Annotated in this window: 45 protein-coding genes (1 of these 45 only partly in view); 31 read left to right on the top strand and 14 right to left on the bottom strand. The window is 38.8% G+C overall.

Annotation, left to right across the window (positions count from 1 at the left end; all coding sequences use genetic code 11):
- Positions 1–369: 369 nt before the first annotated feature.
- The 3 genes from xseA (at position 370) to DSM106972_RS16565 (ending at position 2,616) form a co-directional block, all read left to right on the top strand.
- Complete coding sequence (gene xseA / locus DSM106972_RS16575; RefSeq protein ID WP_127081731.1) at positions 370–1,596, top strand: exodeoxyribonuclease VII large subunit; 1,227 nt, start codon at positions 370–372, stop codon at positions 1,594–1,596.
- 182 nt (positions 1,597–1,778) lie between these two features.
- Entirely contained in the window at positions 1,779–2,009 is a 231-nt protein-coding gene (xseB, locus tag DSM106972_RS16570; protein WP_127081730.1) for an exodeoxyribonuclease VII small subunit, read from the top strand.
- A gap of 37 nt (positions 2,010–2,046) precedes the next feature.
- Positions 2,047–2,616, top strand: a complete 570-nt coding sequence (locus DSM106972_RS16565) for a Uma2 family endonuclease (protein ID WP_127081729.1) — start codon at positions 2,047–2,049, stop codon at positions 2,614–2,616.
- Here DSM106972_RS16565 and DSM106972_RS16560 read toward each other — a convergent pair.
- On the bottom strand, positions 2,613–3,338 hold the full coding sequence (locus tag DSM106972_RS16560; protein ID WP_127081728.1) for a hypothetical protein: 726 nt from the start codon (positions 3,336–3,338) through the stop codon (positions 2,613–2,615). The two genes, DSM106972_RS16565 and DSM106972_RS16560, sit on opposite strands and share 4 nt — an antisense overlap.
- 916 nt (positions 3,339–4,254) lie before the next feature.
- Here DSM106972_RS16560 and DSM106972_RS16555 point away from each other — a divergent pair.
- The 4 genes from DSM106972_RS16555 to DSM106972_RS16540 all read left to right on the top strand — a co-directional run bounded on the left by DSM106972_RS16555 (position 4,255) and on the right by DSM106972_RS16540 (position 9,017).
- Positions 4,255–5,004: a sucrose-phosphate phosphatase gene (locus tag DSM106972_RS16555; RefSeq protein WP_127081914.1), complete on the top strand. Its 750-nt coding sequence runs from the start codon at positions 4,255–4,257 to the stop codon at positions 5,002–5,004.
- On the top strand, positions 5,001–5,630 hold the full coding sequence (ruvA, locus tag DSM106972_RS16550) for a Holliday junction branch migration protein RuvA (RefSeq protein WP_073621710.1): 630 nt from the start codon (positions 5,001–5,003) through the stop codon (positions 5,628–5,630). Before DSM106972_RS16555 ends, ruvA begins: the two co-directional genes overlap by 4 nt.
- A 241-nt stretch (positions 5,631–5,871) precedes the next feature.
- Positions 5,872–7,038 (top strand): 8-amino-7-oxononanoate synthase, encoded by a 1,167-nt coding sequence (bioF, locus tag DSM106972_RS16545; RefSeq protein WP_127081727.1) that lies wholly within the window; start codon positions 5,872–5,874, stop codon positions 7,036–7,038.
- A gap of 122 nt (positions 7,039–7,160) precedes the next feature.
- Complete coding sequence (locus DSM106972_RS16540) at positions 7,161–9,017, top strand: alkaline phosphatase family protein (protein WP_127081726.1); 1,857 nt, start codon at positions 7,161–7,163, stop codon at positions 9,015–9,017.
- Positions 9,018–9,134: 117 nt separating this feature from the next.
- On the opposite strand, the gene gloA2 is transcribed toward DSM106972_RS16540, so the two are convergent.
- Both gloA2 and DSM106972_RS16530 read right to left on the bottom strand, forming a co-directional pair.
- Positions 9,135–9,518 carry an SMU1112c/YaeR family gloxylase I-like metalloprotein gene (gene gloA2, locus DSM106972_RS16535; RefSeq protein ID WP_127081725.1) on the bottom strand — a complete coding sequence of 128 codons (384 nt, stop codon included), beginning with the start codon at positions 9,516–9,518 and terminating at the stop codon, positions 9,135–9,137.
- Positions 9,519–9,584: 66 nt separating this feature from the next.
- Entirely contained in the window at positions 9,585–10,832 is a 1,248-nt protein-coding gene (locus DSM106972_RS16530; RefSeq protein ID WP_127081724.1) for a vWA domain-containing protein, read from the bottom strand.
- 396 nt (positions 10,833–11,228) lie between these two features.
- Between DSM106972_RS16530 and DSM106972_RS16525 the strand changes: the two genes are divergently transcribed.
- The 8 genes from DSM106972_RS16525 to DSM106972_RS16495 all read left to right on the top strand — a co-directional run bounded on the left by DSM106972_RS16525 (position 11,229) and on the right by DSM106972_RS16495 (position 19,883).
- Positions 11,229–11,891, top strand: coding sequence for an ATP-dependent Clp protease proteolytic subunit (locus tag DSM106972_RS16525; protein ID WP_127081723.1), 663 nt, complete (start codon positions 11,229–11,231; stop codon positions 11,889–11,891).
- Between the two features lie 180 nt (positions 11,892–12,071).
- Entirely contained in the window at positions 12,072–12,665 is a 594-nt protein-coding gene (locus tag DSM106972_RS16520; protein WP_127081722.1) for an ATP-dependent Clp protease proteolytic subunit, read from the top strand.
- Between the two features lie 477 nt (positions 12,666–13,142).
- A complete protein-coding gene (locus DSM106972_RS16515) occupies positions 13,143–13,775 on the top strand; it encodes a J domain-containing protein (protein WP_127081913.1) in 633 nt (210 codons plus the stop codon).
- Positions 13,776–14,050: 275 nt separating this feature from the next.
- The gene (locus tag DSM106972_RS16510; protein WP_127081721.1) at positions 14,051–14,482 is read left to right on the top strand and encodes a hypothetical protein; all 432 of its coding nucleotides are present in this window, start codon (positions 14,051–14,053) and stop codon (positions 14,480–14,482) included.
- Positions 14,483–14,742: 260 nt separating this feature from the next.
- A complete protein-coding gene (locus DSM106972_RS51400) occupies positions 14,743–14,880 on the top strand; it encodes a hypothetical protein (RefSeq protein ID WP_158632831.1) in 138 nt (45 codons plus the stop codon).
- Positions 14,881–14,954: 74 nt separating this feature from the next.
- On the top strand, positions 14,955–15,455 hold the full coding sequence (locus tag DSM106972_RS16505) for a hypothetical protein (RefSeq protein WP_127081720.1): 501 nt from the start codon (positions 14,955–14,957) through the stop codon (positions 15,453–15,455).
- Positions 15,456–15,728: 273 nt separating this feature from the next.
- Positions 15,729–16,589 carry a fimbrial biogenesis chaperone gene (locus tag DSM106972_RS16500; RefSeq protein WP_186538410.1) on the top strand — a complete coding sequence of 287 codons (861 nt, stop codon included), beginning with the start codon at positions 15,729–15,731 and terminating at the stop codon, positions 16,587–16,589.
- Between the two features lie 306 nt (positions 16,590–16,895).
- Positions 16,896–19,883: a carboxypeptidase-like regulatory domain-containing protein gene (locus tag DSM106972_RS16495; protein ID WP_233787085.1), complete on the top strand. Its 2,988-nt coding sequence runs from the start codon at positions 16,896–16,898 to the stop codon at positions 19,881–19,883.
- Positions 19,884–20,005: 122 nt separating this feature from the next.
- Here the strand turns inward: DSM106972_RS16495 and DSM106972_RS16490 are convergent, their stop codons facing one another.
- Positions 20,006–29,509, bottom strand: a complete 9,504-nt coding sequence (locus tag DSM106972_RS16490; RefSeq protein ID WP_127081719.1) for a delta-60 repeat-containing protein — start codon at positions 29,507–29,509, stop codon at positions 20,006–20,008.
- Positions 29,510–29,918: 409 nt separating this feature from the next.
- On the opposite strand from DSM106972_RS16490, the gene DSM106972_RS16485 reads away from it, so the two are divergent.
- The 6 genes from DSM106972_RS16485 to DSM106972_RS16460 all read left to right on the top strand — a co-directional run bounded on the left by DSM106972_RS16485 (position 29,919) and on the right by DSM106972_RS16460 (position 34,847).
- Positions 29,919–30,425, top strand: a complete 507-nt coding sequence (locus tag DSM106972_RS16485) for a hypothetical protein (protein ID WP_127081718.1) — start codon at positions 29,919–29,921, stop codon at positions 30,423–30,425.
- 39 nt (positions 30,426–30,464) lie between these two features.
- A complete protein-coding gene (locus DSM106972_RS16480; RefSeq protein ID WP_127081717.1) occupies positions 30,465–30,914 on the top strand; it encodes a hypothetical protein in 450 nt (149 codons plus the stop codon).
- A 377-nt stretch (positions 30,915–31,291) separates the two neighbouring features.
- On the top strand, positions 31,292–32,242 hold the full coding sequence (locus DSM106972_RS16475) for a fatty acid desaturase family protein (protein ID WP_127081716.1): 951 nt from the start codon (positions 31,292–31,294) through the stop codon (positions 32,240–32,242).
- Positions 32,243–32,249: 7 nt separating this feature from the next.
- Positions 32,250–32,990, top strand: coding sequence for an iron-containing redox enzyme family protein (locus DSM106972_RS16470; protein ID WP_127081715.1), 741 nt, complete (start codon positions 32,250–32,252; stop codon positions 32,988–32,990).
- Complete coding sequence (locus DSM106972_RS16465; protein WP_127081714.1) at positions 32,968–34,047, top strand: DUF3419 family protein; 1,080 nt, start codon at positions 32,968–32,970, stop codon at positions 34,045–34,047. Before DSM106972_RS16470 ends, DSM106972_RS16465 begins: the two co-directional genes overlap by 23 nt.
- A complete protein-coding gene (locus DSM106972_RS16460; protein WP_127081713.1) occupies positions 34,044–34,847 on the top strand; it encodes a hypothetical protein in 804 nt (267 codons plus the stop codon). The genes DSM106972_RS16465 and DSM106972_RS16460 overlap by 4 nt, the downstream gene beginning before the upstream one ends.
- A 7-nt stretch (positions 34,848–34,854) precedes the next feature.
- Here DSM106972_RS16460 and DSM106972_RS16455 read toward each other — a convergent pair whose 3' ends face one another.
- Both DSM106972_RS16455 and DSM106972_RS16450 read right to left on the bottom strand, forming a co-directional pair.
- Positions 34,855–35,469 (bottom strand): hypothetical protein, encoded by a 615-nt coding sequence (locus DSM106972_RS16455; protein WP_127081712.1) that lies wholly within the window; start codon positions 35,467–35,469, stop codon positions 34,855–34,857.
- A 593-nt stretch (positions 35,470–36,062) separates the two neighbouring features.
- Positions 36,063–36,656, bottom strand: coding sequence for a DUF2087 domain-containing protein (locus tag DSM106972_RS16450; protein ID WP_127081711.1), 594 nt, complete (start codon positions 36,654–36,656; stop codon positions 36,063–36,065).
- Between the two features lie 701 nt (positions 36,657–37,357).
- On the opposite strand from DSM106972_RS16450, the gene DSM106972_RS54920 reads away from it, so the two are divergent.
- Positions 37,358–37,483, top strand: coding sequence for a hypothetical protein (locus tag DSM106972_RS54920; protein WP_267901127.1), 126 nt, complete (start codon positions 37,358–37,360; stop codon positions 37,481–37,483).
- Here DSM106972_RS54920 and DSM106972_RS16445 read toward each other — a convergent pair.
- Both DSM106972_RS16445 and glpX read right to left on the bottom strand, forming a co-directional pair.
- A complete protein-coding gene (locus tag DSM106972_RS16445; protein ID WP_127081710.1) occupies positions 37,476–38,762 on the bottom strand; it encodes a glutamyl-tRNA reductase in 1,287 nt (428 codons plus the stop codon). The two genes, DSM106972_RS54920 and DSM106972_RS16445, sit on opposite strands and share 8 nt — an antisense overlap.
- A 195-nt stretch (positions 38,763–38,957) precedes the next feature.
- A complete protein-coding gene (gene glpX, locus DSM106972_RS16440; RefSeq protein ID WP_127081910.1) occupies positions 38,958–39,995 on the bottom strand; it encodes a class II fructose-bisphosphatase in 1,038 nt (345 codons plus the stop codon).
- 400 nt (positions 39,996–40,395) lie between these two features.
- Between glpX and grxC the strand changes: the two genes are divergently transcribed.
- Positions 40,396–40,713: a glutaredoxin 3 gene (gene grxC, locus DSM106972_RS16435; protein ID WP_127081709.1), complete on the top strand. Its 318-nt coding sequence runs from the start codon at positions 40,396–40,398 to the stop codon at positions 40,711–40,713.
- 125 nt (positions 40,714–40,838) lie between these two features.
- Here grxC and DSM106972_RS16430 read toward each other — a convergent pair whose 3' ends face one another.
- From DSM106972_RS16430 to DSM106972_RS16420, 3 genes are all read right to left on the bottom strand, one after another.
- The gene (locus DSM106972_RS16430) at positions 40,839–41,411 is read right to left on the bottom strand and encodes a Uma2 family endonuclease (RefSeq protein ID WP_127081708.1); all 573 of its coding nucleotides are present in this window, start codon (positions 41,409–41,411) and stop codon (positions 40,839–40,841) included.
- A gap of 66 nt (positions 41,412–41,477) precedes the next feature.
- Positions 41,478–42,422: a hypothetical protein gene (locus tag DSM106972_RS16425; RefSeq protein ID WP_127081707.1), complete on the bottom strand. Its 945-nt coding sequence runs from the start codon at positions 42,420–42,422 to the stop codon at positions 41,478–41,480.
- A 25-nt stretch (positions 42,423–42,447) separates the two neighbouring features.
- Positions 42,448–42,891, bottom strand: a complete 444-nt coding sequence (locus DSM106972_RS16420) for a deaminase domain-containing protein (protein ID WP_127081706.1) — start codon at positions 42,889–42,891, stop codon at positions 42,448–42,450.
- Between the two features lie 169 nt (positions 42,892–43,060).
- Here DSM106972_RS16420 and DSM106972_RS16415 point away from each other — a divergent pair, with 169 nt between their 5' ends.
- From DSM106972_RS16415 to DSM106972_RS16395, 5 genes are all read left to right on the top strand, one after another.
- Entirely contained in the window at positions 43,061–44,455 is a 1,395-nt protein-coding gene (locus DSM106972_RS16415; protein ID WP_127081705.1) for a folate/biopterin family MFS transporter, read from the top strand.
- A gap of 273 nt (positions 44,456–44,728) precedes the next feature.
- Entirely contained in the window at positions 44,729–46,234 is a 1,506-nt protein-coding gene (locus DSM106972_RS16410) for a carotenoid oxygenase family protein (RefSeq protein WP_127081704.1), read from the top strand.
- An 8-nt stretch (positions 46,235–46,242) separates the two neighbouring features.
- On the top strand, positions 46,243–46,566 hold the full coding sequence (locus DSM106972_RS16405; RefSeq protein ID WP_127081703.1) for a hypothetical protein: 324 nt from the start codon (positions 46,243–46,245) through the stop codon (positions 46,564–46,566).
- A 120-nt stretch (positions 46,567–46,686) separates the two neighbouring features.
- Positions 46,687–47,658, top strand: a complete 972-nt coding sequence (locus tag DSM106972_RS16400; RefSeq protein ID WP_127081702.1) for an alpha/beta hydrolase family protein — start codon at positions 46,687–46,689, stop codon at positions 47,656–47,658.
- A gap of 266 nt (positions 47,659–47,924) precedes the next feature.
- Complete coding sequence (locus DSM106972_RS16395; protein ID WP_127081701.1) at positions 47,925–49,214, top strand: Glu/Leu/Phe/Val family dehydrogenase; 1,290 nt, start codon at positions 47,925–47,927, stop codon at positions 49,212–49,214.
- Between the two features lie 91 nt (positions 49,215–49,305).
- Here the strand turns inward: DSM106972_RS16395 and DSM106972_RS16390 are convergent, their stop codons facing one another.
- Entirely contained in the window at positions 49,306–50,649 is a 1,344-nt protein-coding gene (locus DSM106972_RS16390; protein WP_127081700.1) for a serine/threonine protein kinase, read from the bottom strand.
- Between the two features lie 60 nt (positions 50,650–50,709).
- On the bottom strand, positions 50,710–52,053 hold the full coding sequence (locus tag DSM106972_RS16385; RefSeq protein ID WP_127081699.1) for a serine/threonine protein kinase: 1,344 nt from the start codon (positions 52,051–52,053) through the stop codon (positions 50,710–50,712).
- 113 nt (positions 52,054–52,166) lie between these two features.
- On the opposite strand from DSM106972_RS16385, the gene DSM106972_RS16380 reads away from it, so the two are divergent.
- From DSM106972_RS16380 to DSM106972_RS16370, 3 genes are all read left to right on the top strand, one after another.
- The gene (locus tag DSM106972_RS16380; RefSeq protein WP_127081698.1) at positions 52,167–53,090 is read left to right on the top strand and encodes a M48 family metallopeptidase; all 924 of its coding nucleotides are present in this window, start codon (positions 52,167–52,169) and stop codon (positions 53,088–53,090) included.
- Between the two features lie 270 nt (positions 53,091–53,360).
- Entirely contained in the window at positions 53,361–53,600 is a 240-nt protein-coding gene (locus DSM106972_RS16375) for a glycosyl hydrolase family 31 (RefSeq protein WP_127081697.1), read from the top strand.
- Positions 53,587–53,931, top strand: coding sequence for a type II toxin-antitoxin system PemK/MazF family toxin (locus DSM106972_RS16370; protein ID WP_127081696.1), 345 nt, complete (start codon positions 53,587–53,589; stop codon positions 53,929–53,931). The genes DSM106972_RS16375 and DSM106972_RS16370 overlap by 14 nt, the downstream gene beginning before the upstream one ends.
- Before the next feature lie 158 nt (positions 53,932–54,089).
- On the opposite strand, the gene DSM106972_RS16365 is transcribed toward DSM106972_RS16370, so the two are convergent.
- Positions 54,090–57,671, bottom strand: the 3' portion of a protein-coding gene (locus DSM106972_RS16365) for an eIF2A-related protein (protein WP_127081695.1). The gene runs 357 nt beyond the window's last position; 3,582 of the gene's 3,939 nt are visible here — the last part of the coding sequence; the start codon falls outside the window, past its right edge — the gene reads right to left on this strand; it ends in the stop codon at positions 54,090–54,092.

The raw sequence follows: 57,671 nt of genomic DNA, 5'->3' as shown, positions 1-57,671 counted from the left end.
TAAATACGTAATAACACGCAATAATTGACCCCTAAAATTAAACGTAGGGTGCGTGATGCCTAGCAAAATTAAAAATATTATTTAGGGTCTAGTGCCAGAGCGCACCATCACAAATTTCTTAACAAAAGTACACATTGGCAACGGATGGTGAGCGGATGTAACGGATGAGTAATTCGTGATCAAACAAAGTCTAGTTAATTGAATCAGCTATCCGTTACATCCGTTATATCCGTTGCCAGCATAGCTACTAAGTGTAGTACAATCACCCATCGCCAAGATTTTGATAACCAATGGTTATCAAAAATTCTCATAGCTTTGTTGGCGCCTAAAATATATATATGCTTGTAGTAGCACTCACATCACTATTTCATGTCAAACACCTTTACATCTGAAACAGCAGTATCAGTGGCAGGTCTAACCGAATATATCCAGGTACTTCTCGAAGAAAATGAAATCCTTCGTCAAATTTGGGTAGTTGGCGAAGTTTCCAGCGCAAACAATCACCGTGTTGGGTTATTTTTTACGCTAACTGACCCAGGTGGCGGCGCCTCAATAAAATGCGTAACATGGAAAACTCAAGTCGTAAAACTAGCACAAATACCCACACCTGGACAACAAGTAATAATTTTAGGCAGCATTCGTTTATATCCAACACGCGGAGAATACCAACTCCAAGTTTGGCAAGTAATACCTGCTGGTGAAGGGTTACAAGCGATTCGATACAAACAGTTAAAAAATCGTTTAGCAGCAGAAGGATTATTCGACTCTGACCGCAAGCGAAATATTCCAGTGCATCCAAAAACAGTTGCCGTTGTCTCCTCTCCCACAGCAGCAGCATGGGGAGACATTCAAAAAACTTTGCGAAGTCGTTACCCTGGTTTACACGTTTTATTTTCCCCTGCAATTGTACAAGGGGATGAGGCGCCTGCTTCTATAGTTAAGGCAATTCGTCGAGTCGAAAAAGACGGACGTGCAGAAGTACTAATATTAGCACGTGGTGGTGGCGCCGTTGAGGAACTAGCTTGTTTTGATGACGAACGGGTAGTAATGGCAGTAGCAAATTGTACAATTCCAGTAATTACAGGAATAGGACACCAACGAGATGAATCATTAGCTGATTTAGCAGCAGATTTGCGCGTCCACACTCCCACCGCAGCCGCAGAACGTGTAGTACCATCTTTAGAAGACTTATATAATCAACATCAAGACCGCATTGAAGAATTAATAGCAGTAGTTAACTATGTATATGAAACAGCAGCAAACAAACTGCAAAAAATGCGAAACCGTCTACAAAGACTAAGTTTAGATAAACAAGTTAAACAAAGAATTGAAGCCTTAAATTGGCGTAAAGAAAAACTATTACAAACCACATCACAAAAATTAATTTCCGAAAAGCAACATGTAGAAATGTTACGCCAAAAGCTGCAAACTCTTGACCCAAACAAAGTATTACAGCGTGGTTATGCAGTGGTCAGAAAAGAAAATGGAGAAATCGCGCGTACCGCAAGCGACTTAAATATAGGAGACGAGTTATTTGTACTATTAGCTGAAGGTAAGGTAAAAGTAAAAGTAATACAAGTAAAAGAAGAATCTTAACTTATTATGTCATGAGTCGCGAACGTTAACGTAAACGAAGTTTTCCCGAAGGGTAGTTTTCCCGCAGGGTAGCATCTCTAATATTCATGTTTATTCAAAAGTCAGATTATAATTAAAATATTTTATATTGTATTTTAAGAAGATTATTTAACCACAAAGACACAAAGGACACAAAAAATAAAATGATTAAGGGTAAGAAAATAACGAATGATGAGTTTAGCTATGAAGCGAAAGTTGCCGAAATTGATAGTATTATTTCCAAAATTGAAGCGGGGGAACTTGATTTAGCAGAAGTTTTTGAACAGTTTGCTACTGCGGTACAATATATAAAAGAGTGCGATAGTTTTTTACAAGCAAAACAGGAACAAGTAGATATACTTGTAGAAACGTTACAAGATGAGTCATCTGAATAACCCAAGTAACCAATAAAATTTTAAGGAGTCATATTTTATGACATTATCTATTGACCCAACCTCTGTATTAACCCTGGAAGAATTCTTAAAGCTGCCAGAAACAAAACCTGCAAGCGAATATATTGATGGGATAATCTACCAAAAACCTATGCCACAAGGAAAACATAGTCGAGTTCAAACACGTTTATCATCTGTTATTAATGACGTTGGAGAAACTAAAAAATTAGCTGTAGTGTTTACTGAACTGCGCTGTAATTTTGGCGGTAAATCTATAGTGCCAGATATTGCTGTATTTGAATGGCAAAGAATTCCTCTTGATGCGAATGGACAAATTTCCAATAGATTTGATATTCATCCTGACTGGATAATTGAAATTCTCTCTCCTGAACAATCTCCGAATAAAGTCATTCGTAAAATCACATTTGCGATACGAAACGGAGCAAAACTAGGTTGGTTGATGGACTGTGACGATGAATCAATAATGGTGTTTCAACCAAATCAATTTCCTGACATCAAAGAAAAACAAGATATTTTACCCGTATTAGATATTTTGGGTAATTGGCAGTTGACAGTAGCAGATGTTTTTAGCTGCTTAAGTTTAACTTAGGGACTTGCAGCAATTGATTTACCGATATTATGGAAGTATTCATTGGTTACACCAAAAGCTGTAGGATGTTTAACTATCGTAAATACAGTCTGATTACTTCTACCAATTAAGAAACCTTCTGAGGTTGGTAAAAACTCAACATCTGCTATTTTTATCCAAGAGTATTCATATCTTATACCGTAGAAGACAACTGAAGAAGGTTGACATTCTTTTATTTTATTACTAATATAGTTTATTCGCTTCTCAACACAATGATTTTCATAATCATTTCTATTTGATAAAAAAGGTATTAAAGAATGTTGACTATATGTCCAATCAGCGAGAGATGGTGATGGTAAAGGCAATAACTCTAGTAAACAAGTCTCTTGATTTGCTCTACCTAATTCATATATCTGATATTTACGAACATCTTCTGTATTAATATTTTTTATTCCTTTGGCACTCAGTACAATACGAATTAATTTATTCCAGGTTGGTTGTATTGCTGCACCTAGTTGAAAAAGTCCTCTTGCTCCTATAGCTATATGATATTCTACAAGGTCTTCTAATTCCAGTTCGCCTCTATTTGACCATACATTTATTCTGTTGTTATTTTCTTTAAAGTCTCCTCCTGCTTCTTCCATACCGATAAACCAATAATTTCCTTGGTAATTACCATATCCATAAAATTTATCAACTCTTTTTTCTAGAAGCTCATCATTAAAATAATCTTGACTATTCATCTCTACGTGATATTACTTAAACAATAAAACTTTACTAGTCAAAAATAATCAAGGATGAATGAAATGTCAAGTTGAATCACAAAATGATTGATTTGATGATTGTCCAATTTCTTGGAATGATAAAGAGAAAGTAATTAGTTATGAAGTTGCCCAAACAATTGGAGAAATATATAGTGATAATCAAGATGATGTACTTGAAGATTGTTTAGAAAATATACGAAGGGCAAAAAGCTAGAAAAAAATGGGGTTAGCAATAATCCTGTGGTTTCGCTCTTATTCTCCGTCACTTTAGTGCGGAGAGTCGGCTCAAGGAAGTGGAATTGTTTACCTATAGATACTGAGGGAAATTTTGAGTTTGAACTTCCTGAAAATTTTCCGAATTTATCAATTCTATATTAAATACCTGGTAACGCAGTTATAAAAATTACAAGTTTACTTAGATTTTGATAACCATTGGTTAACAAATCTGGAGGCGCCATTGCATTGAAAGCACTACTATTAATAGTACTTAATTAGACTTTTTGTAGCATAATTAATCCCCCCTAGCCCCCCTTAATAAGGGGGGAAAAAGAAGGGTTTAAAGCCCCCCTTAATAAGGGGGGTTGGGTTCCGTCCAATTTCATCATCAATATGTTGGGTGGAGTTCCTCCATTTAACCTACATCCAACCGACATGAAAGATATTTCGTGAAGAGTATTTACAAGGGCGCGACAATGTGTTGTGCCTTTTATTATACGTATCATACATTTATTGTTACAAAATTGCTACCAAAATCGTATAGCATTGCCTATAGACTTTTTTCGCAAAGCAAGTTACTAATAATACTCAACTCTTGTTGGGACGAGTTTTACCTATTAACTATTGGGTAATTCAAATATTTGCTGCCTACCCCAAATTTTTCTTACCCCTTACTCCGATGAAACCCTTTTTGTTTGTCACTGACCTTGATAACACCCTCGTGGGCGCCGATGACCAGTTAGTACTATTGAACCAAATGCTAACTGAGCATAGACAAAATTATGGTAGTAAAATTGTTTATGCAACTGGTCGTTCACCCGTACTATATAGAGAGATCAAAGAAGAGAAAAACTTAATAGACCCTGATGCATTGGTTGTATCTGTAGGAACAGAAATCTATTTTGATGATAGCGAAACCCCTGATGCATCTTGGTCACAGAAGCTTTCACATGGGTGGAATAAGGAAGCTGTTATCGAAGTGACATCACAATTTCCGGAGTTAGTTCCACAACCAGAAACAGAACAGCGTCCATTTAAGGTAAGTTTCTTTTTGAAAGAGGAGCTATCAGAAAAAATTTTGCTGCAACTTGAGTCAAAGTTACAAAAATGTGCTTTAAATATAAAGTTAATCTATAGTAGTGGGATTGACCTTGACATTGTGCCCCGCGACAGCGATAAAGGTCAGGCAGTGCAATTTCTACGTCAAAAGTGGAATTTTGTAGCTGAACAAACGGTTGTTTGTGGAGATTCAGGTAACGATATATCATTATTTGCGACTGGAGAGGAACGAGGAATTCTTGTAGGAAATGCACGACCAGAATTACTAGAGTGGTACAGTCAAAATCGCGCGGATTATCATTACCTGGCTTCAAATGATTGTGCAGGCGGAATTATTGAAGGTTTGAAACATTTTGGTTTCGTAGAATGATTAGTTATCTTAAAGGTCTCGTTGCGAATATTCAAAGCAGTGGTAATCGCCATATTCTCACTTTGGAAGTGAATTATATGGGGTACGACTTGCAAATTCCCGGAAAGCTGGCGAAACAATTGCCAGGTTCGGGTGAGAGTGTTCAGATTTTTACTCATTACCAAGTCCGTGAAGAAGTTCCTTTGCTTTACGGTTTCGGTTCACCAGCAGAACGCGATTTATTTCGCCATTTGTTAGGTGTAAGTGGTATTGGCGCCGCATTAGCTATTGCATTACTCGATACTCTCGAAGTACCGGAATTAGTGCAAGCAATTGTTACAGCGAATGTACAATTAATTATTCAGGCGCCTGGAGTTGGGAAGAAAACGGCTGAACGGATTTGTTTAGAGCTAAAAAGCAAGCTCATTGAGTGGCGTAAAACTGCTGGTTTTTTCGTTGCTACCGATGGTCCAGCGCCAAGTATTCTTGAAGAAGTACAAAGTACATTACTCGCGCTTGGTTATACAGCAGGTGAGGTAAGTCACGCTTTACACTTCGTTAGTGAAGATATTGGGCTTCCTAAAGATGCTTTTGTAGAAGATTGGATACGCCAAGCTATCGCGCATCTAAGTAGTACAGAAGTGTAGTAATTTTGAATTCATGATTATTGTGGGTCATCTACTCATTGAACTTTCGCAGCGTAACTAATTGTATATTTTTGATATATTTTCTACTTTAAAACTCTAAATCTCTTTGTGGTTGAATTTCGCCTGTTAAAATTTTGGACATCTGGGGGCGGGTTTAGAGGGCGGGTTTAGAGGTATCTTAAAGATGTTTTGGATTTTTCGTTAACCCGCCCCTACGGTATCGCGCCTCTACAATATCCCCATGTCCGCATACACTTGGATAAATGAATCGTTACAAACAATCAAAAAAGCTAACTGGTATCGTTCAACACAAACGATTAATGGTGGCTCTGGCGCTGTTGTTGTTTTGGAGGGTGAGTCCTGCATAAATTTTGCTAGTAATGATTATTTAGGTTTGGCAGGTGATGAGCGTTTAATTACCGCAGCAGTAAACGCAGTTAAAGAATTTGGCACAGGTTCTACTGGTTCACGGTTACTTACTGGACAACGGTCATTACACCAACAGTTGGAACGGGCAATAGCATCTCTCAAACAAACTCAAGACGCTATTGTTTTTAGTTCCGGTTATCTTGCCAATATTGGCGCCATTACAGCATTAGTTGGTAAACGTGATTTGGTATTATCTGACCAATATAATCATTCCAGTCTCAAAAATGGCGCAATTCTAAGTGGTGCAAATATTACCGAGTATCCGCACTGTAATACTGAAGTTTTAAAAAACCAGCTCCACTCCCAACGCAAAAATTATCGTCGCTGTTTAATTATTACCGATAGCGTTTTTAGTATGGACGGTGATTTATGTCCTTTACCCGAATTATTAGATTTAGCAGAAGAGTTTAATTGTATGCTGCTAGTCGATGAAGCACATGGTACTGGTGTGCTAGGCAAAAATGGCGCCGGATGCGTTGAACATTTTGGATGTACAGGTAGAGAGTTAATACAAATGGGAACTCTTAGTAAAGCTTTGGGTAGTTTGGGAGGATATATTACAGGAAGTGCCACTTTAATAGATTATCTTCGGAATCGGGCGCCGAGTTGGATTTACACAACCGCACTTTCTCCTGCTGATACAGCATCTGCACTCACAGCAATAGAAATAGTAAGTAGTGAACCACAACGTAGGATGCAACTATGGCACAACGTAGAATACTTGAGAGAATTGTTACAAAAGCATTTACCTGAGTTAAAAATATTACCTTCATCTTCACCTATATTATGTTTCCAACTAGCAAATGCTGCTGATGCTTTAAAAGCAGGCAAACGGTTAAAGGATGCTGGTGTTTTTGCTCCTGCCATTCGTCCCCCTACAGTACCTACAAGTCGCATTCGCATTACACTAATGGCAACTCATGAGAATGTTCATATTGAGAAATTAGTAGAAGTACTGTGTAGTTTAGCTACCAAGTAAGGTGGGCAATGCTACAAGGACGATTATGAGATTAAGAAAGTATTATTAATAAATTAACCCTGCAATAATCCCAAAATGAATTTCAAGTAATACAATTTTGATATTTGATAATCTACCACAGTATGAAAATTGGTAAATATTTGCAGCGTTTCATCTACCTTGCGCTTTGTGTTGTTACTATAACTATAGCTTGTACACGACAGCCTCAACAAAGTAATCAACAAGTAGCTCAAAAAGCCAAGCAGCATAATGCAATTATTTTCGTTGCTGATGGTTTGCGTCCTGATTGGGTAAATTCTACCGATACTCCAAATTTAAATGAGATTCGTTCTGATGGCGTAACTTTTCTTAACAGTCATTCTTTATTTCCAACTTTTACTACTTCAAATGCTTCTGCAATTGCAACTGGGCATTTTCTTGGCGATACTGGCGACTTTAGCAATACAATAAAAGTTAATACTCCAGTTAAAAGTGCTAAAAATAGCTTTGTTCCGTACTTAGAGAACAATGTCGTTCTCAAAGAAGTTAACAAACAATTTGGCGCCAATTTCTTAAATGAGCAAAGTTTACTCTTCACTGCGCGTAAAGCAGGGTTTAGTACGGCAGCAGTTGGTAAAATTGGGCCTGTACTGATTCAAGACATTACCTTACAGCAAGGTGAACCAACGATTATTTTTGATGATGATACAGGTACAAAAGAAGGTGTTGCCCTGAATCAAGATGTAATCAGCTTACTCGATAAAAACTCTTTACCGAAAGAAACACCAGAACGGGGTGAGAACGGGAAAAGCGGTGATTATAAAACCCCAGGAACTACAAGTGCAAATGTAACTCAGCAGCAATATTTTGCTGATGTAACAACTAAAGTGATTTTACCGCTTTTTCAACAGCGCCAAAAGCCTTTTGTAATGGTGTATTGGTCGCGCGACCCTGACGGTACGCAGCACAATCATGGTGATAGTCTTAACAAGCTAGTACCAGGTATTAATGGTCCGACATCTCAAGCAGCACGTCAAAATGTAGATAAAAACTTGGCGCAAATTCGAGGCGCCCTCAAAGAGTTAGGATTAGAAGAGACTACAAATATATTTATTACTGCCGACCACGGGTTTTCGACGATTAGTAGAGAAAGTAAAACGAGTTATGCAGCGACTCTTAATTATCCTGATGTTCCAAAAGGGTTTTTACCATCTGGTTTTGTAGCAATTGATTTAGCAAAGGATCTGGGACTACCTTTATTTGACCCAGATAAAAAAAATGCTTCTGTAGACCCAACTAAAGGTCAAAATACCCGAAATCATATTCTTGGTAAAGACCCAAATAAACCTGATGTGATTGTGGCAGCAAACGGTGGTTCAGATTTGGTATATCTACCAAATAAAGCTTTGCAAAAAGATTTAGCGCAAAAAATAGTCACTTCACTGTTCAAACAGGATTATGTTAGCGGTGTTTTCGTCAATAATGATTTGGGCAAGATACCTGGCACATTATCATTAGAGAATATTGGGCTTAGAGGCAACGCGCGTACACCCAAACCCTCAATGCTAATAAACTTCCGTTCGTTTGATACAGGATGCGGAACTCCTACAGCATGTGGTGCAGAAGTTTCTGATACAAAATTGCAACAAGGGCAAGGAATGCACGGTAGTTTTAGCCGCGCGGACACTTACAATATGATGGGCGCCATTGGTCCTGACTTTAAAAAAGGATTTAAAGACTTTGCGCCTGTAAGTAATGCAGATGTACCACGTACTATTGCTAAAGTTTTAAATTTACAGCTTAAACCTTTGGGAAGATTAACGGGAAGAGTGATGAATGAGGCATTGGTGGGTCAACCAGATACAGTGGGCGCCAAATCTTTTACTATGGAATCGAAGCCTGCTGAGAACGGGTTGAAGACTGTTTTAAAATATCAAACCGTCGGTAAAACTCGTTACTTTGATGTTGCGGGTTTTCCTGGTAGAACATTAGGTCTTTAAATTACGTCTTTAAATTACGTCTTTAAATTACGTCTTTAAATTACGTCTTTAAATTACGTTCGTTGTAAGCACTTCAGTGCTTATATTGTGAAGCACTGAAGTGCTTACAACGAGCTTTTACGTTTCATATATTTCTAATGGCAAGCCGTCGGGGTCTTGGAAAAAGGTATATTTTTTATCTGTAATATCATCTACTCTAATACTTTCAACTTCGACACCTTGAGATTGTAAATACGAAACTGTTTCTTCTATATTCTCAACCTCGAATGCTAAATGTCTTAAACCACATGCTTCGGGTTTATTGACTCGTTGTGGTGGGTTTGGGAATGAGAATAATTCTATTTGATTTTCTCCAACTTGTAAGTCTAATTTATAGGAGTTACGCGGCGCCCGATATGTTTCTTGAATAATTTTGAAGCCTAGGGTTTCGACGTAGAATTTTTTGGATAGCTCATAGTTTGAACAGATGATTGCGGCATGATGAATTTTAATGGGTTTCATGATTAGGATTTACGCATTGAAATATAAATTATGTAGAGACGTGATATATCACGTTTCTACATAATATTAAGAATCTTGTAATATGGTTTTTGATACAATCCTGGTTTTTTTGCGGTCAGCTTCTGATAGGTCTTGTCCTGCTTGTAGTTGGGTGGCAGAAGTTTGTAACACTGTTGCGGCACTCATATCGCCCATTTGCAGAGCGGTTTTTGCTGCGGTTTGTAACATTGTTGCGGCGCCTGCTCTATCACCCATTTGTAGTTTTGTTTCTGCAAGCTGGGTTTGTCGATATTTTGCTAGTGCCAAAACATGCTGTTGTACGTTCGCGTCAACTACTGATTGATATTGTCCTGTTACATTTGCCTCTACGAAGAATATTTCTGATAGTATTCCTGTTAGATTTTGGCTTGGGTCATCATAACGTACTTGTAGTTGCGCGATTGGTTGCCTACCAAGTGGCAGTTGCGAAATATACAAGTTTGCTAAAATTACCCGTTCGACATCACGCATCAAATCGCCTATGCGTACAGATATTCGCCCATCAGGGTCTTGTTGTACGGGTAGCTCGATTGTTTCCGGCGCCACTTGTGCAACAGGCTTAAGTTCGGCTAACCGTACTTTTGGAACTAGCGAGAATAACAAATAAGCATTTGTTAAACTCACCGTTTGAATGCGGGTAAATAGCTGGCTAAATTTGGCTTCCGCTTCATCCGGTTGTTGAATGTGAGATAAAGAGCCACCACCAGCATCAGCAATCTGTTCGAGAACATCTTGGTTCCAGTTATCGCCAAAACCTAAAGTATTCAAAGTCAAATTGTAGCTAGCAGCTAACTTTGAAAATTCTAAACAGCGCTTATTACTACCGTGTTCGTTTTCACCGTCGGTTAACAAAAAGGCTTGCGATATCGAATCTTTGTTACCTTTGGTTAGTTCCTTGATACCTAATTGTAAACCTTCATCAATGGCAGTACCCCCGTCAGCAGAAAGTTTATTAATTTGTTGTTTGATGCGTTCTGGGTCTTCTACTGTTTGGTTGGATACCAAAACCTTGGCACGGTGGTCAAAAACAACAACGCTGAGGCGATCACCAGGATTTAATCTGTCAACAATACGGCAAGCCGCCTTTTTAACAGTTTCTAACGGGCGCCCACTCATCGAACCACTATGGTCAAGAATTAGGCATAAATTCAACGGTACATTGCGGTTAAGACTATCCGCAACGGCTGAAATCGATATCGCCAACTGTCGTTGACTATTCGGCTGGCTCCCATCTAAGTTGCCATCATTTAGAGCAGGCTGCAAGCTAACCTTCATAAATCGTTTTATCCCGGCGACACGTGTTTATAATTAACTTCAGTAGCCAGTGTAATTGCTACGGAAAAGTTAGAACAAGACTTAGAAACCGGGTTTCTGAGTTGATAACTTGTAATATGAATAACAATTTTGTATAGAAACCCGGTTTCTTTTATAGCCAATGGTTGATAGTCAACAGTTAATGGTTAATACTTAGTAACTAGTAAATAATAGTAAATATCAGTACTAGAGTTCTGTTTTTTGAAAAAACCAACAACAATAAACTAAATAACCAAGGACTATATATAGATTAACGAGAGATTAGCGAGATTATCGAGAAATCCACACCTCCTGTTGACCTGAGACGTGCGTTAGGATGTATTACAGTTAACGGCATTATCTCAGGCAACAGTTGCTATGGATTCTTACCCCATCAAGGCTGTGCAAGCCCCTTATTACGGCGATAACTCTTACCGCACACCGCCACCAGATTTACCGTCTCTTTTGTTGAAGGAGCGAATTGTCTATCTCGGAATGCCGCTGGTACCTGCTGTGACGGAACTTATAGTTGCCGAACTGCTGTTCTTGCAATCAGACGACCCCGAAAAGCCAATTAAAATTTACATCAACTCGACTGGCACCTCTGGTTATAGTGGCGAACCAGTTGGCTTTGAAACAGAAGCCTTTGCCATATATGACACAATGAAGTACATAAAACCGCCTATCCATACCATTTGTATTGGTTCAGCAATGGGTATGTCGGCTATGCTCCTCAGTGCAGGTACAAAAGGCTGTCGTGCCTCGTTGCCCCACTCTACGATTATACTGCACCAGCCCAAGAGCTATGCTCAAGGTCAAGCCACAGATATTCAAATTCGTGCCAAAGAAGTGCTGGCAAACAAAGCCACTATGGTCGATATCCTCTCGACTACTACAGGGCAAACCAAGCAGAGAATCGAGAAGGACATGGATCGTCTTTTCTATATGACACCTCACCAAGCTGTGGAATATGGATTAATTGACCGAGTATTCGAGAAAGAAGAACTTGCCAATCCCCCAATCCCTGCTAGCGTCCTCTAATAAGTGCTGAGTAGAAAGTGCTGAGTGCTGAGTAAATAGAATTTGAGTTAAGAGTTAATAGTTACAAGTTTTATATTAAAAACTATCCACCTACTCAGCACTCAGCACTCAGCACTCAGCATTCAGCACTCAGCACTCAGCACTCAGCACTCATAACTATTCATACAGGAGTTACATAAAATGCCTATAGGTGTTCCAAAAGTTCCTTACCGGATGCCGGGGGAACAATATACACAGTGGGTTGATATTTATAATCGTCTTTATCGTGAGCGCGTTATTTTCTTACCACGCGATATTGACGATGAAATTGCCAACCAAATCGTAGCAGTAATGCTGTATCTTGATTCGGAAGACCCTGGTAAAGATATTTCTTTATATATAAATTCTCCAGGTGGGATGGTAACATCCGGGTTGATGATTTATGACACAATGCAACATATTAAATCTGATGTTGTAACGATTTGTGTCGGTTTAGCTGCTTCAATGGGTTCATTCTTGCTTGCAGGTGGCGCCAAAGGTAAGCGTTTAGCATTGCCACATTCGCGTATCATGATTCACCAACCAAGTGGTGGTACACGCGGACAAGCAACCGATATTGAAATTGAAGCGCGCGAAATTCTCAGAATTCGCCATCAACTCAATGGAATCTACGCTTCCAATACCGGACAACCATTAGAAAAAATTGAAAGAGACATGGATCGTGACTTTTTCATGTCCGCACAAGAAGCTAAAGACTACGGCTTGATTGACAAAGTAATCGAAGAACGTCCTTAATTAACCTTATAACCAGATTCCCGACTTTTTAAGAGAGTCGGGAATCTTGTATTTAGTAATAAATATTACATTAGATACTCGATTTTAGTGATTGCTCTTTTCAAGAAAGGGGTTGAGGCTATAGTATATGTAGCGTAATTTTGCTTTCATACGGATGTCAAAGTCATTTATACTTGATAAGTGCTATGTAAATGCGGGTGCGAAGTTTCCGGAAAAGCATTTTTCTGGGGCGAAGAAATTGTCAAGACTAAACTATAAAATTAAGCAAATAGTCTTTTTTAATGAAGTTCCAGGTTCTAAGCTTAATTATGTAGGTACTTAACAGGTATTTACACACTCCCCTGAAATAGATGGTGCCTGCAAAAGGCATATGTAAAGAGTTAAGAGTCAAGTATAAATACTCAGCACTCAGTACTCAGCACTTAGCACTGCTTCAGGTTATGTAAACTATTATTGATGCTTGTGATTGACTTAAAGATGGATGTAGTAGATTGCTACCGCGTATTAGGTTTAAGGTCGGGCGCCTCGTTTTCCGACATCAAAGCTTCGTATCGCAAACTCGCACAGCAGTATCACCCTGATATCAATCCAAATGACAATAAAGCGAAAGAAAAATTTATTGCGCTAACAGAAGCTTACAAGTTTCTTTTACAAGTAGTAGCACCACCAGTAACTCCAGCTTCGTCAAGCCAAGTTCCAACAAAAACACCTGTACCAACAACTCCAAAAACTAAAACCCAACAGGCGCCACCACAGCAACCCTCCAAGCAAGAACCACAACAAAAACAATCCCAACCACCAAATGTACTTGAAATTGAAAAGCGCCTAAAGTGGAAAACATACGAACAATTACAGCGCTTCATCCGTGAACGACGTTTTCCTCAAGCAATAGCTCTAGCAGAAGCACTAGCCGAACGCTTACCCGAAGACCCCGAAGTAAAACAATGGCAAGCAATTTCATATCAGGTATGGGGACGCGCGTTAATAGATGACAAGCAGTGGTTAAAAGCAAGAATTTACTTGAAAAAAGCCCTAAAAACAGACCCCAACAATAAATCACTATTCGACGAAGTACAGCGCGACATCCGAAAACTAGAACAAATCTTTTAACCAAAATTCATGTCGGGTAGGCACCTTGCCTGCCCCTAAACTGCAAACAAATAAATAAAGTCTTGACTCATGTCATGCCCTGTTAGAAGCATCTTTAAGATTTTCACGCTTCCTAAAAGTAAAATCCTACCCATTTCGAGTATGCGAAAGGTAGCTATATACAAGCGACAGGCAAGACCCACAACGAAACTAAAAACTAAATATATATATAGTTATTAAGTATTTCCTCGGATAATATCATATCATCAGAGAAAATACTGAAAAACAACTCACTCATGTTTCATCGTCTCCTAGCAACCAGCAGCTTGATATTAACAGCCACATCTCAAGCAGTCCTAGCTGAAAGCATCGAAGTAGAATTCAGCGGAACAGTTCCCACACAAGTAACAGTCAATACCCCCACTATCGGCGCCACCGACAAAAACAACTCAAAAACACTAAACTCCAAAATTCCCATAACATTCACAGTAAACTCCAACATCTCCACCAACATCACTATAATCACAACCTCAACACCATCAGGCGCCAACACCCTCATAGCCTCCACCAGTAAAAACAGTAGGTTGGGTAAAGCGCAGCGACACCCAACAATCACATCAAACAACTACATCGCACCTGCTGGCACAACCAACCTAGAGGCGCCAGTACAGCAACAATCATCTCACCCTGAAAGTAACAACATTATTCTTTTAACAATAACGCCCTAGTAAATACACTGAATAAACCAGACAATACACTTATCTCTAACAGCATTAAACCAGATAAAAAAAGCAGCATATCTCTAAAAATCCAAGCAACACAAAGATTTCAGCCATCGCTAACTTGTGTTAAACAGCAAGAAATATTGCTTAAACCTTCACACAACTAACTTCAAAGTAGTATTTCAACGGAGTGCAAAACGCATTCCGTTTTTTACGTAATATTTCTGTGGATGTTGTGCTTTTTGGTAGTTACATTCGTTATACAGATGCAGGCATCGACAGGGTGGATTTGGTCAACAAGCTTGACATATGAAGATTTTCCATCAACTGATTCTGTACGCGACACTGTTCACGTACCGACTCAAATATTACAAATACCTGTTAAACCTGTTTTTATTCAGTAAGGTTTTCATACTGCTGTTGTAATTTTCATTTTGACGTTCAATTTCACAAACACTTTGAGAAGGATAGATTTACTATGTTACGTCGTGTTTTATTTGTTTCGACTTTGATGTTGGCTGGTGCTTTTGGTTTTGTAAATAGCGCTAAGGCTGATACAACAGAAAAGGTAATATTTACTGGAGGTGTTACCGCTAGTTGTGACGTTGAGGTTCCCACTACTGCTACTAACACAACTACCGGAACCTTAATTGCAAATGCAGCCAAAAGCGAGCTAACAACAAGTACACCTGCATACGTTAATGTAAAGTGTGCAGGTGGAAGTTTGAGCATTAGCGACCCATTGAAAACTGCTGGTGCTACTGATACTACAGCTAAAGCAGTACTAACAATCAATAGTAAAACAGTTGCTTCTCCTGCTGCCCCTGCTGGTGACGGTCCGAAATCTCTTCCTCTGACAGCAGCTGACACTGGAGACGCATCCATTAACATGACAGCAACTGTCGCAGCACCTGCCACTGAACTTGCTCCTGATACTTACACTTATGAAGTTACTGTTACTGCTACCCCTGGCAGCTAATGTGTCAATAATCGATTAATAGCCATTACCTTACTTAGTTAAGGCTTTGTAATACTCCCATGCCCTCAAAGTATGGGAGATTATTACTTGATTAAAAGTCATTATAAAGGCAGATTATACGGATATTATTTACAGTAAATATTGCTATAACTTAATCATCATTAACTAGTAATGAGGCATTTACTTTTGGTTTAAGCATGATTAATGCTTGTATAAGTTATTTTGCTTAAAAGAAGGTAATTAAAAAAATGTATTTGGAGAGTTGAATTGTCAATGTTATTTTTTACTGAAAAGACCAGAGTTTTTTCTTCATCTGTTTATACAGTTCTCCATCTGGGAGCTTTGGCATTATCTGGGACTTTACTTTCGGCTAGAGCAACTCAAGCACAAGTAAACCTATCACCAATGAAAATTGAGGTACAAAATAATCGTGGTCAAGCTCAGGGTGTAATTAATATCACAAATACTAGTAGCGAAACTTTTCGTGCGCGCGTTTACGCTGAATCATTTACATATCATCGAGATTCAGGTTTCCAACAATTATCTTCTAGTCCTACTGACTTAAGACCATATTTACAATTTTCACCACGTGAGCTGGTTGTTCCACCAGGAACAACTAGAAGAGTACGCCTTAACACTCGTTTGGCACCTAATTTGCCAAATGGTGAGTATAGGGCAATGATTTTCACAGAACCCTTGAAGCAGCAATCTATTAGTGATGCTAAAGGAGGTACTACCAAAATTATTACTCGTGTTGGTACTGCTTTCTTTGTTCGTAAAGGTAATGTAAGTCCTAATTTAACGGTAGATAGTGCTATGTGGAATAGTAGAGCCAAGTTAATTCAACTGCTAGTACGCAATATTGGCAAAGCATCTGCTTATCCAACAATTAAATGGACTATTAAACAAGGTGCAACTGTTGTTAAGACTGGGGAAATCGCATCAATGGGCATTGTTCCAGATAGTGAGCGCAATATTGTATTAAATCAATCAAAGAAAGATGAGCTTGCTCTTTCTCCTGGGACTTATCAGCTAACTGGTGAGTTGATATGGGGTGAAGATAAGGACAAAAAAAATCAGCGGTTTAATATAAATTTGACTGTACCTGCTCAAGCTGCTACAGGAAGAAGGTAAAGTCACAATCAGGAGTCAGTGCGTGACGCTACAAGTCTTATAACTACGTTGATGTTTTTTTGTGGCGTCACGCACCCTACGTTATTATGTGCCACTTGCGTAAGTCCTAATAATTTATGAAAAATACCTAAATGTAAAGACCGGATATATTCGGTCTTTACAATGCGCTTTATAAGGGCACAATGTCACATTGTGCCTTTTTTTATGTTTGGTTTTAGAAATTTATGGGAATTATATATTTATAGGGGTTTTTATATTTAGCTAAAGTGAAAATTACCGATATCTACTTAGATTAATTAAATAATTATGCTGCCTAAACTTAATTCAAGTTTTAAAAAAATCTATTTACTAGCTACCATAGCTTTTGTCTATCTGTTTCTTCCGAATGCTGCGAATGGTGAAATTAGTGAAAATACTGATAAGCCTTTTGCAGGAAACCAAGAAGAGTCGGCAATAGTAACGGCAGATACATTAACTCAATCTCCTCCTCAAATTATTGATTGGGAACGCTTACGAGAAAAAAGTATGCAAGTTCTTCAGCAACGGTTACGTCAAAATAGACTTCAGGCTCAAGAAGTATCTTCAACTAATCGACTAAGTAGAATTAACAATTTGAGAACCAAACTACTAAATTATTCTCAGTCGGAATTTCAGATTAAAAGTAAAACTGATAATTCACCCAACCAAATCAATGAACTTTCACAATCATCTATAAGCACCAACTCAACGGCACCATCAGAAAATTTCAGTGTTTTCCCGGTTGGCTTAAGTCTGGGTAAGCGTAATGTTAATCCGAGCGTGATGATACGGGGAAAAGAAGATGGTACACAGGCTGTTAATTTTAGAGATTGGTTGGTTCCTTTTGAAGATGTGGTTCGAGGATTAAACTTTTCGCTACAAAATTTACCAGATGGTCAAATCGAAGTCAGGTCTCCTGGTCTTGTTACTCGTATCGACCCGAAAAAGCTTCGTACTGACCCCGAATTAGGATTGGTTTTTTCAATTCAAGATTTGGATAGTTTGTTTGGTATTAAGGCGAAATTTGACGTTATTGAGTACGCTATCGAGTTAGATGTGCCTTGGCAGAGTAAATCTAGTGGTAGATTTGCACAATCCGAAGCACCGATTATACTTGAAGGCTTACCGCGTATTTTTCCAGATACATTTTCTCTTGGGGCAATTGAGCAAAGGTTTAATGCTAGTGGAACTCAAAGCACAGCAACTGGTTACAGGGGAGATTTACTAGCTGTTGGTAGTGCATTTGGTGGTAGTTGGTTTCTGCGTACAGACCAACCTAATTTTCAAGATTCGTCAAGTTGGAGAATTGCTGAAGCTCAGTTTTATCGACCAACGAATCAAACCGATTATATTCTTGGTTCGCAGCCTACTTTCTGGCGTAGTAATAGTACAAATGATTATTGGGGTTTTACATTTATTCAACGAAACGGGTTTGTACCACCTCAACTTTATGCTAGTGGTTTTGTTGACCCTCGTCAGCGTTTACAGTCAGCACAAATTGGACGCACTATTACTGGTAGAACGGAACCTGGTACATTGGTTCGATTAGTTGAAGGGTTTGGCGAACGTATTATTGGTGAGGTTTTAGTTGACTCTTCTGGTATTTATCGCTTTGAAAATGTTAAAAGTGATAATCAATTTTTAAATAGTAGTTACCGCGTTTTACTTTACCCGGAAGGGCGCCTGACTGCTCAACCTATTGTTCAAGAGGCAACATATTCTGTAGTTCCAGGACAAATACCAGCAGGCGCCTCGGCTTTGGTTTTCTCAGGTGGTTTGCGACGCGAATTTGAAAATCCTAGTTTATTAGGTAGTTTTTCAGAGTTTCGAGGTGGAATTGCTCAAAGATGGGGTGTATCAGAAAGTCTCACAGTTGGAGTTGGTGGAATCTATGATGATAATGCGAGAGGACTAGCAGAAGTATTCTTCCGTCCTTCAAATTTGCCTTTACAGGTAGCAGTTTCTGCACTTAGTGGTAATAAATGGGATATTAATGCTGACGTTCGCTTTAACCCAACCCGTAATATAAGCGCTTCTTACACGCGCGATAGATTTGCAAATCGCTTCAACTTAGATTGGCAAGTATTATCTGGCTTGAGTTTATTTGCTAGTACAGATAGTCGCAACGCTACAGCAGGAGGTGTGCAAGTCAACTTTAGTGGCAAAAATGCCTTTACTTTTGCGCGCGTTAGCGTAGATACACAAAATCGTTGGCGCTGGACTTGGTTACAACGTCTTGGACAACTGGAACTTAACCAACGTGGTAACGAAATTGGTACTTTATCTGAACTTAGCTTCAATTTATCTAGAGGCAGCAGCTTTTTGAATTTGGGTAACTCGTTGCTATTGGGCTATGAAACTCGTAGTCAAAATAGTAATGACAATTTACTCTCACTTGGCTGGCGATACCGTTCCGAACAACGAGCAACTGACGGTAGCTACCTTTGGGAAACTCAATTAGGTTATGGTTTTGGTTCTCAAGGCAGTGGTCTAATTGCCTCATTATCAACTGCTGTGTTACCTGGAATGTTACTACGCGCGCGTTATCAAGGTATATCAGTAACTTCCGACGAAGCTAGTTTCAGCTTAGATTTGGTTTCTAGCTTAGGGTTACAACGCGGTATTACTCCAGAAGCAAGACGTACCGACAACTTCCGTACTCAAGGTGGGATGTTAATTCAAGCGTTCTTTGACAAAAACAATAATGGCAAACATGATACGGGAGAAGCTTTTTACACAGAAAATTCAGATACACTATTAAATATCAACAATCGAGTTATCAAATCATTCCAACCTACAACTCAAAGTGACCGCCTTTTAGTACGCTTAAATCCAGGTACTTACCGCTTAGACTTAGACCCGGCAGGTTTTCCAGAAGATTGGCAAGTAAAAACAGATGCTTATGCAGTAGATGTTATTGCTGGTTCATATACACCAATATTATTACCTTTAACGCGCGCTTACACAATTTCTGGAGTCGTCACCGATACCCAAGGTAAAGCCCTAAGTGGTGTCAGGGTAGAAGCAGTTTCAGCAGATAACAAAGTCAGATTATTTTCTGTCACCAACACTGCAGGAGTTTATTACCTAGAAAGGCTCCAACAAGGCAATTACAAATTACTAGTTAATGATAAAACAGTCGGCAGCAAAGTAATTACCCTTGATGAAAATTCAAAATCATTTGCTGAACTCAACATACAAGAATTAGAAAATCAACAATTCCAAGCAATAGAGCCAAATCAGAGTGAACTACAAAGTAGCAATAAAGAAAAATAAACCTAAAGACTTTGCCTTTAATAAATTGAAGCACAGTCTAAAAACTAATAAATTAAGACGTGGCGCCCACTCCCGTAAGTCTTGAGTGCCTTCGGAAGCCATCCGAAGACACCTAATACATTTTACAAAGTACGGAAATTGTTGCTATTGAGGCTTCCAGTGAATCCTTTCAAAACTGCTACATCTTGATTGTTAACTCGATCGCGAATTAGAGTGTCGCCCTGAAGTTGGATAAATGACAACGAAGTGAATCTTAAACCTCCTGCACAGCCAAGTACATCCTCACCAACTTTGAAATCCTCAATAATATCTACACCCTGATTTCTGACGAGAGCAAAAGTGTCTTTACCAGTTCCTCCATTCAAAATGTCATTGCCTAAACCACCCCAAATTTCATCATCACCATCACCACCCCAAATTCGGTCATTCCCATCATCTCCATAAAGCTTGTCATTACCCCAGTTACCATATATCAAATCATCACCAGAACCACCACCGATATTGTCGTTCATACTAAAACTGGCACCGTAAGCAGGTAGTACAAGTAAATCACCGTAAAGCGTATCATTCCCAGCATCACCAAAAATTCGGTCATTGCCTAATCCACCGTAAATTATGTCATTGCCTGCTAATCCAGCAATGCGGTCACTCTTGTCAGTTCCCACGATGGCATCAGCAACTGCACCACCATTAACCATGTTTGTTGTCGCACCGCTAACAGTGATTGTAAAAATTTGAGGTATAGAAGTATCAACACCGCCATTTGCTGTACCACCGTTATCCTGCACAGACACTCGAATTTGTGCTGTAGTACTAGTTGCGATTGTATCAACAGGTGTGTAAATAAGGGTGCCTGTTTGAGTTATTGTTGGCGCCACTTTAAAAATGTTGGAGTTGTTAATAACTTCAACAATGTAACTTTGAATACTTTGTCCTGACTCATTCGCGGCGCCAGGATTAAAGTTACTTGCCCAATTATTAATGTTTTGTATTCCGGCGCCAGGATTGACAATTTGGTTTCCGCCAATCAAGAAAGTCGGAGCATCGTTAATGGCTGCAACATCAAGTGTCATTGTATACGCCAAATTACTGAAGCCTTTACCATCACCAACTCGAAATTGGAAATTAGAATGATTGGCGCCATTGCCATTCTCAATTGGTTTAAATTTTAGCTTGCCGAGGTCAGCAACTGAGATAATTTGGTTTTGGGTAATAGCTTCTCCGACAGCTTGATTGTCGTTGTTAATGTCAAGGAACAATTGACCGAGTGTAGGTAGTTGAGTGATTCTTACTTGTTGCAAAGTGTCAGTGTTGTCAATATCAGTGAATTGAAAATCATTGGCGCCGAATGTATAGAGAATGTCTTCGTTAAAGGAAACTGTTTTATTACTAGAAGTAGGTAAATCATTAGTCGCGATGACATTAATTGTCCTAGTTACAGCGGAACTGGCGCCACCATCACCATCAGTTAAAACAAACTCGATTGTACGAGGCGTAGTAGAAGGATTATCAGAGACGTTTGAGAAAGTAATGTTGCGTAAAATTGCTTCAACAGCAAAGCGGGTAGCATTCGCATTCAGATTAACAACTAAACCTTGAGTACCAGTACCACTGAATGTGCCGACTTGAATGGAACCGTATCTAATAATATTGCCATCAAGGTTAATTTGTGCGATGCCATTACCTTCGTTACGAATAGTAAGACGGTCATCAGGACTAACACCATTCTTAATGGTAACAGTCAATCTGCCTGTATCAAAGTTTGGTGAATCTGAGTCGTTAATGCTTATATAAGATTCCAAGACTGGAATAGCAGAAGTATTTTCGGTGTAGGAAGCAGCAAAACTGGGTACACTGCTAATAATAGGAGCATCACTTACACCAACTTTTAAAGTAACTGTTGCTGCATTTGAATCTGTAATACCATCATTGGATTTGTAGGTAAAGGTATCAATACCCTTGAAACCAGCGTTAGGGGTATAAGTAAAAGAACCATCAGGATTAAATGCCAAGTTACCATTTTGAGGACCAGATACAAGTGTTGCCCTTAATATTGTTTTCTCGCCATCAGTATCATTAGTTAGTACGCCTGGAAGATTATTACCTGATGTCGCACGATATTGGATGCGACCTTTTAAACTTTCATTAATTGGGTCGCCATCACCATATTCTTGAAAGCTGGCATCTAAGCTAATAATTTCACTACCAACACCATAAATAATTTGGTTGATAGTAAACTCACCATTTAAATTATTGTAGCCGCGTCCATCGCCGCTTACATCTAAACCTGGTGCATTACTCGTTTGAAATGGAAAACGTGTTGCACTTGTGTACGTCGTGCCTGCTGTAAGTGGTGCGTTAAGTGGGGCAGCAAATGACATATCCCAACGAGTAGCATAATTCCACGGTATAGTGTGGGGTGTAAAACTGACTCGCACAGCATTATCAGCAGTACTGCTTGTTGGATAAGCACGCGAAACATTAAAGTTACCATTTGCTAAAGTGTAGCTGTAATAATCGCTTTGTCCAATATAGTTACCTCTATCGCTATCCAGAATCAGCCTTGTTATGCCCGCAGAAGTTACGAAAGAAGAGTTTTCTGCAACTAGGTAAACGTCATTCGTTGCCACAGGTGATTGGTTAGCACTAATCGGTGTACTTAAAACCCTAATATCATCAACACCAATCCATTCATCTTCACCCGAAGCATCGGTAGTGATGAAGCGGAGTTGTACCTGGGACTGATTATTAATTTCTGTTGGTAGTAAAACACTCAACCGTACTTCACGCGCGTCAAAAGAAGCATCAGTCAGAGCGTTGTTTGAAGCATCGGGAACAAAAGCTGCTGGAAGATTAATGAAATCACCAGTATTACCAATACGGTATTGAACTGCTATAGGTTGAATAGCATCGCGGGTTGAAGTGTCAATATCTTTTAGGATAAAGTTCAGTCGAAGATTCTGACGACCAGTTGCATCTAAGTAAACTACTAAATGTGGAGCGGTAGCAGTTGATGAACCTCGCAAAGCAATGGTTCCAGAAAATTCTGCAATCCCACTATTTGTATTTGTAGCAGGGTTTGCTTGATTTGCAATCACATCGATAGGAGTCGTAGAGCCATTAGCTAATACTGTTTGTGGATTAATACCTACACCGTTAACTAGATTATCGCCTCGGAATCCTCTGATACTAGGTACATTATCCCAATTATCATCGGTGGTAATTAAACTTGAATTTGACCAGTCCTGAATAAAATCGCCATTAGCTAGCAAGTGATAAGTAGGACCAGTATTTCTAACTAAAATTGCAGCAGTATCTGTTGCGCTGCTAAAGGCAGTGGCGCCACCGTTGATTGTAGTGTCAGCAGTACCACCATTTGTACCACCCATCTGATCCCAAGCACGGAAGGTAATGGCGTTGTTGATGTTACCGCTAAAGATACCATTTGGTTGGAAGTAAACGCGCGTGAAAGTATCTGCTGCTAAAAGGAGCGCGTTGGTACTCGATACCTGACCTAAAGCATTCCATATTGTGCCGTTATTAGTGCTGTACCACCATGTACCATTAGTAGTATTAGCGTTGGTAATTGCCAAACCAGTTAACCCACCACTGTTAGGGTCAGTAACATTACGGCTAAGACTCACTATCGATGATACTAGAGTGCCAACTGCACCAGAAGGCGTACCTGCGTTATCATTAACTGTGCTGAGAGTAACTGCAGTATCGGTTAATGTCGGGGCTGTATTTGTGGGTATAGGAGATATATCGTTGGAAGTTCCAATGTAACGTGCAACTGTAAAACTAGGTAAAGTCCTCGCTTCACCAACAAGAACAATATTACCGTCTTCTTGAGTCGTAACGACACGTGACGCATTGTACACACCCAGTATCGGAGTGATAGCCTGACCAGCTGTACCAAAACTACCATCTAAAGTGCCATCTAGGTTATAAGCGACTAAAACAGCAGTGCGCTCACGATTTGAGCCGCTTTCAAAATAGCCAGATACAACAATTTTGCCATTTGGCTGAATCGTTAAACCATTTGCACGGTCATCATTAGTTGTGCTTAAAGGTGTAATAACTTTACCACCATAACCAAAACTAGTATCTAAACTACCGTCAGTATTGAAACGAGCGAGGGCAAGGTCGTCTTGATTTGAGCTAGTGCTACCAACGTACTTCCATACATGCCCAGCTACAACAATTTTACCGTCAGCTTGAATTGCAATACTATTAATTTCTTCCCCAACACCTATCGAGACAATAGACCTGCCACCATTACCAAAACTAGTGTCTAAGCTACCATCACTGTTATAACGCGCTAAAGCTAAATCAAATTCAGCAACGTTTGGAATTTGTACACTTCCCCCAACCAGAATTTTGCCATCTGACTGTAGCGCTGCTACATAACCATTTGTGCCGTTAACTTTTCCACTATTACCAAAAGTTGTATCTAAGCTGCCATCAGCGTTGTAACGTACTAAAACATAATCTGGATTACCATTACCTATAAACCCTGCTAAGATAATCTTGCCGTCAGACTGAACCAAAACGTTATAACCAAAATCTTCACCAAAATTAGTAATGACTTTACCTCCATTACCAAAGTTGTTATCCAAGCTACCGTCAACGTTGTAGCGGGCTAAAGCAAAATCTGGATAGTTAGGTTGGGCGCTATTCCATACACGTCCACCAATAATTATTTTCTCATCTAATTGAAGAGTAACACTATACCCTGTTTCACTTCCTAGTCCAATATCAGTATTAACTCTGCCACTATTACCAAAACTAGTGTCTAAAGTGCCGTCAACGTTGTAACGAGCGACATCGAAACTGGTATAACCACCTGCAACTACAATTTTACCGTCAGACTGAATCGCTACGCTACTGGGGTAAGCAGTATAAGGTGTGGTGACTATACCACTGATACCAAAGTTCGGGTCTAAATCACCAGATTTGAGCGCGAGCTTAATCACAACATTTTCATTAGCGCTGGTAACTATACCATCGCTGACATTTACCTGTAGATTTACTGTAGGGTTAACTCGTGGGTTAAGGTCATCTACGTCGTTAATAGCAATTTGTCCCGTATTTGGATTAATGCTAAACGCCATATTTCCATCACCATCAAGGTCAATGTTACCGCTAGCAATTGTCCAGTTTGAAAAGACAGGGTTGCTTGAGTCAATATCTGTTGCAGTTAAAGACCCAATAATTTTGCCATTAGTTGCGTTAGTCGGAATTCCTAGAGGATAAGTACGTGAAATTACAGGGGCATCATTAACCGCACTTACATTTATTGAAGCAGTATCAGCAAGGCTACTAAAAGCTGTAGACCCTCCATTTAATGTTGTGTCAGCAACACTGCCATTTACACCACTGGTTTGGTTCCAAGCACGGAAAGTTATCGCGTTACTAATGCTACCGTTGTAATTCGCATTTGCTTGAAAGTAAACGCGCGTGAAAGTATCTGCTGCTAAAAGACGGGCATTACTATTAGACAGTGTACCTATCTGAAGCCAGTTCGCTCCGTTGTTGGTGCTATACCACCATGTACCATTGCTGGTGCTAATACTAGTAATCGCTATACCTGTTACTGCTCCACTTCTAGAGTCGGTGACATTTCTACCTAGATCAACTATAGAGGAAACTAAAGTACCGACTGCTCCTGAAGGGGCGCCTGCATCTTCGTTGAGAGGGTTGAGAGTGACTACCGTGTCTGTTAATGTCGGAGCAATATTACCTGTGGTAGTAGTACTGTCACTCAAAGAGTAATTTAAGGAAATGTTGCCCGTCGAAGAACTATATCCATCTACAGCAATACGGTAAACTGTTCCGGCAGTAGCACTAAAGCTGACACGGCTTGTACTGACACCACCGCTATCATCGTTAAAACTCACTAAAGTCAAACTATTAACACTCGTACCTGTATAAACTGACAGGTATGTGTCAAAATTACTTCCTACCGTATCAAACGTCACTGTACCAGAAGTTGGCGCCGTCCAATTCCACCATACAGAGTTATTTGTTCCTGATTGTGTAGCTTCTCCTATTTCTGCTGTAGCACCAATATTAGTACCTGTAACACTACCTGAAGTCCCAACGAGTGTTATTTGATTAGCAAAGTTATCATTTATAGGAGTTGGGTTATTAACTGTTATTGCTGCGGTATCGGTAGCAGTACTAAAAGCCGTAGAACCACCATTAACACTCGTATCAGCTATGCCTCCAGCTACACCACTCGTTTGATCCCAAGCACGAAAAGTAATTCCGTTACCAATGCTGCCAGTGTAACCAGCGTTTGGTCGGAAGTATACACGGGTATTACTATCTGCTCCTAATAACCGAGCATTAGTGCTGGAAACTGTACCTAAAGTATTCCAGTTAGTTCCATTATTAGTGCTATAGTACCAAGTGCCATTGGTACTGTCAGCAGAGGTAATTGCAATACCCGTAACGGCGCCAGTATTTGAGTCAGTAACGTTTCTACCTATGCCAATAAATGAAGATACTAAAGTACCAACTGTACCAGATGGTAATGCTGCATCTCTGTTGACAGGGTTGAGAGTAACAACGGTATCGATTAAAGAAGGAGCTGTATTTCCTGTATTTCCTGTATTGGAGGTACTACCAATTGGCGCCTCATAACGTATGACTGTAAAATCTCCATTGCTACTTCCTGCAACTACAATTTTTCCGTCAGACTGAACCGCAACACTAGTGTTTTGTGAAGAACTGTTACCAACTGGGGTAATAACCTTGCCACCTGAACCAAAGCTGGAATCTACTGTTCCATCTGGATTATATACAGCTACAGCAAAATCACGATTATTATAAGTAGTACCACTTGGACTTTCAGAAAAGCCAGATACTACTATTTTGCCATTTGCTAGAATCGCCAAACTTTGACCAGCATCGTTGCCATTACCAATTCCTGTAACGACTCTGCCACTATTCCCAAAATTAGTGTCCAGAGAACCATTAGAGTTATAACGCGCTAGGGCAAAGTCTCCACTTACGCCTATTTGCCCAGTACTACCTGCCACTACTATCTTGCCATCTGACTGAATCGATACGCTGTCACCAAAGTCGTCTTTTCCAGAAAAGTCTGTTGTTACCTTGCCACTGCTACCAAAACTTGTATCTAAACTTCCATTAGAGTTATAGCGCGCCAAGATGAAGTCAAAGCCACCGCTAGAATTGATTACATTACCAGCCGCTACAATCCTACCGTCTTGCTGAATGGTAATGCTACTAATAGAATCCTGACCATTACTATTAGAAGTAACAACTCTACCTCCACTACCAAAATTGCTATCTAATGTTCCATTTGGGTTGTAACGTACTAAAACAAAATCTGAATTGAGAGGGCTAGTACTAACAGTAATACTTCCACCAACAACTATCTTGCCATCTGATTGAATTGCAATGGAACGTATCCAATCGCTTTTTCCATCAAAGTCTGTAACTACTCGACCACCATTTCCAAAGTTAGTGTCCAGTGTTCCATTCGGGTTATAGCGCATCACTGCAATATCAGTTGTGTTGCTGGCATTATAAGTAATACCTGCAACCACTATTTTGCCATCAGATTGAATAGCAACACTGTAACCTCTGTCAGTTCTGCCAGCAAGATCAGTAGTTACTTTACCACCATTCCCAAAGTTAGTGTCTAAAGTACCGTTTGGATTATAACGAGCTATAGCAAAGTCACTAGAGCCATTGTAAGCTTCTCCTACCACAACGATTTTACCGTCGGCTTGGATAGCAGTGGCATATGCAGTACCACTACCAAAGCCAGCAGTTACTCTGCCTCCCGTACCAAAACTGCTGTCTAAGCTACCTGGAGGATTTGGTACAAGTTTGATTGTCACAACTTCGGCGATACTAGTAGCTGTACCATCGCTTACATTAACTTGCAAATTAATGCTAGGGGTAGTTTGGGGATTTAGTTCATCGCTGTCGTTAATGATTATTTGTCCTGTGGTATTGTTTATACTAAAGGCTTGCCTACCATCCCCATCGCGGTCAGTATTGCCTCCAACGATAACCCAATTAGATAATGTACTACCTGCATCTGCATCGGTAGCAATTATAGTACCTACTACCGTACCGTTACTAAGTGTTCTATTACTTAGATCGAGGGTTTGATTAGGTGTAATTACAGGAGCATCGTTAACAGCATTAACTGTAATAGAAGCTGTATCTGTCGCACTGCTAAAAGCTGTGAAGCTACCATTTGAGCTTGTGTCAATACTATCGCCATTTGCACCAAATCTTTGATCCCATGCACGAAATGTTATGGCATTACTAATAGTGCCGTTAAAGTTTGAATTGGGACGAAAATAAATGCGGGTATTAGCATCTGCTGCTAAAAGACGAGCGCTACTGTTAGATACTGTGCCCAATATATTCCAATTAGCGCCGTTATTAATACTGTAGTACCAAGTGCCGTTGCTAGCATTCGCTGCTGTAATTGCAACACCAGTAACCGCTTCATTGTCTGGGTCATTAACATTACTACCCAAGCTCACTAATGAAGAAATCAGAGTTCCAACTGCTCCACTAGGAAAGCTGGCATCCTCATTTATCGTGTTTAGAGTAACATTTGTATCAGTGAGAGTAGGAGCAGTATTTGAGCCTGGAGTCAGATTAGGGCTAAAAGCATAGTTTAAAGTCACATCACCTGTAGCGCTATTATATCCATCCACTGCAATATGGTATGTAGTTCCAGCTATAGCTTCAAAACTTACTAAACTAGCATTGCCATCACCATTATCATCATCACTTTTAAGTAACGTTAAACTACTGACAGAACTACCTGTGTAAACATAAAGGTAAGTATCAAACTTACTAGTATTGGTATTAAAAGAAACTATACCACTTGATGGCGCCGTCCAACTCCACCATATAGAGTTGTTTGTCCCTGACTGTGTAGGTTCACCTGTTTCTGCTGTGGCGCCTAGATTATTTCCAGTGCTGCTACCTGAAACACCAGAAAGAATAATTCGATTAGCAAAATCATCATTAGCATAAGGGAAAGCAAATCTGTAACTCTCTAAAACTTCTGGCTTAAATGCCAAAACAGGTGTAATCTCACCAACGGTAATTTCAAGATTCCAGTCTGCTCCTAAACTTTTGCTTCCTGTGCGGTTTGCTGAGGCGCCAACCGAAGCTCCTGTTAAGTGGTGTAACTTAGCAATAAACTCCTCCCCCGCATCACCAGCGGCAACGTTACAACCATATAGAAGCAATTCATTTAATTCTTGCTTTTCAAACCATTGTTGTAACTGGTTAGCGTAAATATCTAGGGTGCTTAAGCTCATAGGAGATTTTCCTAGATACAAACATCCTGGCAAACCGTGAGAAACTATGTGAACCGAGTTATATCGTGTAGCTTGTAAACTTTCAGTAATTTGCTCTACTCCATTTAAAGTAGAATCAAGTATCACAACTTCGATATCTGGTTTGACACCCGCTATCAAGCTTTGCTTATCAGAAATATTATTATCAATAAAAACAATACGTTTTGCTTTATTTAACTTTATAAAATTTGTTTTGCTATGTAGGACAGCTTCTTCACAGTTGTTCAAAGCGTAAAAATGGTTGTTTAAGACAGGCTTCATACTTATTGGTGTTTCCTAAAGCTGTAACGGTTTGAGAAATGTAATTTATAGTCAATAAAATATTTTTACCTATATATATGCTTGATGCCTCAGTACTTGCACCACTCTTTAATTATTAATGTTTTCAGATTTTGATGGAAAATTTATACTACGTAGTAATTGAAGATATTTGTAATTAAAGTGATATTTATGAGCTAGTTTTTAGTTGCTAAAACAATAAATATTGCTTTATTTATACGAGCAAATACAGAAACTTAAGAATGACTTGTTAAAGTAAGTTAAACATTCAGATGCCTCACATAAGTAGTTTGTATTCCAAAATCCGTTATTATACTCAAGCCAAAGCTTAGAAAGTAAGGTTAACCTATAATCGTTACAATTTTGACCGAATAAATATGGATGTTAAGGTATGATTCGTTACTTGCTGTTAAGTTTTGCCTTCATGCTTATACACTGCACTATCTTTACGAAGAGCGTAAATGCTGATGAAGGTAGTGCAGCTGGAGACGTACCTGTTAATTGCACTTTTAGCAATAGTGTAGATGGACAATTAGGCATTAATCAAGATGGGACAGTCCTTAGTAGTAGTAGTAGTGTTGATGATGGGGCGCCTGCAAGTCTTGAAATAGATTGTAGTGCGGATGCAACTCTGACTATTTCTGAACCTGTGCGGAGTGGTGGCAATGGTGCAACAACGTTTTTATCTGATAATTTATCTGCAAGAGCTACTGCAACATTAGTTTCAATGGATACTGAAGAGAGTTTACCTGATATTAATATTGAATCAGGTAAACCAGGTAGCAATATTCCTGGCAACTCTTTAGGAACAATTAAAATTAATATGGAAGCGCGTCATAGTGAAAAAATATTGCCTGGAAAGTATAGCTTTACCGTTACTATAACTGCAACTCCCTAATTTTATTATTTGCTATAAATTTAATTAATAAACAAAAAAATGATTCGTCGTATACTGTTCATATTGACTATTATAATTACTGCAAATGTAGGTACATCAAAGAGTGTAGTAGCTTCTGAAAAATCAAAAGAATGTAGCTTCACTCAAACCAATCCTGGTGTATTAGTTTCTCAAGGAAACCCATCAACTAAGCTTGTTTCTTTTAGTGAAGTCGGTGGTACTCCAACTCAGATGAATGTTACTTGCTATAAACCTGTATTTTTAAGTGTATCGGCGCCTATTCAAGTTTCTGGTCATAGTTTTACACCTGTATCTTCTTTCGCTATAGTTAGGACTCCACAGGGAAATTCTACTAAAACAGGTGATGCACCTGTTGCTTTACCTGAAGGAACAACTCCTATACAAATTAATTTTTCTGTAGATAGAGGGCGCCGTCTTAGGTCTGGAAATTATAGATATATTGTAAAATTCACGGTCGTAACACAGTAGTTGATATAGAATCTGGTGCGTGACGCTACAAGTCTTAATATTTACGTTGAAATTTTTTCGTAGCCTTCACGCACCCTACGTTCTTTAGGCGCTAATTTGTTTTTTATACTTTTGACTTAATTGTTATTTTTATACGGGTTGTAGGCGCCGAGGAATGTTGCGTAATATTTTGTTATATTTTGTTGGGTTCATGGGCGCCTCCACTCAACCTGCATGGTTTTATAGTGTCCAGTTAAAAAAGTTGCACACTTAGCGGCAAGATTTGTGATGTGACTACTATGCTGGAATAAAGTGTTACATTGTAAGCTTAGTTGTAATACATTAAAACTTAGTATTAACACTTATTTAGATTAACTTAAAAAAAGTATCAATTATATATGGAATCTACTGTAATTCAGTGGGAGAAGCCGCGTGTAAATCCAGATTTGCTAAAGGATTTACATGTTACTGCTCATCATCACAACTGGCGCCTGATAACATTCTTAATTTTATATATTGTTGCTGGCTATAGTGCTTTTGTTATATCTCAAACAATTATAAATCCTTGGCGCCCGCTTGTTTGTTTGCCGTTATATCTGGTTGCAGCAGCTTCGCTACATGGAATTAGCTTGTTTACCCATGAGGGTGTGCATGGAGTTCTGCATGGTAATTCAGTATGGAATCGGGCACTAAGTATTATTTGTGCTTTACCTGTTGGACAAAATTATTCGGCATATAAAGTATTACATCTTAAACATCACAAGCATTTGGGCTTAGAAGGCGACCCTGACCATTATAGTAATTATACGAAGTGGACTTGGTTACAGTTTTTGATGTACTGGGGGCGCCTAATTATTGGTTATCCGGTGTATTTAGTGGCAATTCCAATTCTTGGGTTTCGTCAAGGTGATACTCAAGATAAAGTTTGGATTGCAATTGAAGTTGCTTTATTAGGAATTTTAGCTACTACGTTAATTGTGGCGCCAATTAATATCAGCTTGATAATACATGGTTGGTTAATACCGATGATGTTCATTAACACAATGGTGAATATTCGCGGTATGAGTCAGCACACGCTGTTAGAACATGAGTTTGATCTTATTCGCGGTACACGCACTATTCTTACAAACCGAGTTACGCGCTTTTTTATGTGTAACGAAAATTACCATCTTGAACATCATTTGTATCCTGGTGTGCCTTGGTATAATTTGCCACTTTTACATAATGAGCTTAAGGATGAATTAATATCTAAAGGCGCCCCGTTTATTCCTTCCTATTTTGCATTTGTACGGGATTTTACTCTTGCTAGCTTCCAGAAATCACCAGTTGGAAGTATTTCTATTAAGTAATAAATATATGCAGGCATTTATATCGAAACCAATATCTATAATTAGTAAAACACCAGAATTATCTTGGAAAGAACTAATTAAATTACCAACATTAGAAGCTGCAATAACACAAGTTGCTTCTATATATGATTTTAACAAGCATCCTTATTTTGTATGGATGAATGAGGAAGCAACAACGCGCGATGCTTTTCTCAAAAGTCAACTACCTTTTCGCTTTGCAGTTGAGTCTTTTTCTCAAGCATTAGCAGCAGTTCTCGCGCGTGTACAGTTTCTGGAAGCGCGACTGCCTCTTTTCGCGAATATTGCTGAGGAACATGGTTATGGTAATGTTTTACGTTCCCACAAATTTACTTTTCGCGAGTATTTACAAGCTTTGGGAGCTTTGGACAGTGAGTTTAATTCGCCCTGTACTACTCCTGTATTAGCTTTTAATCAATCGATTTTAACTTATTGCTTGACTCAAAGTCCTGAAGCAGGCGCCGCGATGCTATGTATAATCGAATATTTGTATGTAGGTATTAGCAGTTCGATTGCTAGTACCCTACAGCAAAGGCTATGGACACTACCTGGTAGTCAATCGCACTACACGACTCACGAAAAACTTGATACCGAACATGCTAGAGATTTAATGGATATAGCAATTCCAGCATGGAATACATTGGTGTTGCGTCCTCAAGTTGCACAAGCTCTTGTTTTGGGCGCCTACTATTTTTGGAGTTTGTATAATGATTTGCGCCCCACCCTCTGATATTTCATTTTCCCAAGTTCGTGAAGACCCCACTATTGAACTACAGGTTATCAAGCAATTAACCCAAACGCAAAATCATCCATTGCGAGTACTAATAATTGCGTCAGGAGGATGTACAGTATTAAGTCTACTGTCATGTCCAAATGTAGGACACATTGATGCCGTTGATTTAAATCCTGCACAGCTGCATTTAGTTGAATTACGACGACAAGCATTACTACATTTACAGCTTGAAGAACAACTAGATTTAATCGGCGCCACTAAAATAACTCAAGCCGAACGGGTTAATCTGTATAATCAAATCGCATCTCACCTGCCAACCTCAACTCGAAATTATTGGGATGCACGAATTGAACAAATTGCTTTTGGTCTAAACCAAATTGGCAAATTCGAGCAACTGTTTCGCGAATTATCTGCGAGCTTTACTGCATCAGGTCTTAACCCACTACGCAACCCAGACACCGTAACTATAAATCCACTTTGGCAGCAAATTTTTGAAACTGTCTTTGAACGTAATAAACTTGCACGCATTTTTGGTGATGCTGCCGTTAATTATTCTATGGATAGAAGTTTTGGCACACATTTTGCCGATGTTTTTGCCAAAGCTTTACATAAATACACAATGGCAAATTACTTTCTAACTCAAGTTTGGAGTGATTCTTATTCTTATGGATTTGATGGTGTACCACTTTACTTGCAACCAGATACCCAAATCTCAATTCGAGAACTTAAAACCTCAAGATTACACCTACATCAAGGCGCCTTTGCCCAAAAAATGCTCGAACTAGCAACAAGCCAACCTTACGATTTGATTCAATTTTCTAATATTTCTGACTGGATGCCCCCTAATGATTTAGATGAAATGCTTCAAAATGCCGTACATTGCTTAAAACCTGGTGGTGCATTAATTGGACGAAGGCTTAATGGCGACCATCATCTTGCCTCAGTCATGGCTAAACATATTTATATAGATAAACAACTTAATCACAAACTTTTAGAGTCTGACCGTTCGTTCTTCTATCGTGAAATAGTTGTGGGGTGGGTACAAAAAATATGAAGTTTCACCGTATTGCTCCCGCAGAGCGCCATATGTTTCAAGAGGAAATTGTTAGCATTGAAACAATTGCCAAATATCCTCTAGGAAAAGATTTCTTTCAAATAGATCACGGTCTAGATTACTTTGCTTTTTTTGACCGTCTTGGTAAAGTTAATTACTACGTAATGCACGATAATTATATAGTTGGGGCTGTTGGTGCTGGTATACTACGTCAAATTCCATACCAGCAAGACTCGGCGCCGATGAGTGCATGGTACCTTTGTGATTTAAAAGTTCACTCTAATTACCAGGGTCGTAATTTATCTTTACGAATTCTAAGTCATGCCGTAGTTGATGGGATTCGTGAATGTAGCTGTGGTTATACGATTTCTATGAATCCTGGAGACGGTAGTCCTAACCGTTGGGTAAAAGTTATTGAAAAATACTCTAGAATTAAATTTACCACATCTACCCAATTAGGTATTTATAGCCTAGATGCGGCGACAATGAGTGATGTTGCTCCATTAATTGTTAAACATCGAGGCAATATTTCTTATATAAGTCTTAAAGGCATTAAAGACTTACGCTTGCAAAGCACAGGAAATATTTTGCCACTCGTTCACGTCCAGTGGGGAGCAAATGTTGAGAAAGGCACACCAGAAGTGATACCGGGGTATACTCATATGTTCTGTGTGCCTACTAATGATGAACTTGCACGGGCATTAGGACGTTTTGATATATATCCAGGCGCCAGTGCAAGTGTTGTGAGTCATGGAATGGATAATAGTGATTGGCGTTTTATTCTAACTAGTGATATATAGGCACTAATTACTTGACAGATACTTCAGGGTTGCGCTGAATGTAGCTTTGAACTGACTGTGCCGAAGGAAAACCACTAGTTGCAGTTTGTACAGATGGCTGAGTTGTTGTTATAACCTCATACTTCATAGAAGATATTGGGGTTATAAGCGGCTTTGTTGCAGGTCGTCGCACAGCTACGACAGGTTCTGGAGTTGGAACTGGTAAAGTTTCTATAGTTTGTTTTATTTTTGGCTCTATTACCGAGGATGTTACATGGTCTCCTTCTAAAAACCATGAGAGCGAAGATAGCATTGGACTCGAAGGCGCCACTTTGAGTTCGTTGATTTGAGCATCTTTATTAGATATTTCTGTTTTAAGCTCAGATACTCGCTTCTCTAATTTAGATGACTCTTTCGCAGAGTGGCTCGAAGCTAATAATGATGCAGTCGTCACCGTTACCCCTATGGTTAGCAAAGCTCCTAGCTGGGGCGAAATAATATCTTTGAGTCTACCATCAAAGACTTGTCGGTTTTCAAGTTGAACTTGCACTGGTTTGGAACCTTGCGTGAATAATAGGGCGCCAAAGCCAGCCAACAATGTACCTGAAATTACAACGGTTGGCAATAATATCTTTTTGAGCATATCGAAAATCTACTGGTATCGAGTTTACGTGACTGAAATTGTTATTTCTAAAACTGCACCCTAGCTGAACAGCCATTCAACACCTCTGTAGTCCTTATGTACTGAACTACGGAAGCTAGGGAAGTAAATTTTGCTTACTTACTCATCTCAAATTAATTTCTTATTAAACCATTATTTGTATAAATTTGATGAATTTTATCAATACTTTGTAAATTTTTTACATAGTTGCTGTTAGTTATACAAGTAAATACTTATTTCAGTTTCTAATAAGTTACCAATACATGACTTTCCATACGCAAGTGTTCTAATCCAAGCATGGGATATAAAAATAACTACCAAACAGCGAGTAACCGACTTATACATACGCTTAAATATTGATATGACAGACAAGCAGCAAATTGTTTATCATATATTGCACTGATGTTTATGTATATAAAAATACATTTTTTATCAAAATTTTATTACTGAATCGTGTCTGGCGCCGAAGTATATAAAAGTTATAAAAGTTATTAGCGCGAAAAAGAATAATTAAAATAGTAATTTTGTATTCAAACCCAACTTTTTTGAGAAGTTGGGTTTGTAGAGGTGGGAAATCAGTTGTCTTTATCTAGACGACAATAAACTGCCTGTTCACGCATCAACAGTTGGTACCCCACTAATTCGCGTCGCAGAGTGGCAAAATCAGGATGATAACGCTTAATTATTTCATTGACATTACGTTCAGAATATTTGACCCCCACTTCAAATTTTTCTACTAACCATTTGAGAACCACCAAGCGTTTTTTTCGACTTGCAGGAATCTCTTTCAGATGTTGCACAGCTTCAGGGTTTTGAAAATCTCCTTCTATATAAGTTTTTAGTACTTTGTTTTCCCATGCTTGTGTACTAACACCTTCAACCAAAGAAGCCATTTTCTCTGGTGTAAAAATTTCTTTACTCAAGCTTTGTAATGCCTCACTATTTAACTGATATAAATGAGCATTTCCTTCTGGACGCATACTAACCAAATGTAACTCTTTTAATTTAGCTAAATGGTGAGATACTGTTGGCTCTTTAAGTTGCAGTAGTGCCGCCAATTCCTCCACACTACATTCTTGCGAAGCCAAAATACCTACAATTTTTAATCTGCTTTCATCTGCTAACGCTTTAAAAAAACGCAGCAAAATTTTAAATTGCTCATTTTTCATAGTTTTTAATAATTGATTCGATACTCATCTAATTAGAGCTGAATCTAACTATTGTGCTGCCCTCCTTTCACACAGCATTCCTGAATCCCTGTTTGATTTTTTGCAGTCAATTTTTCATTTTGTAGTCTTTTTACAAGGAAAATTTAGTTTCTTAAGTAGTTCTTTACATTTGTATACGTTAAGCTGCTCAAAAGCTATAAAATCTAAGATTCGGAAGATAAGGATGTGAGACTAAATATAAGTATTTTCTAATTACATCATTAGAAAATCAAAACGAAACAAATGGTTGAGGAGCTAAATTAACGATTAAAATCTATCTTAAGTTAGGTATTTAGATATTTTTGTACGATGATGAAAAGAACGTGCATTTATATGCATCGTTCAGACAATCCGTATAGCGGCGCCCACACAACTGATAAGAGCGTTATAAAATCCAGCCTAGACTAGTAGTCCGTGTCATTAATTTTAGTGGGTAGGCTGGCAACGGATGACTCTAGGATGTAACGGATAGTTGATTCGTTTAGATGAGGCGCCGCAAAATCAAATTTTGTTTGTATCAAATAAATCATCCGTTACATCCGTTACATCCGTTACATCCGTTGCCAGCCAGGATTTGTAAGTGTAGCGAGCTTAATCTATGTAAATATACGAAATAAATTTTTCGTTTAAATTCTTGCCAGCTTGGTAATTGATCAAAAAGAATGAGTGCCAAGTGGAAAGCAAATTTGCTTGCTCTCCACTCAGCACTCAGCACTCAGCACTCAGCACTCAGCACTCAGCACTCAGCACTCAGCACTCAGCACTCAGCACTCAGCACTCTTAACTAAACTGTTCTTCAACATCAAGGTTAAAAAGCATTTGGAGTGTTTGCATACATTTTCGACGAGCTTCAACATCTTGTTGGGCGCGTAACTGTACCATTGGGTCATGTAAAATTTTGTTAACGATACCGCGTGTTAAAGCTTCAATAATTTCTTGATGTTTATCGCCAAATTCTGAACCTAGACGTGATAGAGCTTTTTCTAGTTCTTGTTCACGGATAGTTTCAATTTTTGACCGCAAGCAGCTGATTGTGCTAACTGTTTCTAAACTACGCCACCAAATATCAAAAGCTTCAGATTCTTGTTCTAGTAAACCTTCGGCTTCTTGTGCCATTTTACGACGACTTTCTTGGTTTTGCGCCACGACTGCTTTTAAATCATCAACGTTAAATGCTTGAACAAATGTGAGTTCGTTGACATCGACATGGACGTTACGGGGAACTGATATATCAAATAGCATCAAGCGACGATTTGGTTCTAAGACCATTTCTAACTTGGCACGGTCAAGTATTGGTTCGGTAGCAGATGTACTTGTAAATACCATGTCGCTTTCGGCAATTACTGACATCATGTCAGCGAGTAGGTGAGTTTTAATAGGTTGTCCTGGGAACTGTTGTGCTAACTCAGTTGCCCGTGCCATCGAACGATTAACAATAGAAATTTCTGCAACACCTTTAGCTACTAAGTGTTGTACAAGTAACTTTGACATTTTTCCGGCGCCAAGAATAGCGACACGGCACATACTAAGGTCTTCGGCTTTGATATGGGCCAATTCGACTGCTGCCGAACTAATAGAAACGGCGCCAGTACCAATAGAAGTTTCAGAGCGCACCCGTTTACCGGCTGAAATTGAATGTTTAAATAATCGATTCAAAATTGTTTTTACACCATCATATTGCTGCCCAAGCTTATAACTATTTTTAACTTGTGCAAGAATTTGACCTTCACCAAGAACCAAGCTGTCTAACCCACCAGCAACACGCATCAAGTGCATAACAGCATCTTCATGGAGCAGCATAAACAAGTGGGGTCGTAAGGCTGTCATAGGTAACTTGCTATGTTCGCTAAGAAACTGAACAACTTCGCGAATACCGAGTTCGGTTTCACTCGCTGTAATATAAATTTCCAGACGGTTACAGGTACTGAGAATAGCAACTTCTTCAACATGAGGGTAATTAAGAAGTTGGGCGATAGCGGTTTCAACCTGTGGTTCTGGAATACTTAATTTTTCCCGGACTTCAACGGTCGCGGTTTTATGGCTTAAGCCTACTACTGCTATATTCATCTGCTAAATCGTAATTTGTAACAATGTTTTGTAAGAAAGTGCTGAGTGCTGAGTGCTAAGTACTGAGTGCTAAGTGAGTCGTGCTAAGTGCTGAGTAGAGTTTTGAGTAATTATTCCTAACTCCTAACTCCTAACTCCTAACTCCTAACTCCTAACTATTTACTCAGCACTTAGCACTCAGCACTCATAACTTTGTTAGTGCAGTTGAATTGTCTGTGGGTTATCAAACATGTGGATGGTATCGACAAAGCGAGCGGTTTTCGACTGGCTGGAAATTACCAAACTTTGAGTTCTAGCACCACCGTGGAAGAAGCGAACACCTTCCATTAAGACTCCGGGAGTGATACCGCAAGCGGCAAACAATACGTTTTGACCGGAAGCTAACTCGTTAGTATCGTAAACCCGGTCGCCGTCGGTAATACCCATCTCATTTAGTCGGGCAAGGTTGCCTTCTCTGCTTTCGCCAATTAAACCAGTTTGAACAACTTCTGGGTCATAAATTAACTGTCCTTGGAAGTGTCCACCTAGGCAACGCATTGCAGCCGCAGAAATTACACCTTCAGGCGCCGCACCAATACCCATAAGCGCGTGGATGTTGGTTCCAGCGAAACCGCATGAGATAGCAGCAGAAACGTCACCATCGCTGATGAGTCGAACTCTGGCGCCAACGGTACGAATTTCCTGGATTAATTCCTTGTGACGCGGACGGTCCATAACGACGACAACTAACTCCTCGACCGAACGGTTCAAACATTCAGATAGGATTTTAAGGTTTTCGGTGGCAGACTTATTGATATCTACATGACCTTTTGCTTGAGGAGGTGCAGCCAGCTTCTTCATATAAAAGTCAGGAGCAGCAAACAAACCGCCTTTTTCTGAGATTGCCAATACAGCCATCGAGCCATTTTGACCATAGGCAACAAGGTTAGTACCTTCGCATGGGTCAACAGCGATGTCAATCTCAACTAGTTCATCAGGGTTACAGTAATCTTTTGCATCTGCACGAGTACAAATACCGACTTCCTCACCGATATAAAGCATCGGCGCCTCGTCACGTTCGCCTTCCCCAATTACAATACGTCCACGCATGTAAATTTTGTTCATACGTTCGCGCATTGCTTCTACTGCTACTTGGTCAGCAGTATTCTTTTCACCCTTACCCATCCAGCGTGAGGAAGCGATAGCCGCTTGCTCAACTACTTCGATAATCTCTAACCCAAGAGTATTTTCCACAGAGTCTGCCCTCTCAATTGCTTGAATTCGCGGTGTTTGCAACAGCCGTTTCCAAGTCTACCAAAGGGCGGATACTACAATAAACTAGTCTTTGCCCTGACTTCATTAATTTTTACTGCTTTTATTCGCTTAACGAACAAAGTTTACGTCAACAAACATTTGTTCTATCATCTTCCATTGTAGTGATTTTTACGTTACACTTACAAGTATTTCCAAGTTTCCTTGTTTTTACATTATAAAAATATCTATAGTGAAACAATCTAAGATAATTATTTTTTATTCATTTACAAGGCTTTGAGCTTTACAAGTATTTTAACTTATAATTAATACTAGGCGTTTCAGCGCCATTTATTTCAAATGTAAATTTTAAACACACTACGTAAGTGTTTCCACTAATACCATGCAAAATTTGATAAATTCGCTTCTTGGGCGCCATCCCGAAAAAATAAAAGCAAATGTTGAAATTTACACCTGGCAAACCTGTCCTTATTGTATACGCGCCAAAATGCTGCTGTGGTGGAAAGGGGTGGAATTTACGGAGTATAAAATAGACGGTTCGGAAGAAAAACGCGCATTAATGGCAGAACGAGCAAACGGGCGCCGGAGTGTTCCGCAAATTTTTGTAAACAATCAACACATTGGCGGATGTGATGATATGTATCAGCTAGATACCCAAGGTCAACTCGACCAGCTACTAAGTCAAGAAACAATAGCATGATAATTTTTGATTTGTCATGAGTCGCGAACGAAGCATCTTAATATGTCATGCTGAGGCACGAAGCATCTCTCAATTGTCATGAGTCGCGAACGAAGCATCTTAAAAATTCTGACGTGATATCACAATTAAGGAAAAATCGAAGATAAATCAAGAGAAGAAGACGGTAGTGGCAAGTCAACAGATTGGTTTGCCAGGAAAATGCGTTTAAAACGATAACCAAAGTTACCTTGGGAATCTTGGTAAGGTTCGCTGTATGCTTCTAGTTGATTTGCAACTAAATTGAATATCCAATAGTAAGGTATTCCAGCTTCTGCATACAGTGGCATTTTGACATCACGGTCGTAATCTAAAGATGAATCAGCTATTTCGACCACTAAAAATATATCCTCTGGTGTAGGGTGTCCAGATAGATAATGATCTGAAGCAAGACGGGCAATAGTAAAATCCGGTTCAGGTTCGCTGCCAGATGGCAAAGTAATAGGGTCTTGACATCGTAACTCAGCTTTACCAGCAATTAATGGCGCCAATTCTCGAATTAAATTACTACAACAAACCGTATGTGGCGTTCCTTTTGCTGCCATCCGTACTAATTCCCCACGAATAAGTTCGACACGTTCGTCTTCATGAAAGAAGCCAATCTTGATTAAATGATGATATTCATCGAGTGTAAAGCGCCGCGTTACTACATTACTCAACATAATTTTTACAAAAATAAGGTTTATACTTATATTCTATTCTGACAAACTATAAGAGCAAACATCGCGCTACCATTTCCACTCAGCCTTATCCCAACTGGTAGTATCACAATCATAAAGTAAAATATCATCTTTTTTCTCTGCCATTTTAGCAAAAGCTTCATTCCAACCAACGCGCGCTTCGGACACAGGATTAATACTTAAATGGTTGTTACGCAAACTCGACAATAGCGTTGATAATTCAGATTTTGATAAAATTGACCATATGGTGGAGCTAATACTGTTAAGTTTTTCCATTTGACTACCTACAATACTATCTTTATTTTCTAAATTATCTATTGTATAAATAAAATTAGGAGGTAGTAAATACCAAACTGCTGGAACAACTTCGAGTAGCCACCAATCAAATAATTCACGTCTTCCTTGTGAGCCAGGAAAGATTGCATAGCCTTCTAGACAATCATCTACAATTTCTATCAAAGCTTCTAATGACTGATTAAAATCAAGTGTTTTAATTGCATTACTATAAACATCCAAAGCTTCTTGCCAAATTTGAAAGCTTGTTAGTTTACTATCATTAAAATTATAATTGTTATTGATATCTTCTATTATACTATAATTTTCATATTGAGAATTAGAGCTAATAGACTCAGTAGATTCTTGATTGAAATTAAATATATTTTCCGAAACTTCTAACATCCATAAATTTATCTGTCTAATTGTCTTTTCAGGAATTGAGCAACTTGGTTGATAATACTTGATAGTTGGCTCCACAACTAAAGCTAGTATCAATGCCATCCAGACATAACGAAGGTGAGTCAAGGTTTGATTATTATCTTTATATATTTCCAGAATTTCATCTATGGCATGTGAGAGTGAAGTTATTTTCTCTGTTTCTGGTTCGTAAAGCTCTTCATAGTGTTGGCGCCAGACTTTTATGATTACACGTTGGAAAGAGTCAGGCATATTGTATAAAAATTCTTTTTTTTCAAAACTGCTTAATTCCAAAGTCATAAGCTTAATTTGAACCTCTATATCTTTAGAATTGAGGTGGGAATGGGTAGTCCCAAAAAACTTGTATAGTTATTTGCGGAAACTTATCCTCGAACTGCCGCAAAACGGTACTACAACTTTCACACGGTTGAAACTCTGTATAAAGGTAAAGTTTACCCTCTACTTGAAGATGGTAAAACATCTCTAAAGTATTAGCAATTTCTGATATCACCTTGTACTCAGCATCGGTATCCATAACTCGTTGTGTTCGAGAGTCAATAGCGGGTTCAAACTGTCCTCCTACTGATTTTGGCTTCGGTATTTTGGGAATAGGACTTTTGCTACCACCCTTTGATGTCGCCCCAGCACAAAATGATACATCTCCCTCAAGGTATAATTCGGCAATTGCAACGTTGCTTTTGCCAACTGGCTTTCCTAGGTATCGTTCGCGAATTAAGGCGGCGCCAGTTCTTAAATCATCTATCCTCAAAATTCCGTCTCAAGAAGGATAATGGTTTAGCACAATATTTGCTTCAATGTAGCAAAATTTTGCTTTTAGCCTAATAAATTTAAATTCCTTAACATATTTGTGAGTAAGCACAGTTAGATGGGAAAACTAGATATGATAGAAAAGTCACAATTCTTAATGAATGTTATCAATGCTGATTTCCTCCTCTGGTTTGTCCAAGGTCAAAGACTCAGTTAAGGAAAAGATTTTCTTCGGCAACGAACCAAGTGCTGAGTTAATCGCGATTTTAACTGTCTACTTTGTCCAAGGTATCTTGGGGTTGGCGCGCCTTGCCGTCAGCTTCTTCCTCAAAGATGAACTGCGGCTTAGTCCGGCGCAGGTTTCAGCACTTATGGGGATTGTCGCCCTACCTTGGATAATCAAACCTTTATTTGGCTTTCTTTCTGATGGTTTACCGATATTTGGCTATCGGCGCCGTCCATACCTAATACTTTCGGGGTTAGTAGGAGCAATATCTTGGGTGTGGTTAGCAACAATTGTTCACACTCAAATAGCGGCTACTGCTGCCATAGCACTTGGTTCACTCTCGGTTGCAGTTAGTGATGTTATCGTTGACTCGCTAGTTGTAGAACGTGCGCGCGGTGAGTCACAAGCTTCGGCTGGTTCTTTACAATCATTGTGTTGGGGCGCCTCAGCAGTTGGAGGATTAGTCACCGCTTACTTAAGTGGAATGCTTTTACAACATTTCACAACGCGCACGATTTTTTGGATTACCGCTTCATTCCCGCTTATTGTTTCTTGTGTAGCATGGTTAATTGCTGAATCTCCTGTTAGCAAAGAAAGCATAAAAAACCAGCCAGAGGACGATATAATTGATATAAAGCATCAATTTATACTACTGAGAAAGGCACTTACGCAAAAAGCAATCTGGCTGCCTACAGTATTTATATTTCTTTGGCAAGGTACACCATCAGCAGATTCTGCATTTTTCTTTTTTACTACTAACGAGCTTCACTTTGAACCGGAATTTTTAGGGAGAGTGCGTTTAGTTACAAGTCTTGCATCGCTAGTAGGTGTGTGGATATTTCAGCGCTACTTAAAAACCGTTCCTTTCCGCGTCATTTTTGGTTGGACTATTGTTTTGTCAACAATACTTGGGATGACAATGTTGCTCTTGGTAACTCATGCGAACCGAGCGTTGGGCATTGATGACCATTGGTTTAGTTTGGGTGATAGTTTGGTGCTAACAGTAATGGGGCAAATAGCCTACATGCCATTGTTAGTACTTGCAGCAAGGTTATGTCCTCCCGGTATAGAAGCTACTTTCTTCGCATTATTAATGTCTGTAAATAACTTAGCAGGATTACTCTCTTATGAATTCGGCGCCGTGTTAATGCACGCGATGGGAATTACAGAAAGTAATTTTGATAACTTACCATTACTAGTATTGATTACTAATTTAAGTACTCTGCTACCGTTACCCTTTTTAAATTGGCTACCTGCGGCAGAAAGTCAAAGCGTTGGGGTGGCGCCGTCTACACCTGTAGAAGAATCTTTTATACCAGAAGAAGTAGGGGCAGGTTAACCGAGATATACAGCACAACCCCAAGGCTCTGTAAGGGCGGGTTAACCGACATATACAGCACAACCCCAAGGCTTTGTAAACCCGCCCCCCTATGCACGGTACCCTGTGCTGATGATATGCGTTCCTGACGATATATGGGGCGGGTTTAGGGGATGTAAATACTATTGGAGGTTATGGGTTAACCCGCCCCTACGGTATCCGCGCCCCCACAATATCCTGTCCTGATGGTATGTGCCTGCACTACGAAATCTTATAAAAACTAAAATTACTCACATGCAAGGTTTTCAACTTTACGAACACGCAACAACAGTACCAGAACCATCCTACCTTCGTGACGATTGGCAAGGAGGATATCAATCACTCAAAGAAGAGAATGATTACTGGATAGATAATATAGAAGGAGAAATTCCTCATTCACTGCAGGGAACATTATTTAAAAATGGCCCCGGTTTATTTGAAGTCAACGGGCAAAGAATTCACCATCCCTTCGATGGTGATGGAATGATAAGTAGAATCACTTTCAAAGACGGACGCGCGCATTACAGTAACCGTTATGTCCGTACCGAAGGATATGTGAAAGAACAACAAGCGGGCAAGCTTCTTTATCGTGGTGTGTTCGGAACACAAAAACCCGGTGGATGGTTAGCAAATATATTTGACTTCAAGCTTAAAAATATTGCCAACACAAATGTAATTTACTGGGGTGGTAAATTACTCGCACTATGGGAAGCAGCAGAACCACATCTTCTTGACCCAGCAACTTTGGAAACATTAGGAAGAGAAAACTTTAACGGTGTTCTATCTGAAGGTGAAGCATTTGCCGCACATCCACACTTCGACCCAAGTTGTGCAATGGACGGTGGCGCCCCATGTATGGTAAACTTCTCCATCAAACCGGGACTTTCCACCACAATTACAGTATTTGAGTTAGACACCACAGGCAAAATAATCAGAAAACACGCGCATAGCGTACCAGGTTTCTGCTTTATTCACGATTTTGCCATTACAGAAAACTACTGTATATTCTTTCAAAACCCCGTTGCATTTAATCCTATACCCTTTGCTTTAGGAATGCGGGGTGCAGGTGAATGCATTAAATTTCAACCAAATCAACCAACGCGCGCAATAATTATTCCTCGCAACCCCAATTCAAAAGTATCTGGCAAAGAAATGCAAACCCTAGAAATTCAATCGGGTTTTGTATTCCACCACTCAAACGCATTTGAACAAGGTGATGAAATCATAGTTGACTCAATATGCTATGAATCATTACCTGAAGTCGAACCCGAAAGTGATTTTCGGCAAGTTGATTTTGACGCGCTTAAACCCGGACAACTATGGCGCTTCCACCTCAACTTAAAAACCCAAACCGTAACCCACGAAGTCATCGAACCTCGCTGCTGCGAATTTCCTAGCTTGCATCCAGACAAAGTGGGGCGCCCATACAGATACGTATACATGGGCGCCGCACATGGACAAACAGGAAACGCACCACTACAAGCATTTGTCAAAGTTGATATAGAAACAGGAGAAAAACAACTTTGGAGTGCGGCGCCACGCGGTTTTACTGGTGAACCAGTATTTGTTCCACGTCCAAATGGTACAAGTGAAGATGATGGTTGGGTATTAGGGCTAATATATGACTCAGAAAACCATCGTTCAGATATAGTGATTTTAGACGCGAAAGACTTTACTAAAGGCGCCATTGCAAAACTACATCTCAAAAACCATGTTCCATATGGCTTGCATGGAAACTTTGTAAACTCAGTCTTCATTTAATTACTCTTGTGGAGCAGGCATCCCTGCCTGCCTCTATATATATTCCACCTTTCCCAGATGGAGGTTATGATTTACAAGAATTTCTGTCGTTAGAAGACGCGATATCAGGAATTGAAAATTGGGGTAACAATAATATATTTAGAGAAATGAACGCATTTCCTTTATTTGGAATAAAAGGTGCAGTATATTGGACTGTTGGTTTTCAAGAAGAAAAAGATTTTGCACCCATTTATAGTAATGATGAAGCTGAGTTTCCAGCAAGTCCAGACTATCCTAGTTTATTTGCGATGGTTGAAAAAAATTTTGAGCGTCTACGAAGATTTGACAAATAAATTATTGATATATAAATAATGAATGGGTGATTGTTGAATCATTGTATTAATCGCGGATGTGGAGACGTTACATGTAACGTCTCTACTGTTATATTTATAAAAACGGTTTATACATAATATATGGCTATTTACGGGGCAGATGCAATAACGTTTGACGGCGCCTATGGTCATCGTTACTGGTTTGATGAGCCTTTTACTTTTACAGGTATAGATGAATTTGATAAAAAATTAAGTGGGTTTCCGGTAGCGGTGTTTGTACCTGAACACCGAAGACGTGAGGAAACTCCGTTAATAATAGCTTTACAGGGAATGTCGGCGCCTTATGGATGGAATGCTTTTATTGTTCCAAAACTAACTTCTATGGGTATTGCGGTAGCTTTGTTTGACACACCGTTTGCAGGTGAGCGTAGTTTAGCGCGCGTTTTTAATGGCATGGTTCATCATGAAATAATGCCACTAGTAGAGCGCGGAGTTCGTTTTGATACTAAATTGCTCTTACAAGTATTTCGTTCTACTGCTTTAGATATTGCTAGGGTACAGAATTTTTGCGCTAGTCAATATGGTTTAACAAATAATAGAGTCGGATTATTTGGTGTAAGTATGGGAGTACTGTTAGGCGCCTATGCTTTTACTACTGAGGGTATTGGAGAAAGGTTATTAGGAGCTATCGGTCATGCTAATCTTCAAGCATTTGCCAGAACATGGGGCAGATTGTGGCTACCTGAATTAGCGGCTTCTGGAATGGGTAGAATATTGGAAACTGTTATTAGTCGTACAAAAAAGCGTGAATTTTTACCGTTGATTAATTTATTGCAAGTCGCAAATAATCTTAAAAAGCCTGACGAATATGGTTTTGCTTGTAACCCAATGAATTATGTAGATAGAGTTACACCATATCGTCGCATTAGGTTTTTAGTCGGCGCCAATGACCCAATTGTAAATGTTAGAGATGCACGTAAATGTGCCGAACAGTTTCCAGATGGCACCTGTTATGTAGTTCCTGGTTTAGCACATGGTGTAAATAAATGGGGTTCATCGTTTGTTGACCATGTACGATATTTCTTAGCAACACAACTTGGTGACTGGCAATAGGTGTTGAATAACAATATATATATATATAATAAATACACATAAGAAAATAAAATAAAAAAACACAGATATGATGTATCATTTGTATCTGTGTTCGCTCATATATGTATCTCTGGTTTTTTGATTGTATAGTTTCCTGGCTCGGCTTATCAAATACAAATTTTGAAAACTGTAACGAATTTTACACAAAATCCATATTTGTTCAAAAAAGCGCAATAATCGAGATATATATATAGACATTCGCCACAATAAAAGGGTTAGGGGAATATATGATATCAACGTCTCTGTTGCCCGTAGAAACGCCCACTCCGGCACACATTTGCCCGTTTGACCAAGCTTGTAGCTACCTTGATGCTGCAGCAAAAGAGTTAAAGCTTGACCAAGGTATATTAGAGATACTTAGCAATCCGCGTAAGGTGATAACTGTTTCGATTCCTGTCAAATTAGATAATGGGGACATCAGAGTTTTTGCCGGACATCGTGTACAGCATTCGGATATTTTGGGCCCTTATAAAGGTGGTATTCGCTATCATCCAGCGGTGACACTACGGGAAGTTTCGGCTTTAGCAATGTTAATGACTTGGAAATGCGCTTTACTGGGAATACCTTATGGTGGCGCCAAGGGTGGTATTGCTATCGACCCGAAAAAATTCAGCGTCAACGAACTCGAACGTATTAGTCGGCGTTTTATTAGTGAGTTAGTGAAAGATATTGGTCCCAGTGTGGATATTCCTGCACCTGATATGGGAACTTCCGCACGCGAGATGGCATGGATGATGGATACTTACTCGGTGAACGTTGGTCATTCTGTACCTGGCATTGTTACGGGTAAACCGCTATCTATTGGTGGTTCTTTAGGTAGAGAAATGGCAACCGGACGTGGTGTAATGATTGTCGTTCGTGAAGCCTTAAAAGACTTGGGTAAATCTTTAGCAGGCGCCAAAGTTGCTATTCAAGGTTTTGGTAACGTCGGTGGCGCCGCAGCAGAGTTATTGTATTTAGAAGGCGCCAAAGTTGTTGCAGTTTCCACAGGTGCAGGAGGTATTTATTCGGAAATAGGTTTAGATATTCCTGCTGTCAAAGCTTATGCAAAGGAGAATAAAAAAAGTTTAGTAGGTTATCCGCAAGCGGTATCTGTAAGCAATGCTGAATTATTGACTTTACCATGTGATGTATTAATACCTGCAGCGTTGGAAAACCAAATTACCGAAGATAACGTCAACCAAGTTCAAGCTTATATTATTGCCGAAGCAGCAAATGGTCCTGTGACTCTGGGAGCAAATAAATCCTTAGAAGCGCGCGGTGTTACAGTACTACCGGATATATTGGCAAATGCTGGGGGTGTAGTTGTTAGCTACTTGGAATGGGTACAAGGGTTATCTTATTTATTTTGGGATGAAGAACGAGTTAACCGGGAAATGGAAGATTTGATGGTACAAGCATACGAGCAAGTTACACAACAAGCAAAAAGGCGCTCTTGTCCTTTACGGTTAGCTGCGTATACTTTGGGTGTTGGTAGAGTTGCGCGGGCGTTGAGTGATAGAGGTTTGTATCCGTAAATATCTTGTGGATATTGTGGAATAGGCGTCCCGCCTGTTCTAATCTTAATGTATATGTACAGAGCAGGCAGGGATGCCTGCTCCACAAGAGTTAGAATTTTAACCAGTCTGCTATTTCATCTATTAACCAGTGACGTTCTACTGTGGATAAGGGAGTGGTGGTAAATTTGTGTCCTTTGATTAATTCAATAGTAATACCAATAGGCGCCAAGGGTACTTTTGTTTGCTCTTTATAAAGCTTTTGAATTGATTTAGTTTTACCACGCTTTCGCCAGTAGCATAGTCCGAATAATTTCCATTTCATTTCAAACTTATCGCGGTCAAAGTATAAATATGTATATCCAAAAACTGGTAATATAACTACAGGCATTAATGATAATATAAATATTGGAATAATTAAGAAATAAAACCAAAACGCATAACTATGAGCATTTAGTGAAAAATTTACCAATTGAAGAATTTGCCAGAAAAAAGGTGTGAACAACCCAATTAAGTAGAAAGCTCGTAATGATTGGTTTCCACGTCTAGCAAGTTTAATTTCTAGCTGACTAGCTGACTTATTAATTTTAATTTTACTACCCGTTGGTTTGTTAGTGGTAATTGGAGGGCTAAGGGTTAGTTTATTTTTTAATGCAGCAATTGCTTCTTTTGCAGTACTAATTCTATCGGCAATATTTGGCTCAGTCAGTTTTCCCACCCAGTTAATTAAGCCTAAATTAACGCTCACAAGATTAGCAAATTCTATCCGAGAATTTCGATGAGGTAAATCGGCAGGCGCCGTTCCTGTGAGTAAATGAATTAATGTGGTGCCTAGTGCGTATAAATCAGATGCAGGTACCGCGCGTCCAGCAAATTGCTCCATCGGTACATATCCGTAAGTTCCTACTACAGTAAAAGTTACACCTTCAGCAACAGCTTTATCTTGTACGGCGCCGAAGTCAACAAGGTATACTCGATCATCTTCTCCTAAAATCAAATTACTAGGTTTGATATCCCTGTGTAAGACAGGTGGCTCTAGCTCATGTAAGTAGATTAAGATACTTAATATTTCTACCGCGATTTTTTCTACTTGTGATTCTGAAAAATGATATCCTTGGTTCAGTAACTCTTGTAAAGAGGCGCCGGGAATATAACTTTGTACTAACACAAACCAAGCAAATCTAGAACCGGGCAAATCTTCGATAATAAAATAATCTTTATACTTAGGGATACGGGGATGTTCGAGATTTTTTAAAACAGTCGCTTCGCGTTCAAATAACTTATGCTCGTCCCACTGCATTTGTGGACTAAGAGTTAACAATTTAAGAACGACTTGTTCCTGTTCCTGCTGTTGAGCATCCAAGAATGTCGCCAACCAAGTTTGACGACTAGTATCTTGCCCTAACTTTTTTTCTAATCTATAACAATTATTAATAACTTGTCCCGGTTCTAACATTTTACCCCAGTTCTCCTTTCTTTGCGTTATGCAGCGCCCTTTGCGGTTCGTTAAATAAATCTAAATTCCTAACCAATCTCTAATAGTAGAAGCCAAATAGCGACTTTCCTCTTGACTTAAACTCTGTTTAAACCTACTAATATAGTATTCATTTACACCTAAAGATAAAATCACTTCATGGATTCGCTTTTGGTTTTGATAACTACCTTTAGAATTATAAACTTTATCTATATCCAAAACCTTCCCAAGCTGATTTTTAACAGTGAAACCAAATAACTTCCATTTAATTTCAAAGTTTTGATTGTCAAAATCGATATAAGTTTCTATATATCTAGGTAATGTCCACCAAGCAGTTAACAATACACCCATTATTAGCCAGATATAAACCCAGGCAAATATGGGAAAAGTCGTGAGGCTGTAAGTAACGCTAGCTATAACATATTTCCATAAAATGAACCAAACTACTAGTCCAACTCCCCCAACTATCAATCCAACTGGATTTTTATTTAAACTAGGAATATGTATTGCTAATTTATCTGATGATTTACGTACCGATATAGGAGTTAAAGGAGTCTCCAAGTTCCCATTAGTTATTGCAAGCTGGTTTATTTGGAGTGCTTCTAATGCTGCTGATGCCGTTTGAAAGCGCTTTTCTAAATTTGGTTCGGTAAGAAGCTGCAACCACCTGACAAATCCTGGGTTAAGTTTAGTAAGATGAGCAAATTGCATCTTTGAATCAAACTGCGGCAAATCTGCTGGTGGAATACCTGTAGCTAAATGTATTAAAGTTGCTCCCAGTGCGTAGAGGTCAGAAGCAGGTGTTGCCCGTCCCCCAAATTGTTCTAGCGGTGCATATCCATAGGTTCCAACTACAGTAAAAGTGGCGCCTTCTGCTGCTGCACGGTCTTGAACGGCGCCGAAGTCAACTAAGTATATTTGGTTTCTAGTTTTAGACTCGTCGAATAATAAATTACTAGGTTTGATATCACGATGTAGTACAGGGGGACTGAGCTTATGAAGGTAGATAAGGATTTTTAGGACAGCAATGGCTATATCCCTAACTTCAGTCTCGGTAAAAGTTTTCCCCGAAGCAAGTAATTCTTTGAGAGATTTGGCGGGTATATATTCCTGAACTAAAGCAAAAGAGACAATATCACGCTCCAGAACAAAATCATCGTAATATTGGGGAATGCGAGGATGGTCTAAGTGTCGTAGTACCTTTGCTTCACGTTCAAAAAGTCGCAAATTCTCCCACTGCAACTGGTCACTCGTTATCAGCAGTTTAACAACAACTTGCTCTTTATTTACCAAATCCTCTGCTAACCAAGTTTGACGACTCGCACTTTCACCCAGCACACGAAGAAGTTGATACCGTTCTACCAATATTTCTTGCGTTTTTAGCATTGCACTCTGTTTGTTAAGGGCTACATATCCTATAATAAATTTTTATTTAGCTTCACTTTACTTTATCCAAATTCCGGAAATTTGCTTTTAAAGTTATAAAATACAATAAACTTATGGCAAGAATACAATTTCCAGGCTTAAAAACACAAGTTTACGAACATCCAGCTGACCGTAGAGCGCTTGTGTCATTAGAACGCACTCCTGTATTACCCACGTTACTAAAGAAAGTCAACGAATTTGGGATTGATAAACTACTCCATATGCAAGTAATGGGAGGTGACTTCAAAGTCACACCTCGCAACTTTCCACACCTTTATAATGCTTTTAATGAAACTTGTAATATTTTAGATGTTACACCCATTCCAGAGCTTTACGTATTTCGCGGAACCGGACATATTCAAGCTTATGCAATAGGAGTAGAAAAGCCAGTAGTTGGGATAAACTTAGAAGGGATGGAATGGCTTGAGCATAACGAGCTAATGTTTCTATTTGGACACGAACTTGCTCTGATTAAAGGGAAATATTTAGCATACCAACAAATGGCTAAAGTCATGCCAGTATTAAAAAATATTATAGGCGCCACAACGCTTGGTATGGGTGGATTAGCGGCAAATGGTTTAGAAATTGCGTTATATAATTGGATGATAATGTCAGAATTTACTGCCGACCGCGCGGGTTTGTTGGCATGTCAAGATAAAGATGCAGCTATTAAAACTTTAATGAAAATGGGTGGTCTACCATCTGACTATCTTAATGAAGATACAATTAATGATTTTGAGATACAAGCTCGTGCTTTTGAATTAGACAAACTTGATAATTTAAGTAAATTTGCCAAAACTTTCAGCTTTATGGAATATACTTTTCCTTGGGCTGTAATGCGAGCATCTGAACTATTAAAGTGGATTGACTCAGGCGCCTATGATAACTTACTCCAAGGTAGAGAACCAGTTATAGCACAAACAGAAATTGTAGAAGAAAATAATAATAATGAAGACTCAGAATGGGACTTTATGACAGATTGGGATGAGAGTAATTAAATTTAAACTTTAATCCCCCCCAACCCCCCCTTAATAAGGGGGGGCTAAGAAAAACCCTCTTTTTCCCCCCTTATCAAGGGGGGCTAGGGGGGATTTTCCAAGGTTATAATTATCAACATAGAATTTAAGTCAAATTTATATTACCACAGAGACATAGAGAACACAGAGAGATATTTCTATTTATTCATCTGATTGTTTTACCGTAGGTGAGGCAACTTGTATATGCTAAGAGAAAACTGATAAAATATAAATAAATATGGAGATATCATAATGACTTTACAACATTTAGCAATTGTTAAAGACGGTAAAATAGAATTACTTGAGCCTGTATCTATTCCTGAAGGAACAAAACTTATCATTATACCTATGTCTTTAGAAAGCGATACGCAGGAAAGAGAAAGTTGGGGAAATTGGGCACTTGAAAATTTAAATCAATGCTATGGGGAAGATGAACCTGAATATACTTTAGAGTCAATTAAAGAGCATAACCCTGATTATGAGAGAAGGTAATATTATTATAACGTCTATTTTGCAAGCAAACGGAGAAATCAAAAATCGTCCTGTGCTTGTTTTAAGAGAAATGCCAAAATTTCAGGATTTTTTAGTATGTGGCGTTAGCGCACAATTAAAACAATATACCCCTAATTTTGATGAAATAATTTCACCTGGTGATGACGATTTCCAAGCCAGTGGATTAGTTCGTGCATCCGTTATTAGGTTAACTTTCTTAGCTGTTGTCTATCGAAACATTGTAACTGGGTCGATTGGTACAATTTCATCAGAAAGGCACCAACGATTATTGTACAATCTAAGTCAATATTTAGTTCAGGAGACAAAATAATTGAGATTATTCTGTCACTAAACTTGTACTATTTTAACTAACTGCTGTTTAATAAATGCTATAGCTTTGGCGCTAGTCTTTCTTATCTCTCTGCGCTCTCTGTGTCTCTGTGGTAGACTTAGCTGCACAGGCAAGGATGCCTGTTCCACAAGAAAGGATTATTTATTTGAGCAAGCTTTTAATTTTTCTTGCATTTGAGGTTGGGTAGTTAGATAATCTTTTAACCAGTTGCACCCGCGCGTTAATAGTGTATCTAATTCTTCAAGGCGCCAAATTTGCACGTTAGAAGATTGAACGCCAGCAATTTGCGCGAAAATATATTTACTGTCAGGGCTAAAATATATTGGCGATACAAATGGCGATGAGTACTTATACTCTGCAAGTAGCCTACCCAATATATCCCATATACGAATTTTATCATTTGATACTGTGGCAATGCGTTTACCGTCTGGACTAAATTTAGCATACACAACTACATCTGAATGCGGTATTTCAATTAATTCTTTGCCTGAAGTATCCCAAATAATAACTTTATTATCTAAGGAAACTGTGATAATTTGCTTTCCATCTGAACTAAAACTAGCGTTATAAATATCTTGATTTGTTTTAATATCTAATAACTTTTGCCCGGATATATTCCAAATGCTTGCTGTACCACCTTCAGTTGTCACAATATGTTCACTATCTGCACTAAAGTTGGCGCCAAAATAATTATTTTTACTCCCTGGAAATTCAACTATTTTTTTACCTGCAAGATTCCATAAACTAGAGTAGGTTTTACCGTCATAATTATATATAGACATAATATATTTACTATTAGGACTCCAAGTCATACCTCTGGATGGGAATGTACTTATTAATTTACCCGAATTTGTCCAAATTTTAGTTTCCTTATTGGTATCATTGCTTGTTGTGGTCATAATATACTTACCATCTGGGCTAAAAGCAGCATATAGTAAACTATTTTTATGTCCAGAAAGCGATAATAACTGTTTTCCGGAAGTATCCCAAACGCGCGCTGTTTTATCATTTGATGCTGTGACAATACGCTTTCCATCTGGACTAAAATTTGCGCTATTAATAAAATCGGAATGTCCGGGAAATTTTGCTAACTGTTTACCATAGTTGTCCCAAATGACTATGTATTTGCCAGTTGAGCTAACAATATATCTACTATCAGGACTCCAATTTTCTATCGTCATCATATATTGTGAGTTGATTACTGTTGCTGGTAATCTATCGGATAAATCCCACATACGAACGATTCGATCTTTTCCTAAAGTAACAAGATATTTTCCATCTGGACTCCAACGAGGACTTCTTTGATTTCCTGATATTGTGGTAATTAAATCACTTGATGAATCCCATGCTTTTGAAGCTTCATCTCTTATATCCCATACTTTTATAGTCTCATCGGTTGTAAAAATTCGTTTACCATCAGGACTAAATTCTACATGGCTATTTAATTGTTTCTGATTTTCGATTTCCCTTACCAACCTACCTGATAAATTCCAAACTAGAGTTTTTTTAAGAGTTGATACGAAGATATGTTTATTATCGGGACTAAAACCAGCATCTCCAATACCCCATTCTTTGTTTAGTTGAAATTGCCTGTAAAGCTTACCTGAGATGTCCCAAAGATATGCATTATCAGAGATAGTTAGAATATATTTACCATTAGGACTCCAACGAGCGCTTCTCAAACCTGTTTTGTGTCCTGTTATCGTTCTTAATAAGTTACCCGATGTATCCCAAACGCGCGCTACATTATCATCAGAAGCTGTGAGAATATATTTACTATCCGGACTAAAACTAGCACTATTAACTCTACCTGGATGTTTAAGTTGTAGTAATACATTACCAGATAAATTCCAAAGGCGCACTGAAATATTACTGTCTATATAATTTCTACTATCAGGCAGAGTTTTTCTTACTGATTGTTCATCCTTTGTAATTATAAGTTTACCATTTGGACTAAAATCGGCGCCTATTATAGAACCTTGAGGTTTCAATACAGCTAATTGTTTACCCGCGCGATTCCAGATACGAACTATTCTATCATCAAACGAAGTAGTAATAATATGTTTATCATCTGGGCTAAACTTAGCATAAAAGGCACCTCCTTTATGTCCTTTTAATTCTGTTATGAGTTTACCTGACAAATTCCAAATACGAGCAGTGTTATCAATAGAAGCGGTAATAAGGTACTTTCCATCATGGCTCCAATTTAAACTCGTAATTTCCTCTTTGTGAGGTGTAAATTGTTTTACTTCGCGAATATTAGCAAGAATTGATTGTAATGCTAAAAGCGGGCTAGTTGCAGGATATTTTTCTATATCTCTATTATTTATCAGTTGTTTTAACTTTTGTCCTGCATCTATAGCTGTCGCTAAAGATTCAATTTGCTTTGTTTCAAACTGTTGTATTGCTGCTACTCCTGTTTGTTCTATCACTGTACCTTCTTGAACTTCTTGTAATTGTTTAGTTGCTCCGGTAAAAGCAATAGCTGCTCCAATTATAGAGCAAATGAAAACTCCGGCGCCTATGCGAATTTGTCGTTTAGCTTGATGTTGCGCTGTTGTTAAAGTATGATTAGCTTGTGCCAAGATGCGACTTTCTTCTTCTTGAAGCGCTAGTGCGTTACTTATTACTTGTTTTTCTAATTCATTACTGGCTGCTAAAAACTGATAATCTTGTTCAGTTAAACTTTTGTTAGCTGCCCAATTTTTTGCTTCCTCTAGTGCTAGTCCTTGCAGTAGTCTAGAATTATCTTGACAATTTGAAGCAAACCAAGCTGATAATGCTTCTGAATAAGGTCTTAAATTACTTAAAGCTTTTTCTACCCAATGTAAATCAAAGACAGTTGCGTAAATGCGGTTATAAACTCTTAAATATCCATCTTGCTCTACAACAAGTCCCGATAATCGTAATTCAATTTGTTCTGGACTATCTAAAGCAGGTATTTGTCTTAATTGTAAAATATTCTGATATAAACCGAGCAAGGCACCTGTATTTTGCCTGCTCATCAATATTCTATCTCTGATTGTCTTTAAATGGGGTGGTTCATCTTGTGATTCCCAGTTTTCAAGAAGCTTTATCACAATATCGCTGATAGAAGCGTAATTTGCGTTTTGGGAAGAAACTAACAAATCACATAATTTCTGTGTTAGAAAGGGTTGTCCCCCAGTCCAAGCTAAAACTTCTTGTAAAATAGCTTGTCTATCTTCAATTTTTCCTGTTAACCCTGCTGCTAAAGGTGAAATTTCATGTAATTTAAAGCCATCAAGTTGAATTGCACGACCAATATTAAAAGGTGTTCGTACTTTGTCAGCAATTAAATCGCTTGGTGTTGCTACCCCAATAATAACAAAAGTTAAACGATTATATTCATAATTTAAATTACGCTTTTCATAACAACTTCTAATCCAAGCAAAAAAATCATCCCCCTGAAAACTTAGGCTTAAAATACTATCAATTTCATCAATAAAAATAACGATTTGGCTTTTGATTGTTTCTAATAAAAATTCTTCGACAAATATATCTAAACGTTGTAAAGGAGAAGCAATGGCTTTCTCTTTCTCTCCTAAATCTTTATAAAGTCTAGCTCTTAATAAATAATTATCAGCATTAACACTATCCTTACCAAGCAATTTATTTAAATCTGAGATTGCTTTCTGCTTTTCGCCTAACTTGTCATAAGCTCTAGCTCTTTGCCAGTATGCAACACTGCTTAAACCAAA

The organism is Dulcicalothrix desertica PCC 7102 (genome assembly GCF_003991905.1).
In the GTDB taxonomy this organism is placed as follows: Bacteria; Cyanobacteriota; Cyanobacteriia; order Cyanobacteriales; family Nostocaceae; genus Dulcicalothrix; species Dulcicalothrix desertica.
Note: the sequence above shows the minus strand (reverse complement) of the source record. Positions and strands in the feature narration are given on the sequence as shown.

What these genes read in the sequence shown, in the direction of transcription:
- DSM106972_RS16515 (WP_127081913.1), top strand. Translation starts at nt 13,143, where the DNA reads ATGGATGTAGTAGATTGCTACCGCGTATTAGGTTTAAGGTCGGGCGCC.
- DSM106972_RS16445 (WP_127081710.1), bottom strand. Translation starts at nt 38,762, where the DNA reads ATGAATATAGCAGTAGTAGGCTTAAGCCATAAAACCGCGACCGTTGAA.
- DSM106972_RS16375 (WP_127081697.1), top strand. Translation starts at nt 53,361, where the DNA reads ATGACTTTACAACATTTAGCAATTGTTAAAGACGGTAAAATAGAATTA.
- DSM106972_RS16425 (WP_127081707.1), bottom strand. Translation starts at nt 42,422, where the DNA reads ATGACTTTGGAATTAAGCAGTTTTGAAAAAAAAGAATTTTTATACAAT.
- xseA (WP_127081731.1), top strand. Translation starts at nt 370, where the DNA reads ATGTCAAACACCTTTACATCTGAAACAGCAGTATCAGTGGCAGGTCTA.
- DSM106972_RS16470 (WP_127081715.1), top strand. Translation starts at nt 32,250, where the DNA reads ATGCAGGCATTTATATCGAAACCAATATCTATAATTAGTAAAACACCA.
- grxC (WP_127081709.1), top strand. Translation starts at nt 40,396, where the DNA reads ATGCAAAATTTGATAAATTCGCTTCTTGGGCGCCATCCCGAAAAAATA.
- DSM106972_RS16530 (WP_127081724.1), bottom strand. Translation starts at nt 10,832, where the DNA reads ATGAAGGTTAGCTTGCAGCCTGCTCTAAATGATGGCAACTTAGATGGG.
- DSM106972_RS16500 (WP_186538410.1), top strand. Translation starts at nt 15,729, where the DNA reads ATGTTATTTTTTACTGAAAAGACCAGAGTTTTTTCTTCATCTGTTTAT.
- DSM106972_RS16455 (WP_127081712.1), bottom strand. Translation starts at nt 35,469, where the DNA reads ATGCTCAAAAAGATATTATTGCCAACCGTTGTAATTTCAGGTACATTG.
- DSM106972_RS16490 (WP_127081719.1), bottom strand. Translation starts at nt 29,509, where the DNA reads ATGAAGCCTGTCTTAAACAACCATTTTTACGCTTTGAACAACTGTGAA.
- DSM106972_RS16400 (WP_127081702.1), top strand. Translation starts at nt 46,687, where the DNA reads ATGGCTATTTACGGGGCAGATGCAATAACGTTTGACGGCGCCTATGGT.
- DSM106972_RS16565 (WP_127081729.1), top strand. Translation starts at nt 2,047, where the DNA reads ATGACATTATCTATTGACCCAACCTCTGTATTAACCCTGGAAGAATTC.
- DSM106972_RS16510 (WP_127081721.1), top strand. Translation starts at nt 14,051, where the DNA reads ATGTTTCATCGTCTCCTAGCAACCAGCAGCTTGATATTAACAGCCACA.
- DSM106972_RS16480 (WP_127081717.1), top strand. Translation starts at nt 30,465, where the DNA reads ATGATTCGTCGTATACTGTTCATATTGACTATTATAATTACTGCAAAT.
- DSM106972_RS16415 (WP_127081705.1), top strand. Translation starts at nt 43,061, where the DNA reads ATGCTGATTTCCTCCTCTGGTTTGTCCAAGGTCAAAGACTCAGTTAAG.
- DSM106972_RS16390 (WP_127081700.1), bottom strand. Translation starts at nt 50,649, where the DNA reads ATGTTAGAACCGGGACAAGTTATTAATAATTGTTATAGATTAGAAAAA.
- DSM106972_RS16520 (WP_127081722.1), top strand. Translation starts at nt 12,072, where the DNA reads ATGCCTATAGGTGTTCCAAAAGTTCCTTACCGGATGCCGGGGGAACAA.
- DSM106972_RS16465 (WP_127081714.1), top strand. Translation starts at nt 32,968, where the DNA reads ATGATTTGCGCCCCACCCTCTGATATTTCATTTTCCCAAGTTCGTGAA.
- DSM106972_RS16540 (WP_127081726.1), top strand. Translation starts at nt 7,161, where the DNA reads ATGAAAATTGGTAAATATTTGCAGCGTTTCATCTACCTTGCGCTTTGT.
- DSM106972_RS16485 (WP_127081718.1), top strand. Translation starts at nt 29,919, where the DNA reads ATGATTCGTTACTTGCTGTTAAGTTTTGCCTTCATGCTTATACACTGC.
- DSM106972_RS16495 (WP_233787085.1), top strand. Translation starts at nt 16,896, where the DNA reads ATGCTGCCTAAACTTAATTCAAGTTTTAAAAAAATCTATTTACTAGCT.
- DSM106972_RS16525 (WP_127081723.1), top strand. Translation starts at nt 11,229, where the DNA reads ATGGATTCTTACCCCATCAAGGCTGTGCAAGCCCCTTATTACGGCGAT.
- DSM106972_RS16560 (WP_127081728.1), bottom strand. Translation starts at nt 3,338, where the DNA reads ATGAATAGTCAAGATTATTTTAATGATGAGCTTCTAGAAAAAAGAGTT.
- DSM106972_RS16380 (WP_127081698.1), top strand. Translation starts at nt 52,167, where the DNA reads ATGGCAAGAATACAATTTCCAGGCTTAAAAACACAAGTTTACGAACAT.
- bioF (WP_127081727.1), top strand. Translation starts at nt 5,872, where the DNA reads ATGTCCGCATACACTTGGATAAATGAATCGTTACAAACAATCAAAAAA.
- DSM106972_RS16395 (WP_127081701.1), top strand. Translation starts at nt 47,925, where the DNA reads ATGATATCAACGTCTCTGTTGCCCGTAGAAACGCCCACTCCGGCACAC.
- DSM106972_RS51400 (WP_158632831.1), top strand. Translation starts at nt 14,743, where the DNA reads ATGCAGGCATCGACAGGGTGGATTTGGTCAACAAGCTTGACATATGAA.
- DSM106972_RS16505 (WP_127081720.1), top strand. Translation starts at nt 14,955, where the DNA reads ATGTTACGTCGTGTTTTATTTGTTTCGACTTTGATGTTGGCTGGTGCT.
- DSM106972_RS16555 (WP_127081914.1), top strand. Translation starts at nt 4,255, where the DNA reads ATGAAACCCTTTTTGTTTGTCACTGACCTTGATAACACCCTCGTGGGC.
- DSM106972_RS16475 (WP_127081716.1), top strand. Translation starts at nt 31,292, where the DNA reads ATGGAATCTACTGTAATTCAGTGGGAGAAGCCGCGTGTAAATCCAGAT.
- ruvA (WP_073621710.1), top strand. Translation starts at nt 5,001, where the DNA reads ATGATTAGTTATCTTAAAGGTCTCGTTGCGAATATTCAAAGCAGTGGT.
- DSM106972_RS16460 (WP_127081713.1), top strand. Translation starts at nt 34,044, where the DNA reads ATGAAGTTTCACCGTATTGCTCCCGCAGAGCGCCATATGTTTCAAGAG.
- DSM106972_RS16450 (WP_127081711.1), bottom strand. Translation starts at nt 36,656, where the DNA reads ATGAAAAATGAGCAATTTAAAATTTTGCTGCGTTTTTTTAAAGCGTTA.
- DSM106972_RS16385 (WP_127081699.1), bottom strand. Translation starts at nt 52,053, where the DNA reads ATGCTAAAAACGCAAGAAATATTGGTAGAACGGTATCAACTTCTTCGT.
- DSM106972_RS16410 (WP_127081704.1), top strand. Translation starts at nt 44,729, where the DNA reads ATGCAAGGTTTTCAACTTTACGAACACGCAACAACAGTACCAGAACCA.
- DSM106972_RS16370 (WP_127081696.1), top strand. Translation starts at nt 53,587, where the DNA reads ATGAGAGAAGGTAATATTATTATAACGTCTATTTTGCAAGCAAACGGA.
- DSM106972_RS54920 (WP_267901127.1), top strand. Translation starts at nt 37,358, where the DNA reads ATGAGTGCCAAGTGGAAAGCAAATTTGCTTGCTCTCCACTCAGCACTC.
- DSM106972_RS16430 (WP_127081708.1), bottom strand. Translation starts at nt 41,411, where the DNA reads ATGTTGAGTAATGTAGTAACGCGGCGCTTTACACTCGATGAATATCAT.
- gloA2 (WP_127081725.1), bottom strand. Translation starts at nt 9,518, where the DNA reads ATGAAACCCATTAAAATTCATCATGCCGCAATCATCTGTTCAAACTAT.
- xseB (WP_127081730.1), top strand. Translation starts at nt 1,779, where the DNA reads ATGATTAAGGGTAAGAAAATAACGAATGATGAGTTTAGCTATGAAGCG.